This window comes from Gallibacterium genomosp. 2 (genome assembly GCF_000771895.1).
In the GTDB taxonomy this organism is placed as follows: Bacteria; Pseudomonadota; Gammaproteobacteria; order Enterobacterales; family Pasteurellaceae; genus Gallibacterium.
Genome location: NZ_JPXY01000024.1, coordinates 1 through 57,671 on the forward strand (window position 1 = coordinate 1; position 57,671 = coordinate 57,671).

The following is a 57,671-nucleotide window of genomic DNA, read 5'->3' on the forward strand; positions in this document are numbered from 1 at the left end:
GGGATTCATCAGCGCTAAGCCAGCAATTCCCAACAAGCTCCATTTAATTAGATTCATTATATCTCCTTTGTTTAGTCTTTCGCCTTAACTACTTGGATTGATAATTCCTGCAACGCCGCAGGATTTGCTACACTAGGCGCTTCGGTCATCAAGCAGGCTGCTGCAGTAGTTTTAGGGAATGCAATAACATCACGAATATTTTCCGTACCTGTCAACAACATTGTCAAGCGGTCAAGACCGAATGCTAAACCAGCGTGCGGAGGTGTGCCATATTTCAATGCATCAAGCAAAAAGCCGAATTTTTCATATTGTTCCTGTTCATCAATACCTAGAATGCGGAAAACTGTCTGTTGCATTTTTGGATCAAAAATACGAACGGAACCACCGCCCACTTCGTAGCCATTAATCACCATATCATACGCATTGGCAACTGCATCAACCGGTGATTTTTCCAATTCTTCAGGGGTAACGTGTGCTGGTGAAGTGAATGGATGGTGCATTGCCGCCAAACCACCTTCACCATCGTCTTCAAACATTGGAAAATCAATTACCCATAAAGGAGCCCATTGATCTAATTGAGTTAAGCCACAATCACGACCTAATTTTAACCGTAATGCCCCCATTGCATCCGTAACTACTTTGTAACTATCAGCACCGAAGAAAATAATATCGCCGCTTTGTGCTTGTAAACGTTCAAGTAACGCTGTAACGACTTCTGCGGATAAGAATTTAGCAATCGGACTTTGAATACCATCAATACCGGCATTAACATCATTGACTTTCATCCACGCTAAACCTTTCGCACCATAAATAGTGACAAACTGGGTATACTCATCGATTTGTTTACGAGTAATATGTGAACCATTCGGTACACGAATAGCCGCAATACGACCTTTAGGATCATTTGCTGGTCCACTAAATACTTTAAAATCAACTTCTTTTAATAAATCAGCAACATCCACCATTTCCAATGGATTACGCAAATCCGGTTTATCAGAGCCGAAACGACGCATTGCTTCCGCATAAGTCATAATTGGGAATGTACCTAAATCAACACCTAAAATTTCCAGCCATAAACCGTGAATCATCTCTTCCATAATGGCACGCACTTCCGGTGCAGTAAGGAATGAGGTTTCCACATCAATCTGTGTAAATTCAGGCTGACGATCAGCACGTAAATCTTCATCACGGAAACATTTTACAATTTGATAATAACGATCAAAGCCAGACATCATTAATAGCTGTTTAAACAGCTGCGGAGATTGTGGTAATGCATAGAATTTACCTTTATGCACACGACTTGGCACAAGATAATCGCGTGCACCTTCCGGTGTTGCTTTCGTCAACATTGGCGTTTCAATATCTAAAAATCCATAGCTGTCCATAAAACGGCGTACATAACTAGTAATTTTGGCACGCGTTTTTAAACGTTGTGCCATTTCTGGTCGACGTAAATCCAAATAACGGTATTTAAGACGCTGTTCTTCCGTATTATTTTGATTGAAATCTAGAGGTAAAACCTCAGAAGCGTTATAAATCAAAACATCAGTTGCAGAAACTTCCACTTCACCGGTCACCATATTTCTATTAATTTGGTTTTCTGGACGGGCTATTACTTGTCCTTTAATTTGAATACAATATTCACTGCGTAAATTTGCCGCTTTTTCAAAGGCTTGTTGATTTTTTGGATCGATAAAAACTTGTACAATTCCTTCACGATCACGCATATCGATAAAAATTAAACCGCCTAAATCACGACGACGATGAACCCAACCACTAAGAGTAACTTCCTGACCAATATGGCCGCGATTTAATGCACCGCAATAATGTGAACGCATCATAAAATAAATCCTTGTTGTATATAATTTAGCTAAAATAATTTGATTCGGGCGATTATAGCGAAAATCAACCTTACTTTGAATTGGAAAATAGCCTGTTTACGCTTTAATTGCAAGCATAGAACCAAAGTTAAAACATTGAAACCACATTTCAATATGATTAAAACCTATATGTTGCAAAAGTTTCTTTTGATGTTCGATGCTATCAGTCTTCATCACATTTTCCAATGCAGTACGTTTCTGACTTACTTCCAATTCACTATAGCCATTAGCTCGCTTAAATTCGTGGTGCAAATCAATCAAAAGGTCATTGACCATATCATCTTCAAAACGATATTTTTCCGATAACACTAAAATTCCCCCCGAATTTAAACCTTGATAAATCTTAGTTAGTAATGCTTCTCTATCTTCCGGTGGAATAAATTGTAATGTAAAATTCAACACAACCATTGATGCATTCTGGATGTCTATTCTACGAATATCGTCACAAAAAATTTCAACCGGAACCTCACTATGATAAGCTGCCAAATGCTGCCGACAACGTTGTACCATAGCTTCAGAATTATCAATACCAATAATTTTAACACCATCACAATGAACGTTACGGCGTACAGATAATGTTGCTGCACCACGAGAACAACCAAGATCATAAACTTGTGTATACGGCTGCACAAATCGAGCCACTAACATACCAATTGCCGTAATAATATTAGAATATCCCGGAATTGAACGTTGAATCATATCGGGAAAGACTTCCGCAACACGCTCATCAAAAGTAAAGTCACCTAATTTTTCAATAGGTGCAGAAAAAATTGTATCTTTAGACATATGGATAAATAGGAAAGCAAACTATTAACTCAAAAAATATAATAGGGAAGACTCGGGTAGGTCAGAACAACCTACCCCATAAAGTTTATTTAACTTTGAAAATCCAACCTTCCGGTGCTTCGACATCACCAAACTGAATGCCGGTCAATTCTTTATAAAGTTTTTGTGTAACAGGCCCAACTTCGGTTTCAGAATAAAATACATGAAAATCATTGCCATACTGAATACCTCCAATTGGACTGATAACAGCAGCAGTCCCACAGGCTCCGGCTTCAGTAAATTGATCCAACTGATTAATATAAACATCGCCTTCAATTGCTTTTAAGCCTAAGCGTTTTTCTGCAAGATAAAGCAATGAATATTTTGTAATACTAGGCAAAATGGATGGTGAATATGGTGTAATAAATTCGTTATTTTTCGTAATACCAAAGAAATTAGCTGAGCCGACTTCTTCAATTTTAGTGTGTGTGGCCGGATCAAGATAAATACAATCACTAAAATTACGTTTGTGTGCATCAGCTCCCGGAAGCAAACTCGCTGCATAGTTGCCTCCCACTTTCGCAGCACCAGTACCTTGTGGAGCTGCACGATCATAATCAGAAACAATAAAGTTTGTTGGTTTTAATCCACCTTTAAAATAAGCGCCTACCGGACAACAAAACACAGTAAAAATATATTCTTTCGCTGGATGCACTCCAATATTTTCGCCAACGCCAATCAATAATGGGCGCAAATAAAGTGTAGCTCCAGTACCATAAGGTGCTACCCATTCTTCATTAGCTTTAACGACCTGCTTACAAGCATCAATAAACATTTCTACTGGCACGTGTGGCATTAAAAGACGATCACAACTACGCTGCATACGTTTTGCATTTTCATCCGGACGGAATAGATTAATTGAACCGTCTTTGCAACGATAGGCTTTTAACCCTTCAAAACATTGCTGACCATAATGCAATGCCGGCGAACCTTCGTGCAGAACAAGTTGATTATCTTTAGTCAGTTCACCTTTTGACCATTTACCATCTTTCCAATGTGCGATGTAGCGATAATCGGTTTTGATATAACCAAAGCCCAAATTTTTCCAGTCAATATCTTTCATAATTCTTCCTTAATTTGTTGTGTCCTAAAAATTAGATATTAATCTACACCATAATAACGGCTTTGCAAGTATTTCTAACTGAGAGTGGGCTTTTTATAAGCAAAACAAAAAGTGCGACTTTTATCAGCCGCACTTTTTATTATCAAGAGTTAAGGAGAATTTTATTTAACAAAATTTTCACCTAATTCAATGTCTGCTTTTAAAGTCGGCAACATTGCTTCAACTGCTGCTTTTTCAAATTCACTCAATGGGCTAATCGGTAATAATGCCTCAACCCCTTCTTTACCTAAACGAACAGGTTGTGCAAAGAAGCGTGCGTATTCACCATTACCTTCAACATAAGTACATTCAACTACTTTTTCACCATTTAATGCACGCACAAGCGATAATGCAAAACGTGCAGCTGCTTGAGCCATAGATAATGTTGCAGAACCACCACCAGCTTTTGCATTAACAACTTCTGTACCAGCATTTTGGATACGTTTTGTTAACGGTTCGATCTCTTCCTCTTTCCATTCAACATAATGTACTTGTGATAATAATGGGAGAATAGTTACACCTGAGTGACCTCCAATAACCGGAACTTGTACTTTGCTAACATCAACATTTTTCAATTCAGCCACAAAAGTTTCTGAACGAAGAGTATCCAAAGTGGTCACACCGAAAAGTTTACGTTTGTCGTAAACACCAGCTTTTTTCAACACTTCTGCAGCAATTGCCACAGTAGTATTTACCGGATTAGTAATAATACCGACACAAGCTTTTGGACAAGTTGCAGCTACTTTTTCAATTAAGTTTTTCACAATACCAGCATTGATATTGAACAAATCAGAACGATCCATACCAGGTTTACGTGCTACACCTGCTGAAATTAATACAACATCCGCACCTTCAAGTGCAGGAGTAGGATCTTCACCGGCAAAACCTTTAACGGTAACCGCTGTCGGAATGTGGCTTACATCAACTGCCACGCCCGGAGTAACCGGAGCGATATCATATAACGCCAAATCAGAACCTGCCGGCAATTGTAGTTTCAATAATAAAGATAATGCTTGACCAATTCCGCCTGCCGCACCTAAAACAGCAACTTTCATTTGTATACTCCTTAATGGTTAGATAAATAATTAATGAAGAAATTCTATGCCTACTGTAACAAATTTTCAAACAAATAAATTCAATATTGAGAGCTATGCCACATTTTCTAACAAAAGTTTGATTTATTTTCAGAAAAAATACCACTCAACTATTTTTATGCAGTATAATTCCAATTTAATCTTCATTTCTGCATTTTTATGCAAAATTTATGCAATTCTTATCTTGGTTACTATGGAAAATAAACAAGAAAAATTATTTTCAGCATTTAAATCTTTATTAGCAGAAGAAAAATTCAGTTCACAAGGTGAAATTGTCAACGCTTTAACCGATATGGGCTTTAAAAATATTAATCAATCCAAGGTTTCAAGGATGTTAGCAAAATTTGGTGCAGTGCGGACTAGAAACACAAAAATGGAAATGGTTTATTGTCTACCGAATGAGTTAAGCGTGCCGACAACCTCCAGCCCATTAAAAAATTTAGTACTAGATATCGATCACAATAACCACCTTATTGTGATTAAAACCAGTCCAGGTGCGGCACAATTAATTGCTCGCTTATTAGATTCCGTCAGTAAAGCTGAAGGTATTTTAGGAACTATTGCCGGCGATGACACTATTTTCGTATCGCCGACAAAAGATATTCAAATTGATCAACTTATAGAGAATATTCAAGCATTATTCAACGATTCTCTATAATTTCTCACAAAGAGGGAAGAGTATGAATATACTAATCACAGGCGGTACAGGTTTTATTGGTCGAGCAGTATTGAAACAACTCGAAAGTGAAGGGAATCAAATTACGCTCATTTCTCGTTCACCAGAAATATATCGTTCTCAATTTTCCACCAAAACGACTATTCTTTCTTCTTTATCATCTTTCAAGAATTTAGATACATTTGACGCTGTAATTAACCTTGCCGGCGAGCCTATTTTTGATAAACCTTGGGATAATGAACAAAAGAAATGTTTGATAGATAGCCGAGTGCATATTACACAGCAATTGGTTGAACTGATTAACCGAAGCAATCAACCACCACATACCTTTATTTCTGGCTCTGCTACTGGTTATTATGGACATAATAATCAAACTACACTCACTGAAAAAATGCCAGCCGCTAATGATTTTCAAGGTCAACTCTGCAAACAATGGGAAAATGCTGCTTTACAAGCGAATACACGAGTCTGTTTATTACGTACCGGACTAGTATTAGGCAGTTATGGTGGTATGTTAGCAAAAATTCTTCCTCTATATAGTCACTGGCTTGGCGGTAAATTAGGTAATGGACAACAAATTTGGTCTTGGATCAGTCTGCCGGATATGGTTAATGCGATTATTTTTCTATTAAAAAACCCACAGTGTAGCGGTGCTTTTAATTTGGTTTCACCAAATCCAGTAAGTAATCAAGAGTTTAATAAAACATTAGCAAAACTAATGAAACGTATCGCTATCTGCCGCATTCCGGTATGGTTATTACGCTTAATTTGGGGCGAGCGAGCTTCATTATTGCTAAATAGTCAGAAAGTTTATCCGGAAAAACTGCTAAAAGCCGGTTTTCAATTTACTCTGCCAACATTAGCGGATGCGTTAAACAAAATCCTGAAAAACTGATTGGTTAAATATGGGTAATCACTGAAATAGCTTGCGGGCGTATCAAATCTCCCGTACTATCGCTACATCTTTTTTGTTTTCATCTCTTTTATTCAAATCGAAAACAAATCTATTTTAATCTTTTTCAATGCATTAAAGCGCTGTAATTACTAACAATAACAAAATAAGGATAATGTATGACAGAACAAACTTTTATTTTAGGCAAAGATGCCTCTCTAGAAGATTCTATTGCCAACTTTCAACAAAAATTAAAAAATCTTGGTTTCAATATTGAAGAAGCCTCTTGGCTTAATCCGGTGCCTAATGTTTGGTCGGTACACATTCGAGATAAAGAATGTCCACAATGTTTTTCCAACGGAAAAGGAGCTAGTAAGAAAGCAGCACTTGCCTCCGCTCTTGGTGAATATTTTGAACGTCTTTCTACTAACTACTTTTTCTCTGATTACTATTTAGGCAAAAAAATTGCTGATGGTGAATTTGTTCATTATCCGAACGAAAAATGGTTCCCAATTGAAGATCCGGAATTACTACCGAATGGTATTCTTGATAATCAGTTATTGGATTATTTTGATCCAAATCAGGAATTAACACCAGATCTACTAGTCGATATTCAATCCGGTAATGATGAACGTGGTATTGTTGCATTGCCTTATGTGCGTCAATCCGATCAAAAAACAATCTATATTCCACAAGCAATCATCAATAATCTCTATGTGTCTAACGGAATGTCTGCGGGCAACACACAAAATGAAGCTCGTGTACAAGGGCTATCTGAAGTTTTTGAACGTTATGTAAAAAACAAAATCATTGCCGAAGCAATCAGTTTGCCACAAATTCCAAAACAAGTATTGGATCAATATCCCTCTGTGCACGCATCGATTGCTAAATTAGAGGAAGAAGGTTTTCCTATTTACGCATTTGATGCCTCATTAGGTGGACAATATCCGGTTATTTGCGTGGTGTTGCTTAACCCTCATAACAGCACTTGCTTTGCCTCTTTCGGCGCACATCCTAACTTTGAAGTCGCATTGGAGCGTACTGTTACTGAATTATTACAAGGTAGAAGTTTAAAAGATCTCGATGTTTTCTCACCACCATCATTCAATAATGATGATGTTGCCGATCACGCTAACTTAGAAACCCATTTTATTGATTCCAGTGGTTTGATTTCGTGGGATTTATTCAAACAACAAAGCGATTATGAATTTGTTCATTGGGATTTTTCCGGCACAACTGCTGAAGAATATGAAAATCTGATGTCTCTGTTCCACCGTGAAAATAAAGAGGTCTACATTATGGATTATCAACATCTCGGTGTTGACGCTTGTCGTATTATCGTTCCGGGAATGTCTGATATTTATCCGGCTGACGACTTAATTTACGCCAACAACAATATGGGAATGGATTGGCGTGAAATTATATTGGATCTACCTAATTTCAATCACGATCCAGAAACTTATCAGGAACTATTAGCAGAATTGGATGAACAAGCGATTGACGATGCAGTACGTGTACGAGAATTTATTGGTATCGTTGCACCGAAAAATAGCAGCTGGCAAACATTACGTATTGGCGAATTAAAATCAATGCTTTATCTTGCCTTAGGTGATTTAGAAAACGCATTGGAATGGGCAACTTGGACATACCAAATGAATAGCTCTATTTTTAATGCTGAACAGGCTAACTATTATCGTGCTTTAATTAATAGTCTTGAGTTATTTTTAGATGAAAATCGTGATCCAGCACAATATCGAGAAGTATTTAATCGGATGTATGGTGAAAAAGCCGTTGATTTTGCTTGGAATGCTATTAATGGTGGCAATCCGTTCTTTTTATTACCAGCTAGCGATGAAACATTATCTAATTTTAATGAACATCAAAAATTATTGCAGGCATATGAAAAACTACAAAAAGCAAAAAAAGCATTCTATTAATTAACATATCAGGTGTGCTTAAGGCACACCTTTTATCAATCAATTTGGCCATATTAACATTCCTTTATTCTATTAAGTTATTGGCATTCCACCTCTTTCCGATAATCTGTAAATAAAGTAGGTAACGTTTTCACAATCGCTTCTAACTGTTTTACTAATGGAAGAAGTGCTGATAGCTCACTGTTCTCGCTACCTTGTTGTTGTAAATCAGATAATAATTTTGTGACATCCAGCATTGATTGCTCAAATTCCGGCTTACTAAGTTGTGCAAAATTATCCAATATTTCCACAATATGACGAGAAATAGGATATAAATGAATTAGCATCTGTGTATTTAAATGTGAAACTCCCATTTGACTACGAAATGTTCCCAACGCAGCAATATAACTTAGTAAAGCATAGTTTGATTTTAGTAAATCAAAAGCATTGTTTAAACGTGATTTATCCTTGTAACCTTGATAATTAAGATTAGACACAGCAGTATTTAATGCCGTTGCATTATCATGTGCCTGACGGCGAATAATACGATATTTCAGATCATTATGATTACCAAATTGCAACTGCACAATAATCGTTAATAAATATCTCGCATTGCTCTTCAAAGCGTTAATTAACGTATAATTTAAACGTAGATATTTCCAATCCGGCCATAAATAAGAAACAGCTAATCCGGCAATAAGACAACCTATTAAAGTATCAATTGCTCTCGGTAAAGTCGCTGAAGCAATATCGACTCCAATAATATCAAAGCTCATTAATACCTGAATAGTAATAAAGAAAGTGGAAAAACTGTAATTATTGGTGCGGAAAAAGAAGAATAAAGTACTAGCAATCACCACAATTCCCAATTTACTTTCCAAACTAGTGGAAAAATAAGGTAATAATGAGCCGACTAATACACCTAAAATCGTGCCAATAATACGCTGTCTAAGTCGTGCTTGAGTAGTCGTATAATTCGGCTGGCACACAAAAACAGCTGTTAATAAAATCCAATATCCGCGCTCAATCGGCACATTATTAGCAATTAGGCAACATACCGTTACCACAATTGTTAAACGCACTGCGTGTCTGAATAGTTGAGATTCAAATGTACATTGATTTTTAATTACCCGAAAAATATTGGCCAATCCAGTAATACGATCCTGATGAATACGCCAATTAACTGTTGTTGTATCAATGTCTTTTGCTCTTGCATCTAAACGAGATAATTGCTGCTCTATTTTATGGAAACTCTCCAATAAAATATTAAGATTACTCAAATGTTCACAATGAGGAAATTGTTGTTGAAAATGTACATAAGACTGTTGCAACTGTTCAAACGCATATCTGAGTTTTTTATGATAAATAAAGTTTTCATTTTTCTGTAGATGTTTCGCAAACGCCTTGCATATTTTAGCTTGTAACTCAATTAAATAACGAATTCTAAAAATCAAATCACTATATTTTATATCTTCCAATAATTTTGGATAATCAAAATAGTTTGAATTAATTCTTTCGTGAATATCTTGCGCAATAAAATAACTATTAATCAATCTTAATGTTGTATTAGACACATAACCGCCGGAGGAGCGATAAAATAATGCACTTCGACAAAGATTAAAAGCCTGAACCACTTTACTGTTTGTCATCACCAATCGAGTTTGATATCGATCCAAATCCAGCTCTCGATTATCTGGATTAAATAACTCTGCTTTCGCCTGTAAATATTCTGCAAGTGATAAATAGGCTTTAGCTAAATTTTCTTGCACGGGTCGCAAAGGGAAAACCAGATAAACCAACATTGTTAAGAAGCTGTATAAAGATGTACCAACTAAAATAAGCAGTGGATTAATAAACCAAATTTGATTCGGATCATAAGCAAGAATAGTATAAAGTGCGACCACCAAACTGCCGAACGCAATCGTATTATAACGTTGTCCGATTGCACCTAACATTGTGAATAAAAAGGTTAAAATCGCCATTATTAAAATAAATAAATAATGATCGACAAAGGTAACCTGAATAACCAAAGAAGAAATAGCAAAGGCGATTAATGTATAAAAAAGATTTTTTAATCTGCCACTTAAACGATTATCTAAATCAACCAAGCCACCGGCAATTGTCCCCAATATCAAAGGCATACTGACTGAAGCAATATTAAAATACCAAACAATTATTGAAACAATATTCACTGCTAAAAAAATAGGAATAATGGCAATAACCTTGCTATTTAACCAATTTGTATTTATTTTTTTTATTATTTGATAAATCATAATTCTATTTTTTAATCAAAAAATTTATTTTGTTTTAAAAAATTCGCATACTCTTTATCCACCACCCGTTGTCCAACCGGAAAGAGTGAAATACGAACCAATTTAAAATGCATAATGCCGGTCGGTATGCCAATAATAGTTAAACATTGAGTTACGCCGACAATAATGTGCATTATTGCCAACCACCAACCAAACAGAATAAACCAAATAATATTTAACACCGAACCTAGTCCATTCATTATCGGATGTTGCGGTTCAATCTGATTAATATGCACAATATCGTATCCAAAAGGCATCAATGATAATTTAAAAATTTCCCAACAACTACGTGTATAAGGCAATGTAACAATTAACATTGCACTAACAAAAGAGGCGATTAGCCATCCTAATGAAGTGGCAAAACCGCCCAATATAAAATTTAAAAGATTAAAAATAAAATTCCACATATATTATTTCAAGCGCTCCGTTAAATAACCTTGATAATCAGGAATTTGAATTTCTGTTTCTTGCGTGAAGAATGGTGATGAAATTAAAAAATTAGCTGAAGCTTTGGTAATTGCGGTTGGAATATTCCAAACAGTAGCAATACGCATCAATGCTTTCACATCTGGATCGTGTGGTGCGGCATTCATCGGATCCCAGAAAAAAATTAAAACGTCTATTTTCCCTTCGGCAATTAATGAACCTATCTGTTGATCGCCACCCATCGGTCCACTCAATAGACTATGAATATTAAGCCCCGTTTCTTTTTGAATAAGATGGCCTGTCGTTCCAGTAGCCACTAAATGATGTTGTGATAATTGTTGCTGATGAGTTTTACACCACAAAATCAAATCCTGTTTACAATGGTCGTGTGCAACCAAAGCTACTGTTTTCTGCTGCGCCAATTTTCTAGTTGTTTGTTGCATAAATGACTCCTTTTTATAAAAATAAAGCGGACAAACTGCCCGCTTATTTTACCTTAAATCAATAACTAACCCTATAGGATTATTTTCCTTGTGCCCATTTTAAGAAACGAGCTTGAGTTTCTTTATCTGCCTGTTGATACCAATATTGCAACATTTGTTCTGCAACATTTTCACCTTGAACAGTAATTTTCGCTTTAGTCGCTTTTGCTCCTGCTGCAGTCGGAATCGCTGCCGGCATACTGACTGAAACTAAATTAGGTACAGCTGCCACACCTTGGGAGGCATTGTATTCTGCTAAGTCTTCCGCAATACGAGTATCAGGAAAAATACCGGTTTGTTTAAGAATATCCTGTTTACTTGCCACAGTTTGATCTGCACTGGTTTTTACTACAATTTTTGGATCTTTAGCAAACATATTTGCGTTACGCATATTATCTAAACGCGGTGCGCTAATCACTAAATCCTGATTTCCTGCTTGGAAAGTAACAATAATAGGATCAGATTCAAATAATGTTTTATCCGAACCGTTATCTACCACTTCAGACACACGAACAACAACTTGGTGTTTGTTGTTATCATTGATATTGAAACTGTTTTGAGATTTGGTAAGAGAGGATTTTGCTTTTTCACCGTCAATGGCAAGAAGAGAAATGTTTGGCGTTACGGTTACCGTTGCGGCTAAACTGCTCATTGAAAGGGTTGCCGCCACACATGCCAATGCAAAACGTGATAATTTCATGTACACTCCTAGTAAAAGTTAAAGCGAGTTTAAGAAGTCATTATCTTATGCCATTTCTTTTCAAAAGAACATAAAAATTTGGAGGGTTTCGTATGAAAACACAACAATTTATCGTTTATGGTCATGTTCAATGCGTTGGTTTTCGTTATTTTACTTACCGCGAAGCGCAACGTTTAGGTATTTTCGGTTGGGTCAAAAATCAAAATGACGGTAGCGTTGCCGTGTTGGCACAAGGCACGGAACAACAACTTGCTGCCTTTCAACAGTGGCTACAAAAAGGTCCGAAAACTGCTAATGTTTCCCATTTGGAATGTTTTCCGATAACGGAGCAAGAAGCTTTAGAAGAGTTTCGTATTTTGCACTAATTAACGCTCACTTTACTTAATTGGCGATCTTTCCATTTATTAATTATCACAGCAAAGATAAAAAGTATAGCTTGGGTCAATACAATCGTTGCGCCAGTTGCACTATCAAGATGATAACTGATGATAATTCCGCCAATATTGGATAATAATGCGCTTCCTATCGCAATCAATAACATTGTAGAAAAACGTTTACTTAACAGATATGCAGTGATTCCCGGTGAAATTAGCATTGCTACTACCAAAATCACGCCAACGATCTGCATTGCCAGCACGATTGACAAAGATAATAACGACAACAAACCATAATGCAAAAAAGTAGTATTTAATCCCATCACTTTTGCCTGCACAGGATCAAAACAATAAAGCAACAAATCACGCCATTTACTATAAATCAGCACTAAAATCACCGCTCCAATCACTAGCATTTGCCACATCTGTCGACGATCAATGCCCAAAATATCACCAAATAAAATATGAGTAAGATGTTGATTAGTCTGTACCTGACCGAACAAAACCAAGCCGAAAGCAAACATTCCAGAAAATACAATGCCCATAATAGTGTCTTCTTTCAAACGTGCGTGATTTTTCAAAAAACCGATACTACTAGCACAACCAATTCCAGCTAGAAAAGCGCCTAACGTCAATGGTAAATTAAAGATAAAAGCCAACACAATACCTGGCAAAACTGCATGTGAAATAGCATCTCCCATCAATGCCCAACCTTTTAATACCAAATAACAAGACAATACTGCACAGATTGTCGCAATCATTAAAGCAGTTATCAATGAAACCTGCATAAAGGGATATGAAATTGATTCAATTAACCAAGCCAACATTGTGATCTCCTAATGTTTCCGGCTAACGTGATAATAACGTTGCGTAAAAAAGCCGTATTTCGGCGAAAAAGCAAAAGCCAACAAAAACAGTAATGTTTGTAGAGTAACAATAATGCCACCGGTTGCTCCGTTCAGATAAAAACTTAAATAAGCCCCCAAACCACTAGTGAAAAAGCCGAAAGCAACCGCAATTTTCAGCAAAATTTTAAATTTATAGGTTAAGAGATAAGCTGTCGCTCCCGGCGTCACCACCATTGCGATTACTAAGATCGCACCAACGGTTTGCAAAGCTGCAACTATGCAAGCACTCAACAAAGTAAAAAACAGTACTTTTAATGCTATTGGGTTTAATCCACTCGCCTTCGCTTGAATTTCATCAAAAAAGACAAGTAATAAATCTTTCCAAAACAGCAATAACAAAATAAAACTGACCGTCAGAATTATCACAACTTGCCATACATCACTGTCAGCAATACCCAAAATATTACCAAGAATAATACTTTCTACATCCACCGAAGTAGGATTTAATGAAATCACAAATAACCCCAAAGCCAAAAAGGTGGTAAAAATAAAGCCGATAATGGCATCTTCACGCAATGGGGTAATCGCCTTTATCCATAAAATCGCCACTGCTGCCAAAATACCGGAAAAAAACGCACCAATCGCATACGGTAATGACAACGCATAAGCAATCGCCACGCCAGGCACTACCGAATGCGACAAAGCATCTCCGATCAATGACCAACCTTTTAACATTAAATAAGCAGATAAAAAGGCACATACGCTGCCAATCGCCGCACTAACCCAAATCGCTTTAAACATATAATCATATTGAAACGGCTGTATCAGCAGATCCCACATATTATTTTCCTTTTTTACGATTGAATAATGTTGCCGGCGGCTCATTTTTTGTTTTACCATAAAACACCGCTGCCTTTTCATCATCTGTTAACACAGTCACCGCTCGTTCATCACCGTCTTCGTGTAAATGTTCGCTGTGCAACTTGATATATCGCAACACACCACTGAACACTTTTTCCAGATTTTCCTGCGTAAAAGTGGTTGCCGTCGCACCACTGGCAATAACAGTTCGATTAATCATCACCACCTGATCACAATAATCCGGCACGCTACCTAAATTATGTGTTGACACCAAAATTAAACGCCCCTCCTTGCGTAACTGCTGTAACAGATTAATAATAGCTACTTCTGTTTGCACATCTACACCAGTAAAAGGCTCATCCAACAAAATAATCTGGCTTTGCTGAGCTAATGCTCTCGCTAGGAACACCCGTTTTTTCTGACCACCAGAAAGCTCTCCAATTTGGCGATTTTTTAAATGGGTAATATCCATTCTTGCCATCGCCTGTTCAACTGCGACTTTATCTGTTGCTTTTGCCATACGCAAAAAATTCATATGTGCATAACGCCCTTGCATTACCACATCGTAAACAGAAATCGGGAATTGCCAATCCACCTCTTCACTTTGTGGCACATAAGCGACAAGATGTTGCTTCAGTGCTTGTTTAACACTTTTATCACATAATCTAATCTGCCCTTGTTGTGGTGTAATTAACCCCATAATGCTTTTAAACAGTGTTGATTTTCCACTGCCGTTTACCCCAATTAAGGCACAAATGGTACCGCCTTCAAGATGAAAAGACATCTGTTGAATCGACGTATGTCCGTTGTTATAACGTACACTAATATTATCAACTACCAAAGAAGCTAAATCAGTCATTCTGTTTAAATCCTTTTGTTATTGTATTAACTGTGACTGTCAATAAATCAAGAAACGTCGGCACCGCACCATCCGGCTGCGAAAGTGAGTCAACATAAAGCACCCCACCATAATTCGCACCAGTTTCTTTCGCAATCTGTTTTGCCGGCTTATCGGAAATGGTGCTTTCACTAAAAATTACCGGCAATCGATGTTTACGCATCTGTTCGATAACGTGACGAATTTGCTGCGGAGAGCCTTGTTGTTCAGCATTAATCGGCCACAAATATAATTCAGAAAAGCCATAATCTTTAGCTAAATAACTAAATGCGCCTTCACTGGTGACTAACCAACGTTTTTCTGTAGGAATAAAAGCCAACTGCCGTTGAAATTGCTTATCTAATTCAATCAGTTTTTGTCGATAAACCGCTGCATTATGGTTGTAATTATCTTGATGTTGCGGATCATATTTCACCAATGCTTGACGAATATTCTCCACATAAATCATTGCATTTTTCGGCGACATCCAAGCGTGCGGATTGGCAAAACCTTGATAAGGCCCTTCGTAAATGGACAAAGGTTCAACCCCTTCACTAACAATTACACTAGGCACATTAGGCAAATTATTGAAAAAACGCTCAAACCACTGTTCCAAATGCAAACCGTTCCATAAAATCAACTGCGCATCCTGTGCTTTAACAATATCTTTTGGTGTCGGCTGATAATTATGAATATCTGCACCCGGCTTAGTAATCGACTCCACAATAGCACTGTCACCGGCAACATTTTGTGCAATATCCCGAATAATAGTAAATGAAGTAATCACTTTAAACGGTTTCGCCATTGCTAGTGGTGCAATCAACAAAAAAATCAATAATAATGCTTTTCTTAACACCTCATTTCTCCTTATCTTCAGATTAACTTTTACTATCCTACCACAATATTTTCTATTTGAGAATAATTCTCAACTACAAACATTTCGCTGGCTTAGGCAAACCTGCTAATTTTGTTGCCTGTTTTGCCGGCCCATCAGGAAATAAACGCTGTAAATAACGGCTATTCCCTTTGTCTTCTCCCAATTTCTGCGCCATTGCTTTAACTAACATCCGGATAGCTGGCGAAGTTTTATATTCTTGATAAAAATCACGCACAAAATGGATCACTTCCCAATGAGCTTCAGTCAATGTCAATGCTTCACGCTCTGCCAATATTTCAGCCAAAGCGGGAGTCCAATCCTCACTATTTAATAAATAACCCTGTGCATCCAATTCAATTTTTTTACCGTTAAAATCTAACTGTGCCATAATATTCCTCTGTTTTTTAGTTATTGTACAAAATTCTATGTTCAATAATGGATTAAATTACCTATCGTTACAATTTACAAGCCATAAAAAAACCGCATCGATTGATGCGGTTTCTGTTACTCACTTAATATTAATCACGATCAGCGGATAAGATATTGAGCAAGCTGACAAAAATGTTATAAAGCGAAACATAAATGCTGACTGTTGCGCGAATATAATTGGTTTCTCCACCGTGAATAATATTACTGGTTTCCAATAAAATAGCGCCACTTGAGAACACAATAAATAAGGCACTAATCGCTAAATGCAATGCCGGAAGATTAAAAATCAAACCAGCAATCATACCAACAACTAACACAATAAAAAGCGAAAACATCATACCGGAAAGGAACGACATATCTTTTTTCGTTGTTAAAACATATGCTGAACAAGCAAAAAAGACCAATGCTGTACCACCTAATGCAGTAACAACAAGATCACCTAATCCTTGGCTGACATAAATATTTAAAATCGGCCCTAAGGTATACCCTAAAAATCCGGTAAAAGCGAATGTAACTAAAATACCTAAACCGCTGTTGGCGAATTTATAAGTTAAAAATAACAAACCATAAAATCCGACCAACATCACAATTAACCCCGGATATGGCAAATTAAACGCCATTGATAAATAAGCGGTTAACGCGGAAAACGCAATTGTTAACGCCAATAAAAAATATGTGTTACGCAATACACGATTGGTACTCAACACTGAAGAAGCGCTTTCTCGGGTATCAATAACAATTTTTTGTTGCATAAAGTTCAGTCTCCTTAACTATCCAAAAATAACCTGATAACGGTAATAATTTCAACATTAAAAGTCAATCAAAATAGGTGTAAGAAAAGCATAAAGTGTAAAAAAAGCACATAAAGCTCAAAAAGCGTGCTATCAAACCTATTTTTACAAATTTTTATTTACTCGCTCTCTGAACTATACTATATTTCACATCGCTGAAAACAAGCTATCCTGCGGAGGAATGGTCGAGTGGTTGAAGGCACCGGTCTTGAAAACCGGCGAGGATTTACGTCCTCCAAGAGTTCGAATCTCTTTTCCTCCGCCATCCTTTTCATATTATCTCAGATAATCCTTAATATTCTCCTTTTTATTATTAAACTTTATTCAAAGTTTCCGTTGTCTATTCTTCTTTCTTGAACAAGATAAAACCATAAACAAGACTAAATTTCATAAAAAACTCCGCTAGAAACGGAGTTTAGATACAAACAGTTGTTAACATCACAACATCACTCGTTGTGCTATTGCATCGGCAAACTTACCGATACTAATAGCAAAGTAATAAGATTTATTCCAGTCCATAATGGTTTTAAAATTCTGAGATACTAAAAATGCCCGTCCTGCCAAGCCGTTTGGCAACACTAACCAAACCGGATCGGATTGAAGCTTCGCCAATGCCTGTTGTGAAAATCGATCCTGTGGCACAACAACGCCTCGTTTTAACCAATCACTTACAGATTTGGCTTTATGCTTTTCCACTCCACTTAATGAAGGATCAATCCTAGTAGAAAGCTGAACTTCAACGCCCCACGGCAATTTATCATTCCAACCAACAGTAGCTAAATAATTAGCGATAGAGGCAAACGCATCATAATAATTTGTCCAAATATCAGCGATACCATCACCATCACCGTCTTTGGCATAACTTAAATATGAACTTGGCATAAATTGCGTTTGTCCCATTGCGCCTGCCCACGATCCTTTCATCTGTTCACGCTCAATATGACCTCGATCAATAATTTCCAACGCTTTAATAAATTCCGGTGCAAACAGTGATTCTCGTCTGCCTTCAAAGGCTAATGTTGCCAATACAGACAGTACATCAAAATTACCTTGATAACGTCCGAAGCTGCTTTCCATTCCCCACAATGCCACCAAATATTGTGGTTGCACACCAAAACGGTGACTGGCAGTCATTATTTCTTGATTCTGTTCGCTGAAATAACGCACTGCCAACGCAATTTTATTCATTGTCAGCACTTTATTAAGATAATTGGTCACACCGTTTGGATTAGGTTGATTAGGTTTAGCTGTACGCTTACGCCCTGCCTGCTGTTGATCCAATTCTATTGAACGTTCAACAAAACGGATATTTTGTTGAGAATATGCCACATTGGCATCAACGCCCTGTTTTACCGCCTGTTGGCGCAGATAATCGACATATTGATCAAAGTTAGCAACAGAGCGTGGCTGGGAATAATTAACATCGGATGGCGTTTTATTAGTGGAACTGCCACAACCTACCAATGCTAAGGTGAGAACGGTGAGTACTGCTTTTTTGAACATTTTGCTTGATTATATTGTTAGAAAATTGGGGTGTTATTGTAATGCATTATGGTGAGGATGTTAATGTTTTGGTTTTGTATTGAGGCTTAGATTTCGCCCTAAAGAGCGACCCCATTTTACTGCGGCTGCGCCTTGCACTTCGTGCCGTTGCTAAAGCAACGTTCAACCCGTAGGGTTGTCTTTGCTTGCCCAAAGAGAATGGGGAAAGCACTCTGAGCGCTTGCTTTTCCTCATTCTGGTCAGATTTTCTGGATGGTAAAAAAACAGATTTTTAAATATTTGACTGTTTTTAGTCATAAAAAATCTGCACCTCTGTGTGTTGGATAATCAGTCCAACTTTAGGGTGCAGATCAAAAGTGGGAATAGTTTTTTATCAATCGTAATAAATATTGTAAGTCATCTTGGCTGATATTGTTCCACCTTTTGGTGTTTTATTTGGTAATTTACGATAATAAACCTCATAACGATGCTTAGGCTTTTGATTAATAGTTAATGCCTCCTGATTAAATGAGTAAAAACCTGCCGCTTGATCTCCTGTTGGCTTATTAAAAAAATCACCGTTTGCTATTAAAGGTTGTCTATAAGTTAAATACTGTTTAGTAACTGAATCTTTTACACTTAATACAGTGTATGTATTAGCGGTTTCAGGTGAATGTAATCGTCCAATTGCCCCAACAGACGGTAGCGTGCCTGTATTTTCTGGAAAAAGAGCATCAGTAAAGAGAATATAAGCATTTTTTACACTTCCTCCGGGGCAATTAAGCCCAATATCAAAAGTTTTACCTAGCACTTCGTCATTCTCATTAAGTTCTTTTACAGTCACATCTTTTAGTTTAACCGTTTGGTTATTATCTTCCAGTGTACAAGTTCGAGCAAAACTAAAGGTTGCCTCATTCGCGGAGGTAACTTTTATCATAGAGAATGAGTTATATTTATAAGCCCTATTATCATTAGCTTGATAATCCGCTACGGTATTACCTGATGTCGTTTTATCCACACATAACATCGTAATGATTGCCAAAGGCGTGTTTGCCGGAATAGAAATATCTGCTGGCGTTGAATTATAGAGAAAAGTATCTTTTAGCTTTAGTCTTAAATCAAAAATCAGTGATTCTCCTCTGTCAACAATGGCAAATTGATATGGACCTGTACCGTCAATGGTTACTAGATGATTATTTACTTCCAGTAATCTTCTTTCAAAATACTGACTATTTTTATCTTGTGTATCAAAATATTTAATTTCTAGCCAAAATCGATCCGTTGAATTCGTTACACCGGAGCGTCTCTTACAGTAGTCTCCCACCATTATTTCACCTATATTCCAACGATAAACCACCTCATTATAACCAACACGATTATAATTAGCGCTAATATATTTTTCTTGTGTTGGTACTCCACTTGGTCCTCCAACATCTATCCCTTCAAATGTATAGGCAAAAGAAAATGATGGTTTAAACAAAATCACCAAAGCCATCATTGATATAAACCAATGAATTATTTTCCCTTTCATTTTTTCCCCTTTTAATAAAACTGGCATTGTATTGGCACGATAAGTAATTTACCGTCTTCTTGTTCTGGTAACTGATAATTTGCTCGACAGTGATGTCCATCCCAACTGAGATGAAGCTCACCTTTTTCAGCAATACCTCTGGTATAAATTTTGCCACCTTGTGCAACAACGCCAATAGATTTCTCATTTTGATCAAATACTTCTGTTCCTAATGGTGGCAATTGTTCTTTGTTTTCGATTTCAAAGAACACGGCTGAGCCTGCTGTGGTTGCAAAATTAATTAAAAGTGCTTGGTTAGCACGAGGAATCACTTGTTGCTCGGTCGCAGCTAATTCAACAGAACTCGGCAAATTATTGCCATCTAAACCTATATAATTGATAGTATATGGTTCAACATATGGCACGATACCATTACCAAAATAATCAATTTCATTACCTATTGCGCTATTAATCAACGCACCTTTTGCACCTTTGGCGTGAATAATCGCAAAGTTGTCACCTAAATCATTGGATAATGTAATGCCTTTTGGATGAGCTACAACAGCTCCAGAAGCACCAACAGACATTTGTTGATTACCTTTATTACTACGACTCCATGAACCATTAAGACGGGCAAAAGAACTAGAATAGGTGTTACTAAAAGCAATTGAACTAACATCACTTTGTTGTTGCTTACTGACAGAGAGAGTATAGGTATAACGCTGTTGTTCACCCAATGTACCAGATAATGACGTATAGGCAGAATAGCCATCCTTAACGCTATGGCTAATATCTTGTGAAAGATAAGAGCCATTAGCGTTATCACCTAATGGTAATGATAGAGAAAGATAAATTCGTTTATCATTGTTGCCATCATTATTAATTGATTGAGAAAATGACAGACTATAATTTAATTTCTTGTAATTATTGCTATAGCCAATTTGGTATTCATTGCGTTTTTGCTTAGTTCCCCAATAGGTAAACGTACTTCCAGTAATATAAGCCCCACCCCATCCGTCTTTAAATGTTTGACTTACAGATACCTGAAATTGATTTTTTGGGCGATAGCTATTCAATGATAAATTCAGTCCGTTTTCGTAAGCAAAATCCCGTTCATTTGCTAAAATGACATCTTGTAAACTAAAGTAATCGCGTGATAAATAACGATATGCAGCTAAAGTAACGTTTGTATTTGTTGGTTCGATATGCGTGTTATAACTAAAATAAAGATTGTATCCCTTAAATTTTTGATCAAGATTATGAAAAGTTGCATTAGAGAGCGTTGCATTTGCCGCAAATGCTCCAATCGGCGTATTAAAAGAAAGACCTAACAGTTCAGAATGGTAATCTTTAGATAGGATCGCCCCGAGATTCAATGTTAAATTATTAGTTAGACCATACTGCCAAGTGGCTTGTGCAACATTTGTATCAAAAACAACATTACCATAACGATAACGTCCAGCAGCAATTTGATAACGGCTATAGCCTGGACGAATTAATTGTGCTGCCGCCGTATAAGGAACAGTAAAAGTGCGTTTTTCTCCATTTGCTTCTAAAATTTCTACTTGAATATCGCCACCATACCCTGTTGGAAAGAGATCATCAATTGAAAACGCCCCAGGAGGAACAGACACTTCTCGCAATAAATTGCCATTTTGCCGTATGCTGACAACAGCATTGCTATTCGCAACGCCACGAATAACGGGAGCATAACCGCGTTCAGAACTAGCCAACATTCTATCATCAGATGCTAACTTTATTCCACGCAGTGATAAACTATCCATCAAAACGCCATTAGTATATAAATCACCGATAGTTAATTGCCCACGAAGTGCGGCAACATCGTGTTGTAAGTAAGTAGCGATCCGTTGGTAATGAGAATCTTGTTGCGGACTCCAACTCATAGACCCACGATGACGTAATGCCCAGCCAAACAAGTTTATACCTGACTCAATGCCTAGATAGCTTTGATAAAAATTTTGATCACTGTATTGGTAGCGATAATGGCTAGCGTTGTAACGCAAAAATGCTACAGGAATACCATCTTGCCATTGTGCAGGTGAGATATAACCTTTTGGACGTTGCACAACTAGAGCCTGAGCAATATCTACATCTAATCGCAATTGTCCAGTATCAAAATTTACTTTTGCCTCTGGCACTTGTGGTGCAAATAAGCGACATTGCTTAACTTGATGAGTTTTACCTGAAAACGCAGCAGATTTTAAATCTAATAATGTTAACAACGTTGGTGTAGCACAAAGTCCGATAGATTTTTGATCAGGAAGCTCCACAAATTGTAAAGTAATACGTCCACGTAATTCATTATTTACATAAACATCAGCAAGATATTCACCAGCAGGAATGGGATTCCCATAACTGAATCGTTTAATATCAATATTTTTTTGAGCTTCACTGCCGTATAAGAAGCCAGGGTCAAATTCAACGTAGTCACTAGCATAACTATTGATGCAACAACTACTAAATAGCACCAATGATATATAGCTACGTCTAAATTTTGTTAAGGGTAAGAAAATATTTCGCATAATCATTAGGCATTAATGTTGTAATGGGCTGCTTCCAAGTGAATCACTACCATAGTCATTAAGAATATCCCATTGTACAGTAGTATCTTTTCCTGAAGGAACTTTGTTCAATTCAAAAACAGCTTTAGAAAACGGTGCAATCATATTAGCTCGTGAGGTTTTAGCCATATTTTTCCCTTGACCGACACCCGCACCGACATAGGTAATGTAATATGGTGTTGGATTATCCACTTGTAATTGTTTACCTTTTAATTGCCATTTTACTTTGGTATAAGCTTCTGATGGTGAAAGAGAGAGATTCGCAGGGCGGTAAAATAGCTTAATACGGCTGCGTAATGCAATTTGTAAATAATTTTTGCTCTTATCTTTTGGTGACGGTGGAATATCTAACACATTTAAATAAAAAAGTGATTCCCGATCTGAGGGCAATGATCCCCCCGTATAAATTAAGCGCAATGTTTGACCTTTATTTCCATCAACACGAGAAATAGGCGGTGTAATCACAAAGGGCGTTTGAATTTTTTCTGGTGGTGTATTAGCATCACCATCATCAATCCAAGCTTGCACTAATGAAGGTGAGTCGCCTACATTGGTTAATTGAACACTCACATTTTTGGCATCAGACGGATAAATTACCCGCGTGCCTGTAATAACAATATTTGCTGTCGAGGAAGAAGCCCAGAAAGCAGCCAATATAAAAATCGTAGCAAATCTTTTTTTTAACATAAACATCCGCCAACAAATACAAAGATGATAAAAAATCGGGCAGAATATCTGCCCGAAAAAGAACTAGAACATAGATTATTCGTATGCGATCATATAATCAACTTGACCTTTAACATTACCAGCAGTAATACTATTACTTTCTGCATAGTAACGTGCTTTATATTGTAAAGTCGCAGACCCAGTTGGTGAAGAACCACTTATTGCTACAGTTTTAGAGCCTTGTGCAGTAGCTGATTTAGAAATATCAATTACACTAGTGTTATCGGAAGCATTATTAGCAATTTGAACAGTCACGTCAGAGGCTGGAGTATCAGTGGCTTTATTAAGTAAACGCCCTTCTGCACTCACTTTTTGAGGATCATTAATAAAGGCAGCATAAATTTTTTCGTTAGTAGCAAATACTCCGCCTCCTGTTTTAGTACAATTTGTTAGTTTAATTTCAAATGGAGTATCCATTGCGGTATTACCTTGGTTAGGTAATGCAGATTTAGAAATTGTAGCTAAGGTAACAGTAATATCAGCACCAGTGCCACTATTAATTGTACAAGTAGTATCCACAATTTTACCGTTGATAGTAATAGTGCCTTTTTGTGCTGGTGTATTTGCAAACGCACCTTGTGCCGATAAGCCTAAACCAGCGGTAATTAAAGTTGTTAAAAGTAATTTTTTCATTTTTTCAAATACTCCTTCAGGATTAAGTTAATTTACGTAGGAGTATACATAAGTTTTTAGGGGGGGGGGCAAGTAAATTTTACTAAAGAAATGTAAATTTACACGTAAGGATAGAAATATTTAAAAACACCTTTCAAATAAACTCAATATAATCAATATGTTAGCTTGTATAAACAGAAAATTTAATATCACTACTCCATTTTGGCGTAAACAATATAAATAAAGAAAAAAGCAAAAGAGTTGAATGCTCTGATCCCGAAAAGTTTGGCTATTGTTTTAAGGACTGAATTCTATATTGAACAGGACTCAGTCCATTTAATGTTAATTAAATTCTGTTTTCATTGTAATAACGAACATATTCTTTGATAACAAATTCCAGTTCTTCAATGCTTTCGAAGGTGTTGTTATAAAAACATTTCACCTTCATCCGACCAAAGAAACTTTCCATAGCAGCATTATCTAAACAATTTTCTTTCCTCGACATATTCAGCACAATATTGTGCTGAGTGGGTTGTGTTGCGGAAGAATTAACTAATTTTTAAGTGTTTTCAAGAGATTTTCTACCGGCGGAGGCATCTGTAAGTAGAATCCATTTTGCTCAATCTGCTCTTTAACATTTTGATTATCTGTATGAATTAATTTCTTTTTTCCGTCTAAATTGAACAACATCACAAATTGAGGTGTCCCAAAAGCGTTTAATAATGATTCAGGCACTGATGAAAAATCATCTCTTTTTTCAATATAAAGATACATTCCCTCTTTTCTGCGACTTTTATAAATAGCACACAACATTGTTATACCTCATTCTGACTATGGCAAAATACTCCCCAATAATTGGCGCTGACATCATCATTAAGCCAAAAATTACCTGTAAGCAGGTTATAGTGATATCCTTTCAATTGCTGACAAGCTAATCCAACTTGGTCGCAATAAGCCAATAATTCCGCTGGTTTAATAAATTTTTCATAATCGTGCGTGCCTTGTGGCAACATTTTCAAAATATATTCTGCGCCAATCACCACTAATGCCCAAGCTTTCAAAGTGCGATTAATGGTAGACATAAACAATACGCCATCAGGTTTTAATAACTCCCGACAACTACGAATAATTGATAACGGATCAGGGACATGTTCCAACATCTCCATACAAGTAATCACATCAAATTTTTCTGCTTGGAGTTGTTGATGTTGTTGTAAAAAATCTTCAATTGTAGATTGCTGATAATCGATTATTAAATTATTGTCTTGTGCGTGTTGTTTGGCAACGGCAAGTGGCTGTGGGCTCATATCAATACCGGTTACGTTTGCGCCGGATTTTGCCATACTTTCAGATAAAATACCGCCACCACAACCAACATCCAGCACTTTTTTCCCATTCAACCCATTGCTGTGTTGCAAAATATAATTCAAACGCAAAGGGTTTAATTGATGAATTGGTTTAAAATCACCATTGAAATCCCACCAAGTCGCCGCCATTTTGGAAAATTTATCCAATTCTTGCTGATCTATATTCTTATTTTCCGCATTTAGCTGTTGCATATTTATCTCCCTTTACTTAGCCCACTGGTTATTATCCAACATCATATCCGCTAAAGTAACTCTTTGTTTGAATTTTAATATTTGCTGTCTTAATTCATCATTATCATTACTTATAGACAACTGCTTCTGTTCTAAAAAAGTAGCTGTTCCGGCAGGACTGATCATACCAATAATTTGTCCGTTACTGACAAATAATGTCGGTGCAGTTGTTTTTGGATGTAATAAAGATTGTCCGAAAGTAGATATCGGCGTATCAATACCCAATAAATCCAACATTGTTGGAAATAAATCATATTGTGAAGCAAATTGAGATTCTCTTTTTGCCGGTAAACTGCCATCCGGTGAATAAACAATCAAAGGAATATGAAACTGCTCTTTTAAATTTTCTGAAGGTAATGAATTTAATGTATGATCCGCAGTAAAAATAAAAATAGTATTTTGATACCAAGGCTGTTTTTCGGCTGCTTTCATAAATTGTTCCAATGACCAATCAGAATAACGAAGAGTATTTAAAAAACCATTTTCATTAGATTGATCATGCGGATAAATATGAAACTCTTCACCAGCATCAGCAAAAGGTTCGTGTGTAGATCCGGTAAATAAAAAAGCAAAAAAAGGTTTACTTTCTGGTGTTTCATTTAATTTATTTAATAAAAACTGTAAGCTATCATAATCCCAGCCGAAATGTGGTGGTTCCTGTGGATATTTTTTTATAATAGGAACATCTTCCTTGCCATAATATTCTTGGAATCCAAGAACATTAGCAATACTGTTTACATTGAAAGATCTACGGTTGGATGTCTGCATCATAATAGTGCGATACTGATGATCATTTAATATTTTACCAATCCTACTTATCTTATTTAATTCTAATCCAAAACCCAATACCGGATGATTATTTAATGCTGGTACAGACGATAGAACTGCTTGAATACCAATAATACTCCTTTTCCCTGCAGCATAATAATTATCCCAAACTATTGATTTTTCAATTAATGAATCGATAAAAGGTGTAACATTATAATTGCGATGTGCCAAACCATCAATATATTTATAACTCCAACTTTCCAGTAAAATAAAAACTATATTTTTATAATTTTCTTTTTCATTTGATTGGAATAAAAACACATCATCTCTAAAAGAGATTTGATCTTTTTCTTTATCCGTTAATAAATTTATTGGTCCTAATTTTTCTTGCTTACGGAACTGCTTCCACACAACAAATGGACTATTTAAAACTAGATTAGCTTGTGAAGCTGATATTGTATTCTCGAAAGCATCCGCATAACTAATTGGTCTGCCTTGAATAATCATTCCTCGTGCTAGCCAAAAACAAAAAATAAGAAAAGAAATTCCCAATAAACTGCGAGAAAATATAGAACTCGAATTCAAATTTACACTATTTTTTAATGGATAAATAACAAAAACAATATAACTTAATATTATCATCCCTAATATAATAAATCCTGAAATGGTGTATAGTAAACGTGATTTAAAAGCAACATCAAAAAGAAAACCTATATCTTTATTAACTAAAAAAATTTCTCTACCCAAATGACGATACACTTCACCAAAATAAGACAAATCTATCAAAGAAATGATAGAAAAAACAATAAAAACAATTAGTGAAAAATAAGATAAAACCTTTTGAAATCTTAAAGAACCAATTATAGAAAAAGGTAATATACTAATTAATAAAATAGGAGACAAGAAAATAACACTAATATTAAGATCAAATCTAATTCCATACAAAAAAGATTGTAATAGCTCTTTTATACTAATCTGATCAAGAAAATAATCTGGATATAATCCAATAAATAATAATCGGAAAAATAAAAATAAAAAAATTGAAAAAATAAGTAATTTTACTGGTAGCTTTAATTGCTGCATCTATTAAGTCCTAATTAAATAATACTGTTTGCAATAAGGTGGCTAATTTTTTATATCCAATAGGATTAAAATGCAATCCATCAGAAGTGAATGCTAAGTCTAATTGATGATATTGATCCTGCAAAACACTGTTCACATCAACCAATGTAATATTTTTATCAGAAAAATAATCTCTCAATTGCTGATTAAAATCATCAATCATCTTACTGTTAACTTCTCGTTTAAAAGCAACATAACTCACTTCCATTAAATAGAGTCGGCTTTCTGCATTAATTTTTCTCAAATATTGCACTGTTTGATCCAACCAATAAAGCGTATCTTCTGCGTGCCAACCAACACGAAACATTTCATTAATACCTAAAAATATTAAGGTATCTTTTCCTAACCCTTTTATTAATTGCTTCTGTAAAATTAGTTCAACATATTGTTGAGTGGTAATGCCGCCGATGCCTAAATTGTTCACTTCAATATTATTTAACTGTTCAATTTGCCAATAATCCCAAAGAGAATGCCCTACCAATGTAATATCGGAAATACGATTAAAATCTTTAGATTTTTCTCTTATTCTACGTTGAACATTTAATAAAGAAGTTTGATTTTTTATTCTTAATTGCAAAATTGCTTTTATCCACTCATATTCAAAGCTATCTTCAATAAATAATGATCCTTCTTTATCCATCATATAAGTTTGAATATTCGCCAATTTATTTAACGTATTAAATGGTAATCGATACAAATAAATTGAATGATTTTCCTGTTTTTTCGGATCAATAGAATATAAATAATCTGTTTCCTGTTGTTCGAATAATTGACAACATTGCACGATCTGTTCGATTGTGCGTAGAGGCGTTTCAGGCATTAAAATCACGGCATAATCATTTTGTTTTGCCTTTGGATCTAATTGTTGCCAAATAGTCAATAATGCTTGTACTGAACAGATCGGTTTTTCTACTTGAAAAACATCGATAGGGTAAGTTTTTAAAGCATCTTTATATTGTTGTTTATCCGTAATAACAATAATTCGTTCAAAACATTTTGCTGCCAATGCTGATTCTATGCTATAACCGGCAACTAATTTACCTTCCAGCATCAACACATTTTTATTCATTAACTTTTCTGATGAAAATACCGGAATTAATGCCACTTTTTTCATTTTTATTCCTAAATTTTTCTTAATAATTTATAAACTTTCCCTAATAGTTTTCCCGGTAAAATTCGGGTAAATGCACGCACAAAAAATACTGCTAATGCGCCGATTGGATTCTGTATACCTAATTTCATTTTTAATTTGGCTAATTTCCATTCACTCTTAAAATATTGTATACCACGACGGCGATTATACATATTTTGCCCTGCTCGCATTTTAATTAAAATATCAGGCAAATTATGTGCAATATAACCGGCACTTAAAAAGCGTAACCATAAATTATAATCTTCTAAAAATAGGTGATGCTGATAACCGCCTACTGCTTGAATTGCTGATTTTTTATATGCCAATGCCATATGGTTGAACGGGCTGCGCACCGGTGCCATTTTTTTGATATCTGCATCTTCAACCGGCACTCGGCGAATTGAAGTAACTCCCGGATTAGCCTCATCAAATTCCTCGATTTGTCCACCAACCATAGACACCTCCGGATGGGCTTCGATATAAGCAACCTGTTTCGCAAAACGATCTTGAACACACAGATCATCAGTATCCATCCGGAATACCCATTCATTGCTGCACTCTATCAATCCAGCATTTAGCGCTTTACCTAAACCTACATTCTCTGGTAGCGGCACAATCTTAATCGGTAATTTCTGTTGCCATTCATCAACACAATCTTGCAACTGCTGCGGTATCTGCCCATCAAACACTAAAACAATTTCACTCGCCGGAACAGTTTGTACCGCTAAACTAGCAAAACATTGAGACAAATATTCCGCTTTTTCTTTATAATACAAAGACATCAAAACTGAAAACTTCATTAAAAACTCCTTCACACTCAGTGTGAACGTTGTAAAACTTGTTGATATACATCCATTAATTGTTGTATATGATGTTCAATAGAAAACCCTTTTTCCGACATAATATGAGCATAGTCCTCACGCTTCTGATTCTGTTGCATCACACTAATGGCATCAATCCATTGATCAATATTTGCTATTGAATAAAACTGAACTAAATCGGTAATAGCCACTTCGTTTGTAACTCGATCACTGATCAAATTAGGTAGTCCGTTACATTGTGCTTCCAACACGGAAAGTGGAAACCCTTCAAAAAAAGAGGGTAATAAAAAAAGGTCAAATATATTTAATAATTGCGGTACATCCTGACGAAAACCTAAAAAGACAACTTTATCTTGTAATTTATGCTTTTGCACCCATTGCTTGCACTCATTTTCTCCAGCACCGACACCAATTAAAAACAATTTATAATTTTCCGTTCTTTTCGCTAATATTGAAATTAAATTTAATAAAAAATGATGATTTTTAACAGGCTCAAAATTACCAATATGCCCTAAAACAATAGTATTATCAGATAAATTAAATTGATTACGTAATAATGCTCTAATATCTGCTTTAAAAATAAATTTATTACAATCAATCGCATTATAAATAATTTTATAATGCTGATTTTTAAATAAAAATTCTCCTGCTACCCGACTGCACGCAATTCGATCTGTCACTAATGGTTTTGTTAATGAATAAAATAAACGATTAATTAAGGCTTTAATCTTACTACCCGAAGGTTGACTGCTGTGTGAATGCAAAATACGCCCTATATGTTTATTTTTTGCACAGTAAAAATGCATAAAAGATAAATAAGGATTATGTGCATGGACTAAATCAAAATGATATTGTTGATAAATTTGCTTGGTTGCTTTCCATAATTTTCCGGTAATTAAATTTTTAATTGAAAACATTGGTAGATGATGAAAAACCACACTTGGATTAAGTGCTAAAATTTGATTTTCAAATTCAACAAATCGCTGTGGCGCATAATAGCTAATATGCAAGACATAATTTCCTTGTGGGAAATTTTGCGCTACTGTTTTTAAATAACTACCTACTCCACCGTGTACTGCTATACCACAAAAATATAAGATATGTATTTTATTATTCTGCATTTTTCTCTGTTCCATTCGCTAATTCAGCAATATAAAAATAACCAAATAAAGCAATAAAACTCACCATCCCTTTAATCAATAAAATTAAATAAAGACTCAATAAAGCAAAATAAAGCATTGCTCTTGATGGTGTAATTGCCATTATTTTTGCACATAAATAGGCATGCACGGAAATATTTATGACTACTCCAATAATTCCAGTAGCAAAAATAATTCTCAAATAGCCAACATCCGTTCCCATATAATAGAGTCCATCAATACTATTTTGTGCTAAATAAAATCCATCACCAACCAACCAAGTTGTCAATGTTGTCGGTAGAATTTGATACATTTCCAATAAAATATCTGTTGATTCTGTTTCTAGTCCTTGCCCGGAAAATAGATTAATAAAAAGTTCTGCTGCAAAGTAGAATAATTTAGAATGCATTAAATCAATTCCAAGTAAATTATTTAATACAGCATAAAGGAACAGTAATAACAATAGTAACACGCCTGGAATTAATAAGAAGCAAAGTAACGCTAATCGATAATAATTAATAAAATAACGCTGAAAACAGAAAATCACTGCACCAATAACAATACCAACAAGCACTGTTCTCGCTAACAATAAACCGACTAAACTGATAAACGCAAATAAAATCAAATCACGAATAAATAAAATACTATTTCTCTGTCTTGATAAACGGAAACTCAACAAAATTAAAGTGAAGGCATAAATAATTCCCGCTCCAAAAAATTGTGTTCCAAAGCCAATAAATCGATTTCCTTGCTCCAATGAAGCAATGATTAACCCCCGACCTTCACTATATTTAATCAGAAACAGTAATAATTGTTGCATAAAAGGCAACATATTGACGCCAAGTGTCAATATTGACTGAATTACAACTGCAGTAATCCAGATAGAAGTTAATTTCTGGTAATCAACACGTTGATAAATCCAAGTAGCAAAACAATAGAGAAAATAAGCAGCGAACAGATAAACAATAGGCGTTAATCCATTTTGGATTAAATAAGCAACTTCAAACCCACTAGGATTTAATAATTTTGCCGGCAATAATGAAAAGGCGAAAGGCAAAAATAAGAAAGCTAGTGGCAGTACATTCACTGCGATACGCTCTCGGTTAATATAATTTTGGAATACTAAATAAATACCAATTACCCCCATCGTAAATGATGGGTGTAATGGAATAAAATTATATTTGATATTAAATAACCAAGTGAGAAATAACCAATAAAATATAACTTTTCTCATTATTTTCCTCACTTAGTTATACCTATTTTCTCATCCATTTTAAACCTAAAAGTTTGATCCATCGGGTAAATAATAATTTACCCACTGGATAACTCACTGTCCTACTGATCTTGAGATAAATATGACATAACATCATCAAATTTAATTGCGCAATATTAGCTCTATTTGTAGACAAAGAATATTGTAATATTTCATTATCCGTTAATGATAATTTAAGATGAGTCAATAAATAATAGTGAATCTTTGATATTATCTGATTACGCTGCTCAAGATTTTTTGCTGATAGACGTGTTTCACTATTTTCCAATATGCGGTAATTCAATACCACATCTTTTAAATTAGCAAATTGATATCCTTTCGCCAATAAATGTATCCATAGACCATAATCTTCTGCACGATAATATTGCTGTTGATAAAAAATATCATCACGATCCAATACAGATAAATTAAACATCACTGTCGGATGATTAAAAGCTGAAGCTAAAAATAAATAAGCTTTTATTTCATTATCTTCTGTCGGTAATGCTAAAATTTCAGATTGAACATTTTCACCAAATGTTTTCATTGCACCACCTAATACGGCAATATTCGGGTGAATTGATAAAAAATCTACCTGTTTTTCAATACGATCCGGCAAAGCTATATCATCAGCATCCATTCGTGCAATATATTTCCCTTGTGCTAACTGGATACCTTTATTTAAGGTTGCAATTAAGCCTAGATTTTTTTCATTTTCAATATAACGAACTCGTAAATCCTGCTGAGCAAATTGCAATAGAATTTCCTCTGATTTATCAGTAGAACCGTCATTTATAACAATAACTTCTAAATGGTGGTAGCTCTGTTGCAAAATCGACATTAGCGCCGCTTCAATATATTTTTCAGCATTATAACAGGGAATAATAACTGAAACTAAAGCTTCATTTTTCATTATTTTGACTCATTCAATAAATAACATTGTTCAAAATCTTGTAACCACGTTTGGTAGAATGAGGCATTCTTACCATAAGAATTATCATAAATATAAACTGTTTTCCCTAAAAGAATACCCAAAATAAAACAATGAAGACGTGTAGTATAAATAGTATCGTAATAATTCAGAAAATTAATTCCTAATTCCATATAAAATTCTCGACGATTTTCTATTTTTTCAATCGGCTGGCAATACAACGGCATAAATATCGGCATATGATTAGCGACTTTAAATAAAAACTCTCTAAAACTAAAAGAAGAAAAATTAGGATTATATTTAATCAGTTGTTTAAATTCTTTTTCAAAACTTGGCCAGTCAGATACAGTAACATTTTCTAATTCGGTTACTTCGTGATAATCTACCTCTATATTTAATTCTTTATCTGTACGTTTTACAAATAATGTTTTTCCACTTTTTTCTTCTTGAATAAAATTATCCAAATTTAAACAAAATGCCATATCAGGCAGCAGTAAGATCTGACACTTTGTAAAATATTTATTCAAAATACCATAAGAAATTTGATCTCTAGCACAAATAGTTACATTACCGTGTGCATTAAAAATTTCAGCACTCTTTTCTAAATTTTGTTGTGATTGGAAATAAACTGTTTGTGGAAAAACAATAATTTTATTTTCTCTGCAATGAGAAGTAATATTTTCTCTTAATTTTTGACACACTTCCCACACATCACCGAAATTACCACCACCATGAAATAAAATAATATCACTCTTATCGATTTTCTTCATATCGACATTGTAATAAGGCGCTGAATATTTGAGTTTATGTGGAAGTCGAGATAAATACGCCAATTCACCTGCCCAAATTGCTTGATCACCAATATTTTGATGATCCGGAATGTCTAATAATACATAATCTCCATCAATTAATGGATCAAGACGATCATAAATAATTTCACTTAAACGAGATAACTGCTTTCTATTTGGATTAATCATAAAACTCTCTCTTTTAATTTCTGTACGATTTTGCTAAGTAATTGCTGATTTAAAAATAGAGAAATAATTAATGCAATTACAAACAAACTCCAATTAATATAAACCTGATTTAAACTAACAAGATAACAATAGCCTAAACTTAAAATAAGCGGCATCCAGAAAGACTTTATTGTTAAAACTACAGGATAAAAACTTTTTACATCCTGCTGACGAATAACAAATACCAAAATAAAACTTAATAACGTTCCCAATGCTGCTGCAAATAACCCAATATATTCAATTAGGAAATAACTAACCATAATATTAATTACAGCACCAAAAATTGTTGTCGTTAATATTTTTAATGTATTCTTTTTCTGTTGATATGCTATCCCTAAGAATGCACAGAATGAAGTAAATATTGTTGCTAATACCAATATCGGCATATATTTCCAAGCTTCATAAAAGCGAGATGAAAAAAGATAATGAATTAATGGTTCACTAATACTGATAAAAATTAGACCTACTGAGAACATAAATCTAGATAACTGTGAAAATGTATTTGTTATTTCCTCAAAATAATCTGCTTTATCCTCTTTTAAAATGATATCTTGCCACGCGAGTAAAAAGAGTGAAAAAACAATCATTAAAATGCTAGGTAATCGTGATGAAACTGCATAAATACCATTTGCTTCCATATTTAGCTGTTGAAAAATAATATATTTATTTGCCATAGTCATTAACCACCAACTCACTGCATTAGGAACTAATGGTAATGAATAACTTAACATCGGTATGATTAATTTTATATCAATATATTTTCCTGATAAATAATGATAAACTTTCCAACGCCATAAAATAATAATATTAACGACAACATTTGCTACAATCATTGCTAATAATATAGCTCGTAACTTATTATCATAAGTCCATAAAAAGACTAATGAAAATAATACTAATAATAACGAATATAAAATACCGATTAATGCAAATTTTTGTATTAATCCTAGTCCACGTAATACTTGTTGTAAAATAAAAAAGAGTGCAGAAAAGAAAAGAAATAACATTGTTTCCACGACATAAGGTTGTGGATAAAAATAAACAATAATCCCCACCACAATAAATACAACTATGGTCACAACTAGGAATAAACTTAAAGCTGTTGTAATTATTTTTCCTGCAATATTTATTTTATCATCTACAATTAACCATCGATAAACTGCATCTGATAATTGTAACGTTATTAATGGAGTAATCAACAAAGCAAAGATTAAAATTAAATCATATTGCCCCATTTCTACTGTCGTTAAATAAAGAGAAAAAATAGGCAATAATAGAAATGATAAAATTTTTGAACCAAAACTACCAATACTATAGATCAGGGTATTTTTGATCAACTTATCACCAATTGTATTCGACATATTAATCTTTCTTTAATACTTTAATAAATAGTAAAATTAAACACGATAATATAAATCCAAACAACACGCCAATTGCCAAAATTAAACTTTTTTGTGGTTTAATTTTAACCGGAAAACTTGGAGGATTTTTATATTGAAAAATATTTATTTTCAATTTATCAGTTTCATCTACCAATTTTACCAACTCTGCTATCTGTGTTTTTGCTTGATAATAAGAAATAGGATAAATAATATTTTGCTGCTGTATTGCTTCAATTTGTGCAGCTAAATTTTCTCGTCCTAATAGATACAGATAAGGATTATCTAATTGTGTTATATTTTTCGCCAAATCAATATTAACATTGATATTAATATTATTTCCCTTATTTTTCTCTACTAATGCAGTAACATTATAAGCAGTCTGTAGATATTGCAAATAAGTCTGTTTTTCCAACATTAACTGATCAGTAATTTGCTGTTGTTGGTATTTTAAAGCCTTAATTTTCTGTTTAATTTGAATTAATAAATTTTCAATTTCTTGTTGATAAGTAATACGATTGACATATTTTACAAAGCCATCCAATGTTGATTGCAATAGCTGCTCATCATTATCAATAAAACTAATTTTAACGGATGGAATATCTGCTAAAGCCCTATTTTCTGCCGTAATTACAGTAATATTATTTCCTTTTTTCGTCATATCTGGTGTAATTACTAAAATACTTTTAATTAATCTATTCAAAAGAGCTTGCTTCTGCGTGTCGCTTTGATTTACACTGAGTCGTTGATAAAGGGGAGATTCCAAAAAATATTGTTTACGAATATCAATAATCGAAATATTATTAACGAACTGATTAAACAAAGAACTTGAAATACCCTGCATAGAAAAAGGCTCATTACTAATTAAGCTATAACGTTGCTGCAAATCTAGCAATGCCTCAATAGAACCATTACTTGCCGGCACTGCTTCAGCACTACTACTCCACTCCGGTTTAATTGTATTTACATAAAGATAAGAAACAAAAGTAAACAATAAAGTAGATAACAAAATCCACCATTTTTTACGCCAATAATATTGAAATAAAATAATAAGATTAAAATTATTGTCTGATCTTACATTAGATTCTGATGTCATACTTGAGATATCCTTTATGCTTTCTTTTTTATGTTTAATCTTAATAAAAAAGATTAACGCATATAAAAGCCATTTGATTATTGGTTGTTATAGCTTAAGATAAGTGACTTATTTTACACTTAGCACTACTAAAAATAAATTGAAAAGAAAAAGGCTTATTAATATTTTTAACAAGCCTTTTATCAAATAAGAAGAGCAATTAATTAGTTGAGATCACAACACGACGATTCGGTGCTAAACATTGACGCAATGCCGAGCCTGTTTCTTTTTCACAAGCTTTAACCTGATCTGCTTTCCCCATTCCTATTGCTTGAATACGAGAAGCTGGAATACCTAACGCCACCATTGCATTTTTCACAGCTACAGCACGACGTTGAGAAAGAGCTAAATTATAAGACTCTGAACCTAAACGATCCGTATAACCAGTGATCCAAATCTGTTTATTTTTAGACAATTTATTGACTAAATCTTCAATTACTTTTTGACTTTCCGGTTTTAAGTTGGCTGAATCGAAGTCAAATAGGAAATCACTTGAAAGCTGATACTCGGTACGATCACCACAACCTTCCGGTAACCAGAAGAAAGATTGTGCTTCCATATTTTTATCAAACAAGATTTTATATTGACAAATTTTATGCACACCATTTTCACGATAATTAAATACATAATCCCATTCGTGTACACCAAAAAGCCCTTCAGCAAAATGAGGACGACCAATCAAGTAATAAATCTGATCTTTGTTCATTCCTTTTTCAATCATATGAACATTATCCCAATTTGGCCAAGTTCCTTTTTGAGAACCGTTACTATTGAATAAGCTTTCTTCAATTTTTGGCCATACCGGTTTATCCGTTGTTCCCTCATCACTAACTTTACTTAAATTTCCACAAGCAGACAGTATAATAGATAATGCTGTAGGAATGAGCAATTTTGTCAATTTCATAAACTTTATCCTTTATGTTAAAAATAATAAAAAACACTTTTAATTCTACCGAATAAAAGCACATTTTGCATTTATTTAAATTAATTTTTCTTCACAATTGCCGCAATTTCCTCTGCATACTGTTGAGCCAACTCTTGATCTTCGCATTCAACCATCACACGAATAACAGGTTCTGTACCAGATTTACGTAACAACACTCGACCTTTACCGTATAATTTTTGTTCAACTTCAGTAGCCACCTGTTTAACAGTTTCATTTTCTAAAGGATTACTTCCTGCTTCAAAACGAACATTGATTAACACTTGTGGGAATAACTGTACCCCACTAGCCAACTCATTCAATGATAAACCGTGATTAACCATTGCTGCCAATACTTCCAATGAAGCAACAATACCATCACCGGTTGTGTTTTTCTCAGAAATAATAATGTGTCCAGAATTTTCACCACCTAATTTCCAGTTGCGTGCCTGCATTTGCTCCAATACATAACGATCACCCACTTTGGCACGAATAAATGGAATACCCAACATTTTTAATGCCAATTCCAAGCTCATATTACTCATCAAAGTCCCCACAACACCACCAGAAAGTTTACCGGAACGCAAGGCCTCACGCGCAATAATGAAAAGAATTTGGTCGCCATCAACTTTATTTCCTAGGTGATCAACCATCATAATACGATCACCATCTCCATCATAAGCCAAACCAACATCCGCTTTACTTTGTATAACCACTTCCTGCAACGCACGCACATCGGTTGCACCACAACGTTCATTGATATTCATACCATCCGGTTTTGTACCGATCTCTATCACGGTTGCACCAAGCTCACGCATAACATTCGGCGCAATATGGTAAGTTGCACCATTTGCACAATCAACAACAATCTTTAAACCTTCTAAACTTAAATGTGCTGGGAACGTACTTTTACAAAATTCAATATAACGACCAGCAGCATCATTGATACGACTAGCTTTACCTAATTCTGCTGATTCTACACAGGTCATTGGTTGTTCTAATAACTCTTCTATAGCTAATTCAATATCATCTGGTAATTTGGTACCGTGGGCTGAAAAAAACTTGATACCATTATCATAATAAGGATTATGTGATGCAGAAATTACTATTCCTGCTTCCGCACGGAAAGTTCTGGTTAAATAGGCAATTGCAGGTGTTGGCATTGGACCAACAAACGCCGCTGACAACCCCGCTGCCGCCAAACCAGCTTCTAATGCTGATTCCAGCATATAACCGGAAATACGCGTATCTTTACCAATTAACACTTTTCTTGAACCTTGGGTTGCCAAGACTTTTCCGGCCGCCCATCCTAATTTTAATGCAAATTCTGGTGTAATTGGATAAGTACCGACACGACCACGCACGCCATCAGTACCAAAGTATTTACGTTCTGCCATTTTTATTCCTTATTCAGTTTGTTCAAACAGTAAAATGTCGCTATTCTACTCTAAATTGACTATTAATCTGTATGTAACCCCTAAAAATTTATTCAAATTGCTGCTTTTGTCGCTTGCCATACTTTTAAAGCATCAACTGTCGCTTCAACATCGTGTACTCTTACAATATGAGCTCCTTTCATTACGGAAATTAAAGCACCGGCAACACTACCGACTAAGCGATGATTGACATCTTTCTGTAATAGATTACCGATCATTGATTTTCGTGACAAACCAATTAACAACGGATAACCGGTCGAAACAAATTGTTCTAAATGATTCAATAATTGATAATTGTGCTGTAAGGTTTTACCAAAACCAAATCCAATATCCAAAATAATATTTTCTTTTCGTACACCTGCCTGTTCACAAATTGCTGCTCGTTGTAGCAACCACGCCAACACTTCCTCTACTACATTCTGATATTCAGGATCAACTTGCATTGTCTTCGGTTGTCCCTGCATATGCATTAAACAGACTGGTAAATCTAATTGCACAGCCGTTTGTAAAGCCCTCTCTTCTGTTAATGCTCGAATATCATTAATCAAATCCATTCCAACATTCGCAGCGGCTTTCATTACCTCTGCTTTTGAGGTATCTACTGAAATCCAACAATCAAAACGCTGCCTAATCGCTTCAACCACAGGAATCACTCGATCCAATTCTTGCTGTAACGTTACCTCCTCCGCCATTGGACGTGTTGACTCACCACCAACATCAATAATGCTCGCTCCTTGCTTTAACATCTCTTCTGTATGATACAATGCTTTATCCAATGAAAAAAATTTACCGCTATCAGAAAAAGAGTCTGGTGTTACATTAAGGATTCCCATCACTTGTGTTTGAGAAAGATCTAATACTCTTTGATTTTTACTATATAATTTCATTCTTACCTTCTTAAAACAGTTATAAATCAAATCCCTCTATTTTTCTTTTCGCTCTACTCACTACCGGCGTACCCTTGAGCCATTTTCGTAACCAAAAACGATTCGGAGCCAACTCTGTTAGAATATCTTGCCCCAACGGTAATGGTTCACCATAAATTAAGGAAGCTAAGGTTTCTGCCAATAATGGTGCGGAAGTCAAACCTCTTGAACCTAATGCACCCAACAGATATAAATTCGGATAATATGCCGCTTTTACTATTGATTGACGGCGTCGACGTAAATTAAAAATATTATGATAATCCTGAGTTTGTTGAGCAAAATCACCGACATTACCAAAAATCGGCAGTCGATCACGAACATTGCAGCGTACACCTGTTCTCGCTAAATTCGCACTCACATCAATCTCTTCCACCCAGCGTGACGGTGCTAAATTTTGTTGAATTTTTTGCTGATTTTCTCGTTGTTCCTGTTCGCTAAAATCTCTCGTTTCACAATTTCGTATATGACTTGCTCCTAAACAATGGAATTGTTTAGCTGTATCCACAGGAGTTAAATAGCCGTCATAACATAATATTGCTTTTAACTGCTGCAAATGAGGTGAAGTCGGAATTTGGCTAACTTGCCCTCGTACCGAATAGGTAGGCAATTCTTCTGTTTGTGAAAAACAATTTAATTTATGCCCATTAGCAATCACGACTGTTTGATGTTCAAACTGCTGTTTACCACTGAACAACGTCCATTTCCCTTGATCATATTGCAAACAATCAATAGCTGTTTTTGTCACAATTTTAACGCCTTGCCGTTGCAAAAATTGTGCCGTATTCTGCACCATTTGTCGTGGGTTCAACCAAGCTGCGCCGTGGATCACAGCACCGTCACAATTTATCTCAACACCGGCTCGTTCACTTAATTGCGCTGCAGTCTGTAACTGAAACAGGCTTTCCGGAAAACCACGATCGGCAATTTTCTGCAATTTTTTCAGCACCGATACTTGATAACCGCATAACAATACATCACACCACTGATATTCAAAATCGACTTGGTTCGTTAGCTGTCGCAAAAATTGTTGCCCATAAGCAAAGGCATAGGCATAAAAACGGCAATGACGCTCATCATCATCGCTTAGTTGCGGATAAAATGCTCCCTGTTTATTACCGGAAGCATTTAAGGCTAAATCATCATCCTGACAATAGATTGTGACTCGGCATCCTCGTTGCCACAAAGAGTAGGCTAAACAAACACTGGCAACACCGCCACCAATAATAGCTACTTCATCCTTTTGTTGGGCTGCTTTCGGTAAATACCAAGGTAACGCAAACGCCTGTTTTATCGCCGTAGTTTTCACACCTTGTAGGCATTCTCTTTTTCGCCCGAAACCTTTCCGTTTTTCCACTTGAAAACCTGCTGCAAGCAAGCCTTTTCGTACTAAAGAAGCTGCGGTAAACGTAGCAAATGTACCGCCAACCGCCGTTAAACGATACATTTGTTGAAATAGAAAATCGCTCCACATCGTTGGATTTTTACTTGGCGCAAAACCGTCTAAAAACCACGCATCGACACGTTCATTATAATAATCGCCAAGCTGTGGCAAATTCTCAAGCAAATCGCCAAACCACAGATCCAAATAGATGTCTGACGAAAAATGGTAACGATAACACCCGGAGATCGGTTGCTGCCAATGCAACAAGAGTTGTTGCAACAATGATTCAAATTGAGGGTAAGCCTGATAAGCCTGCTCCAATGCAGTTTTGGTAAGCGGATATTTCTCAAAGCTAATAAAAAAGAGACGTTTCAACGGTGATTGTGGAAAACGCGCTTTGAATTGATGAAACAGCTCACACACCGCAAAAAAATTTAAACCGGTACCAAATCCGGTTTCTGCAATCACAAAATGCGATGCGGAATGCTGTTGCCAACGCTGCCATAAGGCATTTCCCTGCTGAAAAACATAACGACTCTCTTCTAATCCATCTTCAGCAGAAAAATAAACATCTCCAAACTGTTCCGATTTCGGCGTTTGCACTTCAAAAGAAATCTGTGCAAACGAGATTTTTTGAATAGACATAACAACTCATAACAATCTTTATCAAGGTAGCTAATGATATTATAATGAGCGCTCAATTTCACCAAAATCTCCTGATCAGTTGAAACATTCGACTTTATCACCGATAATTTATCGAAGAATCAAACACCCTGTCGAATATGAATAATTTCACTATTCTATGTTTGAATTGTTCAATAGAGTTTTAAAATGGTCTTATCTGTTGGTGGTTTTGCAAAAATTTCTTGTAATCTCTGAAATTCCTAGTATAACAACCAACAATTTTTTAATTTTTACATCAAAAACGACATTAAGGACAACAAATGAAAAGAGCTGTAATTACTGGTTTTGGCGTTATTTCCAGCATTGGAAATAACAAAGACGAAGTGTTGGCGTCATTATTAGAAGGGAAATCAGGTATTACTACTATGCCGGAATTTATCGAAGTGGGAATGCGTTCTCACATTGCCGGCACAGTGAAAATCACACCAAGCGAACACATTGATCGCAAAGTAATGCGTTTTATGGGAAATGCTGCTGCTTATGCCTATCTTTCTATGAAAGAAGCTATTGCAGACGCTGGATTAAGCGAAGAGATAGTATCCAACGAAAGAACCGGTTTAGTGGTAGGTGCTGGTACAGGTTCCGCACATAATCAAATCGTAGCTGCTGATGCAATGCGTACACCTCGCGGAGTTAAAGCTATCGGACCTTATGCAGTAACCCGTACAATGGCATCAAGTGTTTCAGCTTGTTTAGCAACTCCATTTAAAATTAAAGGTGTCAATTACAGTATCAGTTCAGCTTGTGCCACTTCCGCGCACTGTATTGGTCACGCAATTGAATTAATTCAATTGGGTAAACAAGATGTTGTTTTCGCTGGCGGAGCTGAAGAGTTGTCTTGGGAATGTGCCTGTGAATTTGATGCGATGGGTGCAGTTTCAACAAAATATAACGATACTCCGGAAAAAGCTTCTCGTGCTTATGATGCAAACCGTGATGGTTTTGTCATTGCCGGTGGTGGCGGTATTGTCGTGGTTGAAGAATTAGAACACGCTTTAGCTCGCGGCGCAAAAATTTATGCTGAAATTGTAGGCTATGGTGCAACATCCGATGGTTACGATATGGTAGCTCCAAGTGGAGAGGGTGCAGAACGTTGTATGAAACAAGCGCTGGCTACCGTTGATACACCGATTGATTATCTTAACGTACACGGCACTTCAACTCCGGTTGGTGATGTAAAAGAACTTGAAGCGATCAAAAATGTCTTTGCTGATAAAATACCGGCAATTTCTTCAACAAAATCAATGACTGGTCATTCTTTAGGTGCAGCAGGTGTACACGAAGCTATCTATAGTCTGTTAATGTTAGAACACGACTTTATCGCTCCAAGCATCAATATTGAAACACTTGATGAACGTGCTGAAGGTTGTAATATCATCACTAAAACCATTCGTAATGCCAACTTACAGACTGTGATGTCGAACAGCTTCGGTTTCGGCGGAACTAACGCAACATTAGTGTTCAAACGTTACCAAGCATAATTTATCATCTATATCTGCATAATAAAGAGATCTAAATGGTTAGATCTCTTTTTATTTATCACATCTATTGAGGAATAATCGTTGAACTAATTTATGAACAGTTCGCACCTTACTATTTTATTAAATGCAATAGATAAAATCTTAGGTCTGACAAAGGGACAAATAAAAAATTTCTAGCGCTTTCAAAAAGCTTGAAAAGTATAAAATAGTTCGTAAAGATTTAATTAAACAGAACAATGAAGATACAGTGACAACAAAAAACCGCCTTTTTATCGGCGGTCTTTTTTTTTTGAAATCTTTTAGTGGTGCCTAGGGCCGGACTCGAACCGGCACACCCGAAGGCGGTTGATTTTGAATCAACTGCTCTCTATATTGATTATTTTAATTGTTTGTGTCATTAACGATACTACATTTTCTATATTAGTATGTAAAGTATATTTTTATTATTAGTAGTAGTTATAAATTATACAACATTGTTTTTTCATTGTATGTATCTAAACACTAAATAGAATCTACAACTTTTCTCAACATATCTACATCGAATTCGATGTAGCTTAATGTAGTTTTTATATCTCTGTGTCCTAATAGTTTTTGCGCCGCATACAAATTTTGCTCCGGACTTCGCATTAGTTGAGTTGCAATCGTATGTCTAAATCTATGAGACGATAGCTTTATCCTCGTTATTTTGGAAAGTTTCCGGAAAAAATGCGCTAATTGATCGTTTGTCATATTGCCATTGTTGCGCGTGGTTGATGAAAATATATTGATATTAAATAGCTGAGAATCAATTGGTATTTTTCTTATTTTAAGCTCATCCAGAAAGACTGCAAGATAGGGATATAGTTTTGATGATATTGGAATCATATGATCATCGTTATTTTTATTAATATAATGAGGGATAAAAATTGTCCTGCTAGACAGATCAATGTTATGAATTTTTAATTTTAAAAGCTGGCTGCGTCGCATTCCCGTATATAACAGCGTAAAAATTAAGGCTTGCGCGAAAGCAATTGTACAATAACCGTTACCACACAATTTTTCGACATCTTCTTGTGTGATACACTTAATAAGTATATTTATATCCTTCTGTGTAATAATTTTTCTCTGTTTTCGCGGCTCTTTTACAAACGTACCCGTAAACGGGTTATCTTTACGGTTAATGAAATGGTTTTCAATTCCCCAATTAATGACCGCTTTACAGTTTCGAAGATAACTATTAACGGATGTTTCTCTAAGTTTGCATAATTGCTCATTGCGCCAATTACAGACAAGCTCTTTTGTTATCTCGTCTGCTAATATTCCGGGATACGCTCGAGTAAAAAGTGATACCATCTTTCTATAGCTCTTTTTAGTTTCCGGTCTTAAGTATTTCATAATTAAGAATTTTTCAAGTAAATCGTCAAAAGATAAACTCTCATAGAAACTATTCTTCAGTGTCATCACTTACATCCTGTAAAGTAAGATACATATTATTAAAATAATGCTTATTGGTAAAAAAAGCTATATTTTCAATAAGGTATCCTTTAATTACAGATGATCGATACCCTCCGGCAACTTTACAAGTCCATATATTATAATTTCCTGGCTGTTTTCTTTTATGTATGTTCAACGCCTGAAATCTCTTCTGCAATGTGAGCCAAGACTTATCATTATTGTGGCCAAACATCGTTTCACAATACAGTTTAAAAATTGCCGGAGTAACCAGGAATAATTGATTTTCAACAATGTGAATTTTGGCCTCTGGCTCATTGATGCTCAATTTATCAGTTGCCAGTGATGTTCTTAACCATTCAACAAAATGCTCTGCTGTTTCATTAGGTTTATTATTGTTAGATGATGAAAGTATATCTGTTGTTGTATTGTGTTTTTCACTATCTGCAGTGTTATCAGACAGTATTGAGGCTGCTGTTACAGTTAGTTCAGTATGCGGTTTAACTTCATCATTGCCAATTTCATTTTCTACCTTATCTTGTTGATTGTTATCAGTAAATAAATTTAGTGCAAAATCGAAGCTGTCCGCTTCCTGCGGATTACTCTGCTCTTCTTTGGTTGATAACGATTCACTATTAATAACTTCCTGCTGCAGTACTTTTGAGGTTTCTTGTGTATCGGTTATCACATCAGTTGGAATGTGATTAGAACCAGCTTGATTATTTGTACTTTGTTCTTGTGTGGTCTCTGCTGCTTCTGTTGATTGATCAATAATAACTGTTCCAGCAAATACGGGTGGACGATCATTAAAACTGTTCCAGATTAAAGATGGGCTGACTTTAAGCAATGTAAAGGTATTTTTCGGTTGCCAACCAGCATCTGATTTAATCGTACCATTCCAAATTGCTTTATTATCCGGCGTTGACTCAATAATCCGGTGTGCTTGCATTTCGTCAAACATTTTACTGTTTTGACTAGGAACTGATATACCATTCTGCATTAAATAGGCTCTAATCTTGTCTGTAACCGTTTTACTGACAAGATATAATGCATCATCAGTAAGCCAACCATCCGATCCGCTTTTAGGGTTATTGAGTTTTAATTCGTGTTCAACGAGATAACGTAGTGCAACAAGAATTTGATTAGCAAATGATTTTTGTGGCTGTTTGGCTTTTGTCGTGTCTCCGCCGAGATAAAGCGATACGCTTGTTTGATCAGCTTGTTGAATAATCTCTCCCAGAATGCCAGCTTTATCATAATGACCAGCGGCTAAATAAAAAAAGGATGAAAATGCATCCGGATATTTCGCTAACCAATCCAGTGATAATGGTGATAATAAATAGCTTGATACAAAAGCTCCCATTGTTGGGTGTAAATGATAGTCACGTCCTTTGATGTGTTTAAATCTGTATGCTTGATCAAGTTTGCCTTGCCAAGGAAACCATCTACCTTGTAATGTTTCAATTTCAATATCTGTGATAATTTTCGCAATATCGTGTATTAATGCGGAATAAATTACTGCGCCAGTCCAAGCCTCACTTTGTTGAGCTTGATCTTCCGGAGCAGAATTAGGCGGTAGTAAATAATTTTGGCGTAATTTGACCGCAAAACAAATGACCTCTAGGCCGTGATCTAACATTCCGCCTAGATGCGCGTGATGATGAGATTCTGATGCAGGCAGTTCTTGCACTAATTCTGCATATTTCTCAATTGGGGTGCGATAAAGTGTGTTGAACATTGCCTCAGACATAGAGACAGATTGATATATGTTTTTAAGTAATCTTTGACGTAATGCCGTTGATAAGAGTTCTGAGGCAGTTTTTGGTTGTAACCATCCATCATCAAGTTTTAGTTGTTTTTCTGATTGTTTTAATATTTGCTTATTTTGTTTTTTCAATCGAAGAATTTTGAAAAATAGGTTTATGATTTTCATTGCCTTTTAGCCTTTTCGCCTTTTGAGGTAATGAAGAGAGCCTTTTACGGGTAAGCCCGTTCCTCTTCGAGGAACGGTTACCCTTAATACTTACCCTTAGCCGCAGGCTCCCTTCCCTTTTTGCCGTTTTTAGAAACCAAACGCAAATCCGGCAGCTGCGCCAAAGTCGCCGTTTGAGCTAGCTGAACCAGTTAAACTAATGATTGCTTTATCATTTTCAGTTTTAACTTTAAGCCCCACTGCAACAGCATTTTGACCGTGATAGGTCGCCGTGCCTGCACCAATTGAAAAGCGTTTGTTTGGAACTGCTGGGATTGCGCTCATCGCCATTGCGCTTGCGACGCCTGCTCTTGCCTCGTCACGAATATCTTTCAATCGTTTATCTGTGTACGCTTTGAGTGAGCCAATGCGATAGTCAGTATATGAATTTGCTTCTGCTAGCGTTCTACCGCCCATCTCTGCAACCTGACTTTGTACATAGTTATGCACTTGATCTCCGTTCACTAACCCTTTGTTACCTAACTCAATGCGTCCCGTAGTAAGTTTTATAGTATATTTTGCTACGTCAATGTTACTTGCGTCTTTGTCTGCTTTTGACTCAAGTTTCTGATTAACTTCAGATTTATTGGCTTTTTCACTTAATGCAGTGTTAAGCGTATCACCGCTGATTAAGCCTTTGTTGCCAGCTTCGGCTGTGCCTGTGCCTAAAGCCTCTTGCCACTTAGATTTGTCTTCATCACTTAAATTTGAAGCATCTTTGTTGGCTTTGCTAATAACTGCATCATTATTGGCAAGATTTGATAATGCAGCATAGACGGTTTTTCCCGACACGAGATTGCTATCATTTTCTGACACTGTTCCAGTGCCGAGCTTTTCCGCCCATTTTTTCGCATCGTCTGTGGAGATATTCGACGCGTCCTTATTAGCTTTTGCATCGAGATCACCCTGAACGGCTGCCTTAATGGCATCCTTAGATACATTCACGGCGTAAGTAGTGGCGTCGCCGTCTTTACTTGTTGTTACTGTGGTATTTGTCCCGGCAATTACTTTCACGCTGCCTTTGGCCAAGTTTTGGATAACTGTTTTACCTGTATCGGTAAGATTATCCATATCTGTATTGGCTTTATTGATAGTCGTGTTGTACACGGTATCGCCGGTGACAAGAGAGATATCTCCTTTAGTGATTGTGCCTGTACCGAGCTTTTCCGCCCATTTTTTCGCATCGTCTGTGGAGATATTCGACGCGTCCTTATTAGCTTTTGTAGTGAGATTCGTCGTAATGTTTGTTACATCCGACTTATCTGCTTTCTTTTCAAGCTCTGTATGGAGAGTATCGCCGTTGATTAAGCCTGTGTTACCGACTTCGGCTGTGCCTGTGCCTAAAGCCTCTTGCCACTTAGATTTGTCTTCATCACTTAAATTGGATGCGTCTTTGTTGGCTTTAGCAATAACTGCATCATTGTTAGCAAGATTTGACAACGCAGCATAGACAGTTCTTCCTGTTACTAGGTTTGTATCATTTTCTGATACTGTACCAACACCCAATTTTTCAGCAAATTTGGCGGTATCAATATTGCTTGCGTCAATATTAGCTTTGGTTGCTAAATCCGAAGTAATTTTAGTTACATTTGTTGTTAGCTCTGTTTTGAGTGCGACAACTTCTGTTTTGTTGGCTTTGTTATCAAGATTTGTGTTGATATTTGTAATGTCGGATTTGTCTGCTTTAGTACTTAATGCGGCATTGAGCGTATCACCGCTGATTAAGCCTTTATTACCGGATTCAGATTTGCCTGTGCCTAAAGCCTCTTGCCACTTAGATTTGTCTTCATAACTTAAATTGGATGCATCTTTGTTAGCTTTGGTATTTTCAATATTTGCTAAGTTATTATTTACTTCTGTGCGTTGAGCTTCCAGCGCACTATGTAACGTATTGCCTGTAATTAGCCCTCTATTGCCTGCAACATTGGATCCTGTACCTAGTGCACGTTGCCAATTTGAAATATTGACCTCCGCTGCATCTTGCAATACAGAATATAATTGTCCACCTGTAATTACTTCATTGCTGTTTTGAGCAAGAATCCCTTTTTCTACATTGATAATTTTTCTTAAATTACCAAACGATCCAACTGATACAGCGTTATCTTGACCAACACTATTTGCACCCAAAATTACAGCATTATTCGCGGTTGTATTGATGTCTGAACCAAATACAAATGTGTTTTGCCCTACAGTATGAGGTGTATTTTGCTCACCAATCGTGATATTATTTCCAACTGCATAGGAATTATCGCCATAAATAACATTAGGATCACCAAAACTACCACTATTATTTCCCACTACAAGATGTCCTGTCCCTACTGCAATAGAGTTTGAGCCTGTTACAGTTGATGATTTTCCGATCGCAACAGAATTTTCGCCTGTCGCTATCGTTTCTGTCCCAATTGAGGTTGCATTAGAGCCAGTAGCGAGGGTGTTAGTACCAATTGCGATAGCACTTTGCCCCACATCGGTTAAATCGTGCAATGTGAGAGATTTTTCTAATTCCTGTAATTTTTGTTGAGATTGAGCTAACTCAGCAGATTTTTCAGTAAGCTGTCGCATAATATTTTCATATTCCCCTCCTAAAATATTGTCTTTTTCAGTCGGATTAATACTTTCATAGTTGGCTTTAGCTTGATCTGCTTCAGATTTAAGTTTAGCAATTTCTTTTTCTTTATCTTTTACTGCGTTTTTGTTGATATTTAACGCAGCTTCAAGATCTTGCGTCAATTTGTCGGTCGTAATTCTATTCTTTTCAGTTATACTGTTAATATTTTTCTCAACATATTTATTATGCTTATATTTAAAATAAGCCTCTATATCATTAATTTTAGTTTTGCTATCCGGTTGATAATAAAGTTTATTATAGTTACTAACTAACTCTTTATATCCCTTAATTAAATTCGCTTTCTTGTCAAGCCAAGTCGTATCTTTTGTTTGTTCGTACTTCCATTGATAATAGGTGGCTTCATACGCTTTATCAGCGATTGATAGTTTCAATTTTTGTTGATTTTCAAAGAAAGTTTTAGCTTCGGGATCATCCGCAATCTTGAATAGACCGTTTCCGATTTTTAAGAACATTGTTAAATAATCTGCTTTTACTGCCTCTTTTGTAGACTGCCAATTTTGATACTCTGTTTCAGATGTAATATCTGTATTGATATCTTTAAAATACATTGAGTAATTATTATGAGTGTAGGTGCGAAGTTTATCTTTATCGCCAAAAGTATGCTCCAGTGAGTTAAATTCTACTCTTGTTAATTTTTTTTCATTGTAATCCAGACTGAACATAGGGAACGTTTCTAACTCCGAGCTATATCTACCATAAGCGTAACTGTTCCAATCTGAAATAATGTTTTCGGCGTACCAAAATTTTATATTTTCTGGAACCCAATAACTATCAGAAAGTGAAGCATACTCTTGTGCTTTTCGAATATCGCCAAGTGAGGTGTAGTAAGATTTTACGTATGTTTTATAGAAGTCATCCGTTAAATTAAGTGTTGTACCCTCTTCAACGATTGTTTTTAACTGTTTCGCTGCATTATTTAGCCCTTCTTCAGAAGAGATATCTGCTTTTTCAATACGACTCATTCCGGCAAGGCGACTATTTAAATCATCTAACTTACCTTGTACCTCTTGTAAAAATGCTGCATTATTTGCAACAGCATTTTGATAAGTTTGTTGTTTTTCTTTCCAATCTGCTTTTGCTGTTGCTTTTGCTTGGATCACTTGTTTTACGCGCTCACCGGCTTCAATCACGTCAGCTTGACGAGTGCGTAATGTTTGAATTTCATTTAATAGCGTGTCTACTGATGACTTTGCGGTTTCGATATCGTTTAGCTTTTGTGTATTCTCAGCTAACTTTTTACTAATGCTTTCTTGTGTTTCGTTGCCGCCGGTTGCTACGGCATTTTTACCGATGGCAAGGCTATTAGAACCAGTAGCAATAGCACCTTCTCCGCGTGCCCTTGCATTTGTACCTAACTCGAGTCCAGAACCCTCAGATATTTTATTAATAGTAATGTTGACGATGTTATTACTATTCTCTTCCGCAGCATAAGTTGCTTGAGTTAAAATCATTGATAGCAGAATTGCTAGTGTTGTTTTTTTCATTTATGTGTTCCTCAATAATTATTTTTGATAAAAAATGGGAACATAATTAAATTACATAGATGGCGTGAAAGTGAACAGGAAATTGAATATCCATTTTGATCAAAAAAAGGTTGACGACATCGGAACCCTTAATCAATAATGGAACTAAATAAAGTCTACCGTTAGTAGATCTCCTTAATTACTAAATAGATAGGATGGAAAATGTTTTTAAAAGAAAAAGGTTATGATGAGTTTTTAGCTCAAAAAATAGCAAAGGGTCAAGCAGAGTTAGAAGCAGGGAAAGGAATACCCCTCGCAAAAGCTAAATCTTTTGTGCAAAAAACCATCGAAGAGACAGCTAAAGATTTAGCTGATTTTGAACGTTCAGTAGCTTAAATTATGTCTAAACCGGTTATTTTATCTCCTGAAGCAGTTAGTGATATTAAAACCTGTGTTCGCCAAGTTATGATATATACAGGTTTTGAAAATAGCGGAATTAGACTACAAGAAGATATTTTTTCAAAAATAGAATCTATTGGTTATATGCCATCTGCGATAGGCAGAGCTAGAAATGATGGCACAAATACAAGAGAAGCATTTATTCGTGGATATCGCATTGTTTACCAGGAAAGAGATGATCATATTTGGATCATTGCTGTAATCCACTCAAGCAGATTATATCCACGTCCTATATAAATCGCTATCGTTGATAGCATTTATAACGGCTGACCTGTAATGCCGTGTTTGACGTTGTCAAATGTATGGTCGCCCTTTAAACCGAGGTGACGGTTTTTAAAATTCACCGCCCTTTCTAAGGCTGCGAGCACTTTGAAACCAGCCTCTGTCGCGTAAGCAATGGTGAGTGTTTGTTTAACAATTAACTAACCCTGTGGGGAGCAATCCCGACAGGAAAGCTCCTCACTTAACTTAGAGGAGTTTAACTAAAATGGAACAAACTATGAGTTCTATTCGATTTGATAAAGCTAAATACATTAAATCTTTGCGAGAATCTGGTCAAAGCCAAGAGATCTCAGAGGCATTGGCCGATGCTTTAGATGACGCTTTAGAGCAAAGTCTTTCACCTTTAGCAACAAAGCAAGATTTAAAGTTAGAAATTCAAGCTCTAAAAATTGAAATGTTGAAATATATTGGTATAGGTTTAGTTGCATCAACAACATTAACCGTAACTATTATCGGTATATTAATAACATATTTAACTAGATAACTTGCTTATTCTTATAAGCAATAATTTTTAATAACCCTGTGGGGGCAATCCCGACAGGAAAGCTCCTCACTTAACCCATACGGGAAACATTATTCCCGATGGGCGTAGTGTTTCCCTCTATTTTTACAGGAGAAACACTATGAACTCATTAACTAAATATTTCCAGAAAAGATTAAATGACTTTGGATTTGATAATATGGATATCGAAGATTTTGATATCCGATATAGTTTAAGTTACAGCCAAGGTGATGGAGTCGCTTTTTATGGCGATCTTCGCTATTCATTAACAGGGTTGTTTCAATTATTCTTAAAAGAAGTTGGAACAATTAATCAAAAAATAAATCTGCGGCACAACGCAGATAAGTTTTTTGATTTGCTTGGCGAGCTGTATGACGATAATTATTTCAGCAAAATTTATGGGAATAGCTTTTCCCATCATTATTCCCATTCCCATACAATGGAGTTGGAAGGTCAGGAACAATTGGATCAGTATGACGTTGAAATTCTGAAACGTTATGCTTCAGATTATGACCTTTCATTTAGAGAGGTTAACCTCTTTATTGAGGTTTATCCTGAATTCTACAGCTGGTTAGAGGAACATATTCGATATGTTTCTCGCGTTCTTGAAAAGGAAGGATACGAGCTGTATGAAAACTGCAGTGTCGAAGATAGTCAGATTGAGAAAAATACGGATAAATACCGTATTTCAATCTCTGTTGATAAGGCAGAGTTGGACGATCTTGATGAATTTGATATCGAAGATATTAAACTCGGATACCAATTCGCTTTTATCAGTGCTGCTGTTGAAGATAAGCAGTCCAAATCTATTTTGGGTGAATCTTATCCGCTTTTGTGTTGTTTTAAAGCAGGAGATAAGAGCTTTTGTGGTTCACTCAGAGACGTAGTCAAAGAGGCTATCTCTGAGGCAAGAAACACTCTAACCACTCAATTTTCTCAACAACCGGCATAGTCATTAATGAGCTCTTAGAAATAAGAGCTCATTTTTATTTTAATATGCATCCCATCCACATTAATTGATTTAATTCAATAATCAATTTCCTGTTCACTTTTCCCTCATCTATGTAATTTAATAATGTTCCCATTTTGTTTTTAATGAGGAGCATATGAAAAAAATTGTGTCTATCATCGTTTGTCTGTTTGCTAATTTCGCTTCTGCTATAGAAACAGAAAGACAAGTAACGGTATATACCTCTCAACACTACCCCATCCAGCACGCTGAGCTGGCCAACAAAATCTACTATCTGGATCAAGTGCAGCAAATAGAAGATAAATTTGCTGAACAATTTCCGCTAGGACAGCAGCCGGAGGCCGCTTTGCAACAGATCAATAAACTGCGACAGTCTAATGACTGGTTACAACTGGAACAGCAATTAAAATCTGCATATGAAGGCATTTCTGCCGGTTTTACTAACGGTATTCGCAAAATACCGGCCATTCAAATTACTGGGTCAGATCATAAAAATTATGTGCTTTACGGCATTACTGATGTCAGTGTTGCTTTGACTCGTTATCAGCAATATCAGGAGTCATATCAGGAGTCAGCACAATGAAAATGCCTAAACTTTCTCTTATTACCACTTTTTTATTGTCATCTGCTACAGGAAGCGCATTTGCGTTAAATACTGCTCAAATAATGATGTCAAGTGCATCACCTAGCTGTGTTGAATATCGTGTTGTGGGAATCTGCTATTGGCTCTATTGCGGTTGGGGTGGTTGCAGAGTACGAACCTCAACAAAAGTCCGTCACTACTTACCCGAACAAGTTGTATCAAGTTATAACCACGGCGGACAAAACCCTTGGTCTGAAATGAATATGCTCGGGCAAGGTATTAAAGCTGGGCCAGAAAATGACCGTCCACAAACAAAACAATATTCCCAATTAACGTTTAAGAACGTCGATGTTATCGGTCATCCCGGTGGCGAAATTAATCGCGTATTAAGCTCAATGGGCTATTTTTGCAATACGCAAACGACAGCATTCAAGCCACACTTTTTAAGCGGACTGGATGTTATTGGGTGGCAAAATGGAATGCCGGAAGCGTTATATCCCGAAGCCTTAACACCCGGAATGCGTGAAGTTGGCAATCTTGGTGATATGTGGGGCAATATTTACCCTCGCTCAGGTGCTATCACTCAAGTGCATCCGTATAAAGCAGCTGCCGTTACAGCGCAACGCGCAGCCGATATCATTTCACGAACAGGACAACCTCACGTCTATTTGCCTGCTGCACAGAAAGCTAGACCTAGTCGCGGATACTGGCCTCCCCCTCCAGTGGAAGAAGGCAAAATAAAAACACACAAATGGCAAATGCTCTATCCGAAGATGGAGCGCACCTGTGCAATTTTTCCGGATAGAGATGCGTTAAACACTTACCAAGATAAGTTGTCGACACAACAAGATTATGCCTGGGCACTATGGCGACCTTATTCTTGTTGTAAACGGCGTGGTCAAACCTTTTTATACAGTATTGATTGGAACAACTAACGAGGACATTTATGTTAACAAACAAATTTAAACTTTCATTTTTGGCTTTATTATTGATGTCTAGCAGTTACAGCTACGCTGATTTTTTCTCTAACAGCACAAACAAAGATTTATCTATTAATCAATCTGGATCAGTATTATCTGATAATGTGTTTTACCAGATCGGCGGAGGTTCTGCTGTGATGACTCCACCGTCCAGAAAAAGACCTCACGAATTAGCACTAGGGCTTGGCTGGAAAGCGAATTTGATGTGCGGTAATTTTGATATACAAACAACGGTTAAAAATCAACTTAACGGCATCACTGACGGATTTAAAGACCTAATGGGTAACGTTATTCAATCGGCGACCGGTGCAGTAGCCAGTATGCCAGCTATGATTATCCAACGCGCCAACCCTCAGCTGTATGACATACTAACAAACGGTGTGTTGCAAGGACGACTAGATTTTGCAGATGCAAAAACCAGTTGTGAAGAACTTGCCAATAAAGCCGCTGATTATATGGCTGATGCCGGCTGGGGAATGATGGCAAAACAACAAAATTTCCAAGAAATCGCTTCAACCGAACAAGATGCTGTTAGAGCCAAACAAAAATCTGATAAAGAAGATGGAAAAAGAGGTATTAATTGGGTAGGCGGCGAAAAACGCGGAGGCGAAGGTCAGAAGCTGATTGATGTTATCGGCGATGTTGTCGCTGCCGGACATAACATTCTGAACGGAAAACCTGCTTTAAACGCTTCTGCAGTGTCAAACAGTGAATGTAGTGGTGCTATGTGTCAGACGTTCCCTAAACCAACTGATATTCGTGATTTTACTAGACGAGTAATCGGAGATAAAGGTATTAAAACCTGTAATACTTGTGGTGAACAAAAAGCGACAGCCGGCTCTGGATTATCTCCGGTAATTGAAGAAGAACACATCAAAGTGTTAAAAGATTTACAAGACGTACTTAATACGCCAGAACCAACCGCTGAACAATTACAGGCTGTTAGTTCACCAATGATCCCCGTAACTCGAGGATTAATCGAAGCGTTGAAAGAAGATCCGGAAGCAAAAGTACTTGCTCACCGGCTTGCCAGTGAAGTTGCTCTCTCTAAAGTATTGAATAAAGCCTTATTGGCCAGACGAGCGATTTTAGCCGGAATGCGTGAACCGAACGTGGCTGTTAATGATAAGGCTCAAACCGAACTTGAAAAAGCATTAGTAATGCTTGATCGTGAGATTGAGCAAGTCAGGATGGAAATGGAATTACAGCGTTCTCTCACTAACAATACGGCTTTAATGGTCATTAATAAACGAGTTCGTGATCAACAAGATACACTCAACAGTAATGCCGGCGATAAACAGCATAACTTTGAAGGTAAACAAGAGGAACTCAATAACAATAACGAGGGTGATTTTTATATCAGCCCTGATGAACCTATTTATCTTGATATTCCTGATGGTTCCGTCGGAACAGGTGTTTATAACGGCATCAATACCGGCGGAAGCAGTAAAAATTCCGGAGGTGCTGGAGCGTTGTCAAAATATGAATCTAGCGATGCATATGCAGACGGCAGAGCTACAGTCTATCGTACAGCAGATGGGAAATTTGTTCGTAGAGAAGGAGGTTCTTTAGCTTGGCGTAATAACAATCCTGGTAATATTAAAATGGGAGATTTTGCAAAAAGTATGGGGGCAATTGGCGTAGGGCCAGGAGGGTTTGCTATTTTCCCAGATGAAGCAACAGGAGAAAGGGCAATACACGCTCTGTTAAAAACAGATTCATATAATAATTTGAGTATTGCTAAAGCAATGGAGCGTTACGCCCCGCCTAAAGAGAACGATACGGAATTATATATTCGTCAAATTACAAAAGCGACAGGACTTGACAGAAATACCTCTATGAGTTCATTATCTGATGAGCAACGTGCACAATTTGTGAAGGCAATTCGCAAGCACGAGGGCTGGATCACTGGGAAAGAAGTCCCAACTAATTAACATCAACAGTAGAGGATTATTTATGAACAAAATCTTAGTAACTGCTTTAAGTATCAGTTTGTTAGGGCTAAGTGGCTTTGCTCAGGCAAAAACATACGATTACAATACTCCAATTGAATTAAAAGGTGTAATTAAATTGGAAAACGACTACCCAATGTTGTATTTAAAACAGGGCATTGATGTTAATAAAAAGGATTTTTATGATTCAGCAAAAAATGTGAAAAAAATGCAGGTTGTTAATATCAATCGTAAGCCTGGTGAAAAAACACCAACAGGATGTCAAATCGTTACAGGCACATTATTTGGATGGGAAACCGCTCATCACAAAACACCTGTATTAATTCAGGCTGAATCATTTGAGAAGTGCAAATAACATTTAATCAATCTTCCTGTACCCCCAAAAGGCAAGAAACGTGATTTTCTTGCCTTTTTTTGATATTTATCCCCTCAAAGTTAACTTTCATTTTATAATCTACAATAGATATCTATTAGTGTTTAAATATTATGCTAATTCAATTCTCTGTTGAAAATTATCGTTCTATCAAAGAAGAACAAACACTCTCTTTAGTTCGTAATGATGATGAAGAAATGAGCGACAACTACTTCGTTAGTCAAGCTCCTGCTACACCTATGTTGTTAAAAACTGCTGTTATCTATGGTGCGAATGCTTCAGGAAAATCTAATGTTATTAAAGCATTGGATGCTATGAGCGGGATTATTGCAAATTCATTCAATAAAAAACCTAACAAACCTATTCTTACAGAAACATTCCTTTTTGATAGCCACTATCGTAAACAGCCTACAGTTTACGATATTTCTTTTGTAGTTGATTTAATCAATGATCAAGGCGAATTACAAAAAACGCGTGTTGATTATGGATTTGTCGTAGATGAACATAAAGTATATGAAGAATGGTTAAGCGTTTACCCAAAAGGGAGGGAGCAAAACTGGTTTTCTCGCGAATACAAAGAAGAGATCGCTGATTACGAATGGAAAATGTCTGATTATTTTAAAGGTGAAAAAACAAGTTGGAAAAAACAAACCCGAACAGACCAATTATTTTTATCCA

At 36.0% G+C, this 57,671-nt stretch carries 51 protein-coding genes, 1 tRNA gene and 1 pseudogene (1 of these 53 running past the window's edge); 15 read left to right on the top strand and 38 right to left on the bottom strand.

Annotated features, from left to right (window positions below; genetic code table 11):
- Positions 1-71 precede the first annotated feature (71 nt).
- The 4 genes from aspS to mdh form a co-directional block, all read right to left on the bottom strand.
- Positions 72-1,841 carry an aspartate--tRNA ligase gene (gene aspS, locus P375_RS05405; protein WP_039135268.1) on the bottom strand — a complete coding sequence of 590 codons (1,770 nt, stop codon included), beginning with the start codon at positions 1,839-1,841 and terminating at the stop codon, positions 72-74.
- Positions 1,842-1,937: 96 nt separating this feature from the next.
- Positions 1,938-2,666: a carboxy-S-adenosyl-L-methionine synthase CmoA gene (gene cmoA, locus P375_RS05410; RefSeq protein ID WP_039135271.1), complete on the bottom strand. Its 729-nt coding sequence runs from the start codon at positions 2,664-2,666 to the stop codon at positions 1,938-1,940.
- A gap of 85 nt (positions 2,667-2,751) precedes the next feature.
- On the bottom strand, positions 2,752-3,768 hold the full coding sequence (locus P375_RS05415; RefSeq protein WP_039135274.1) for a branched-chain amino acid aminotransferase: 1,017 nt from the start codon (positions 3,766-3,768) through the stop codon (positions 2,752-2,754).
- 161 nt (positions 3,769-3,929) lie between these two features.
- Positions 3,930-4,862: a malate dehydrogenase gene (mdh, locus tag P375_RS05420; RefSeq protein ID WP_039135277.1), complete on the bottom strand. Its 933-nt coding sequence runs from the start codon at positions 4,860-4,862 to the stop codon at positions 3,930-3,932.
- A 232-nt stretch (positions 4,863-5,094) separates the two neighbouring features.
- Here mdh and argR point away from each other — a divergent pair, with 232 nt between their 5' ends.
- From argR to ycaO, 3 genes are all read left to right on the top strand, one after another.
- A complete protein-coding gene (gene argR, locus P375_RS05425) occupies positions 5,095-5,559 on the top strand; it encodes a transcriptional regulator ArgR (RefSeq protein ID WP_209434807.1) in 465 nt (154 codons plus the stop codon).
- A 22-nt stretch (positions 5,560-5,581) separates the two neighbouring features.
- A complete protein-coding gene (locus tag P375_RS05430) occupies positions 5,582-6,472 on the top strand; it encodes a TIGR01777 family oxidoreductase (protein ID WP_039135283.1) in 891 nt (296 codons plus the stop codon).
- Positions 6,473-6,648: 176 nt separating this feature from the next.
- Positions 6,649-8,406, top strand: coding sequence for a 30S ribosomal protein S12 methylthiotransferase accessory factor YcaO (gene ycaO, locus P375_RS05435; protein ID WP_039135287.1), 1,758 nt, complete (start codon positions 6,649-6,651; stop codon positions 8,404-8,406).
- Between the two features lie 77 nt (positions 8,407-8,483).
- On the opposite strand, the gene yccS is transcribed toward ycaO, so the two are convergent.
- The 4 genes from yccS to P375_RS05455 form a co-directional block, all read right to left on the bottom strand.
- Entirely contained in the window at positions 8,484-10,658 is a 2,175-nt protein-coding gene (gene yccS, locus P375_RS05440; RefSeq protein WP_039135290.1) for a YccS family putative transporter, read from the bottom strand.
- Positions 10,659-10,669: 11 nt separating this feature from the next.
- The gene (locus tag P375_RS05445) at positions 10,670-11,104 is read right to left on the bottom strand and encodes a YccF family protein (protein WP_039135293.1); all 435 of its coding nucleotides are present in this window, start codon (positions 11,102-11,104) and stop codon (positions 10,670-10,672) included.
- 3 nt (positions 11,105-11,107) lie between these two features.
- Entirely contained in the window at positions 11,108-11,566 is a 459-nt protein-coding gene (locus P375_RS05450) for a methylglyoxal synthase (RefSeq protein WP_021462214.1), read from the bottom strand.
- 79 nt (positions 11,567-11,645) lie between these two features.
- Complete coding sequence (locus tag P375_RS05455; RefSeq protein ID WP_039135296.1) at positions 11,646-12,305, bottom strand: curli polymerization inhibitor CsgI-related protein; 660 nt, start codon at positions 12,303-12,305, stop codon at positions 11,646-11,648.
- A gap of 92 nt (positions 12,306-12,397) precedes the next feature.
- On the opposite strand from P375_RS05455, the gene P375_RS05460 reads away from it, so the two are divergent.
- Positions 12,398-12,670, top strand: a complete 273-nt coding sequence (locus tag P375_RS05460; RefSeq protein ID WP_039135299.1) for an acylphosphatase — start codon at positions 12,398-12,400, stop codon at positions 12,668-12,670.
- Here P375_RS05460 and P375_RS05465 read toward each other — a convergent pair.
- The 6 genes from P375_RS05465 to P375_RS05490 all read right to left on the bottom strand — a co-directional run bounded on the left by P375_RS05465 (position 12,667) and on the right by P375_RS05490 (position 17,323).
- Positions 12,667-13,506: a metal ABC transporter permease gene (locus P375_RS05465; protein ID WP_039089467.1), complete on the bottom strand. Its 840-nt coding sequence runs from the start codon at positions 13,504-13,506 to the stop codon at positions 12,667-12,669. The genes P375_RS05460 and P375_RS05465 overlap by 4 nt on opposite strands.
- A 9-nt stretch (positions 13,507-13,515) precedes the next feature.
- Positions 13,516-14,367: a metal ABC transporter permease gene (locus P375_RS05470; RefSeq protein ID WP_039086362.1), complete on the bottom strand. Its 852-nt coding sequence runs from the start codon at positions 14,365-14,367 to the stop codon at positions 13,516-13,518.
- Position 14,368: 1 nt separating this feature from the next.
- Positions 14,369-15,247: an ATP-binding cassette domain-containing protein gene (locus tag P375_RS05475; RefSeq protein WP_021462219.1), complete on the bottom strand. Its 879-nt coding sequence runs from the start codon at positions 15,245-15,247 to the stop codon at positions 14,369-14,371.
- Positions 15,240-16,070, bottom strand: a complete 831-nt coding sequence (locus P375_RS05480) for a metal ABC transporter substrate-binding protein (RefSeq protein WP_197494802.1) — start codon at positions 16,068-16,070, stop codon at positions 15,240-15,242. Before P375_RS05480 ends, P375_RS05475 begins: the two co-directional genes overlap by 8 nt.
- Before the next feature lie 124 nt (positions 16,071-16,194).
- Positions 16,195-16,530, bottom strand: a complete 336-nt coding sequence (locus P375_RS05485; protein WP_018345889.1) for a TusE/DsrC/DsvC family sulfur relay protein — start codon at positions 16,528-16,530, stop codon at positions 16,195-16,197.
- A 130-nt stretch (positions 16,531-16,660) separates the two neighbouring features.
- Positions 16,661-17,323 (bottom strand): Bax inhibitor-1 family protein, encoded by a 663-nt coding sequence (locus P375_RS05490; RefSeq protein WP_039135304.1) that lies wholly within the window; start codon positions 17,321-17,323, stop codon positions 16,661-16,663.
- Positions 17,324-17,537: 214 nt separating this feature from the next.
- Here P375_RS05490 and P375_RS05495 point away from each other — a divergent pair.
- A tRNA-Ser gene (locus P375_RS05495) sits at positions 17,538-17,627 on the top strand.
- Positions 17,628-17,800: 173 nt separating this feature from the next.
- Here P375_RS05495 and P375_RS05500 read toward each other — a convergent pair.
- The 21 genes and pseudogenes from P375_RS05500 to mnmC all read right to left on the bottom strand — a co-directional run bounded on the left by P375_RS05500 (position 17,801) and on the right by mnmC (position 41,877).
- Entirely contained in the window at positions 17,801-18,865 is a 1,065-nt protein-coding gene (locus tag P375_RS05500) for a lytic murein transglycosylase (RefSeq protein WP_039135307.1), read from the bottom strand.
- A 373-nt stretch (positions 18,866-19,238) separates the two neighbouring features.
- Positions 19,239-20,402, bottom strand: coding sequence for a fimbrial protein (locus P375_RS05505; protein ID WP_245176425.1), 1,164 nt, complete (start codon positions 20,400-20,402; stop codon positions 19,239-19,241).
- Positions 20,387-22,897, bottom strand: a complete 2,511-nt coding sequence (locus P375_RS05510) for a fimbria/pilus outer membrane usher protein (RefSeq protein ID WP_039089508.1) — start codon at positions 22,895-22,897, stop codon at positions 20,387-20,389. The genes P375_RS05505 and P375_RS05510 overlap by 16 nt, the downstream gene beginning before the upstream one ends.
- 12 nt (positions 22,898-22,909) lie before the next feature.
- Positions 22,910-23,623, bottom strand: a complete 714-nt coding sequence (locus tag P375_RS05515) for a fimbrial biogenesis chaperone (RefSeq protein ID WP_039089455.1) — start codon at positions 23,621-23,623, stop codon at positions 22,910-22,912.
- 75 nt (positions 23,624-23,698) lie between these two features.
- A complete protein-coding gene (locus P375_RS05520; RefSeq protein WP_039135310.1) occupies positions 23,699-24,295 on the bottom strand; it encodes a fimbrial protein in 597 nt (198 codons plus the stop codon).
- Positions 24,296-24,620: 325 nt separating this feature from the next.
- Positions 24,621-24,782: pseudogene (locus P375_RS12145) on the bottom strand (IS3 family transposase); the annotation flags it as partial.
- 44 nt (positions 24,783-24,826) lie between these two features.
- Positions 24,827-25,087, bottom strand: coding sequence for a YcgL domain-containing protein (locus P375_RS05525; protein ID WP_039135313.1), 261 nt, complete (start codon positions 25,085-25,087; stop codon positions 24,827-24,829).
- A gap of 2 nt (positions 25,088-25,089) precedes the next feature.
- Complete coding sequence (gene ubiG / locus P375_RS05530) at positions 25,090-25,833, bottom strand: bifunctional 2-polyprenyl-6-hydroxyphenol methylase/3-demethylubiquinol 3-O-methyltransferase UbiG (RefSeq protein WP_039135316.1); 744 nt, start codon at positions 25,831-25,833, stop codon at positions 25,090-25,092.
- A gap of 12 nt (positions 25,834-25,845) precedes the next feature.
- Positions 25,846-27,723 carry an LTA synthase family protein gene (locus P375_RS05535; RefSeq protein WP_039135319.1) on the bottom strand — a complete coding sequence of 626 codons (1,878 nt, stop codon included), beginning with the start codon at positions 27,721-27,723 and terminating at the stop codon, positions 25,846-25,848.
- A gap of 10 nt (positions 27,724-27,733) precedes the next feature.
- Positions 27,734-28,876, bottom strand: a complete 1,143-nt coding sequence (locus P375_RS05540) for a GDSL-type esterase/lipase family protein (RefSeq protein ID WP_039135322.1) — start codon at positions 28,874-28,876, stop codon at positions 27,734-27,736.
- Between the two features lie 8 nt (positions 28,877-28,884).
- Positions 28,885-29,694 carry a glycosyltransferase gene (locus tag P375_RS05545; protein ID WP_039135325.1) on the bottom strand — a complete coding sequence of 270 codons (810 nt, stop codon included), beginning with the start codon at positions 29,692-29,694 and terminating at the stop codon, positions 28,885-28,887.
- A gap of 17 nt (positions 29,695-29,711) precedes the next feature.
- Positions 29,712-30,836, bottom strand: coding sequence for a glycosyltransferase (locus P375_RS05550; RefSeq protein WP_039135328.1), 1,125 nt, complete (start codon positions 30,834-30,836; stop codon positions 29,712-29,714).
- Positions 30,826-32,088, bottom strand: a complete 1,263-nt coding sequence (locus P375_RS05555) for a hypothetical protein (RefSeq protein WP_039135331.1) — start codon at positions 32,086-32,088, stop codon at positions 30,826-30,828. Before P375_RS05555 ends, P375_RS05550 begins: the two co-directional genes overlap by 11 nt.
- A 22-nt stretch (positions 32,089-32,110) precedes the next feature.
- Complete coding sequence (locus tag P375_RS05560) at positions 32,111-33,019, bottom strand: glycosyltransferase family 2 protein (RefSeq protein ID WP_039135333.1); 909 nt, start codon at positions 33,017-33,019, stop codon at positions 32,111-32,113.
- Positions 33,019-34,014, bottom strand: a complete 996-nt coding sequence (locus P375_RS05565; RefSeq protein WP_039135335.1) for a polysaccharide pyruvyl transferase family protein — start codon at positions 34,012-34,014, stop codon at positions 33,019-33,021. The genes P375_RS05560 and P375_RS05565 overlap by 1 nt, the downstream gene beginning before the upstream one ends.
- Positions 34,011-35,414: a lipopolysaccharide biosynthesis protein gene (locus P375_RS05570; RefSeq protein WP_039135337.1), complete on the bottom strand. Its 1,404-nt coding sequence runs from the start codon at positions 35,412-35,414 to the stop codon at positions 34,011-34,013. Before P375_RS05570 ends, P375_RS05565 begins: the two co-directional genes overlap by 4 nt.
- A gap of 1 nt (position 35,415) precedes the next feature.
- Entirely contained in the window at positions 35,416-36,528 is a 1,113-nt protein-coding gene (locus P375_RS05575) for an LPS O-antigen chain length determinant protein WzzB (RefSeq protein ID WP_039135339.1), read from the bottom strand.
- Between the two features lie 199 nt (positions 36,529-36,727).
- Positions 36,728-37,471 (bottom strand): OmpA family protein, encoded by a 744-nt coding sequence (locus tag P375_RS05580; RefSeq protein ID WP_039087573.1) that lies wholly within the window; start codon positions 37,469-37,471, stop codon positions 36,728-36,730.
- Between the two features lie 80 nt (positions 37,472-37,551).
- Positions 37,552-38,886: a phosphoglucosamine mutase gene (gene glmM / locus P375_RS05585; RefSeq protein WP_039135341.1), complete on the bottom strand. Its 1,335-nt coding sequence runs from the start codon at positions 38,884-38,886 to the stop codon at positions 37,552-37,554.
- Positions 38,887-38,978: 92 nt separating this feature from the next.
- Positions 38,979-39,812, bottom strand: coding sequence for a dihydropteroate synthase (gene folP, locus P375_RS05590; protein WP_039135344.1), 834 nt, complete (start codon positions 39,810-39,812; stop codon positions 38,979-38,981).
- A 19-nt stretch (positions 39,813-39,831) separates the two neighbouring features.
- The gene (gene mnmC, locus P375_RS05595) at positions 39,832-41,877 is read right to left on the bottom strand and encodes a bifunctional tRNA (5-methylaminomethyl-2-thiouridine)(34)-methyltransferase MnmD/FAD-dependent 5-carboxymethylaminomethyl-2-thiouridine(34) oxidoreductase MnmC (protein ID WP_039135348.1); all 2,046 of its coding nucleotides are present in this window, start codon (positions 41,875-41,877) and stop codon (positions 39,832-39,834) included.
- Between the two features lie 299 nt (positions 41,878-42,176).
- Here mnmC and fabB point away from each other — a divergent pair, with 299 nt between their 5' ends.
- Positions 42,177-43,397 (top strand): beta-ketoacyl-ACP synthase I, encoded by a 1,221-nt coding sequence (gene fabB, locus P375_RS05600; RefSeq protein WP_039135351.1) that lies wholly within the window; start codon positions 42,177-42,179, stop codon positions 43,395-43,397.
- Between the two features lie 501 nt (positions 43,398-43,898).
- Here fabB and P375_RS05605 read toward each other — a convergent pair.
- From P375_RS05605 to P375_RS05615, 3 genes are all read right to left on the bottom strand, one after another.
- Positions 43,899-44,837 (bottom strand): tyrosine-type recombinase/integrase, encoded by a 939-nt coding sequence (locus P375_RS05605; protein ID WP_018345795.1) that lies wholly within the window; start codon positions 44,835-44,837, stop codon positions 43,899-43,901.
- Positions 44,821-46,725, bottom strand: coding sequence for a MobH family relaxase (gene mobH, locus P375_RS05610; RefSeq protein ID WP_245176426.1), 1,905 nt, complete (start codon positions 46,723-46,725; stop codon positions 44,821-44,823). Before mobH ends, P375_RS05605 begins: the two co-directional genes overlap by 17 nt.
- A gap of 165 nt (positions 46,726-46,890) precedes the next feature.
- Entirely contained in the window at positions 46,891-50,913 is a 4,023-nt protein-coding gene (locus P375_RS05615) for a YadA-like family protein (RefSeq protein WP_039135358.1), read from the bottom strand.
- A 201-nt stretch (positions 50,914-51,114) separates the two neighbouring features.
- Between P375_RS05615 and P375_RS12540 the strand changes: the two genes are divergently transcribed.
- From P375_RS12540 to P375_RS05655, 9 genes are all read left to right on the top strand, one after another.
- Positions 51,115-51,288, top strand: coding sequence for a hypothetical protein (locus P375_RS12540; protein ID WP_018345792.1), 174 nt, complete (start codon positions 51,115-51,117; stop codon positions 51,286-51,288).
- 3 nt (positions 51,289-51,291) lie between these two features.
- Entirely contained in the window at positions 51,292-51,588 is a 297-nt protein-coding gene (locus tag P375_RS05620) for a type II toxin-antitoxin system RelE/ParE family toxin (protein WP_013745143.1), read from the top strand.
- A 250-nt stretch (positions 51,589-51,838) separates the two neighbouring features.
- The gene (locus tag P375_RS05625) at positions 51,839-52,117 is read left to right on the top strand and encodes a hypothetical protein (RefSeq protein WP_013745144.1); all 279 of its coding nucleotides are present in this window, start codon (positions 51,839-51,841) and stop codon (positions 52,115-52,117) included.
- A gap of 139 nt (positions 52,118-52,256) precedes the next feature.
- Complete coding sequence (locus P375_RS05630) at positions 52,257-53,087, top strand: hypothetical protein (protein WP_039135362.1); 831 nt, start codon at positions 52,257-52,259, stop codon at positions 53,085-53,087.
- A gap of 154 nt (positions 53,088-53,241) precedes the next feature.
- Positions 53,242-53,688, top strand: coding sequence for a TIGR03757 family integrating conjugative element protein (locus tag P375_RS05635; RefSeq protein ID WP_039135365.1), 447 nt, complete (start codon positions 53,242-53,244; stop codon positions 53,686-53,688).
- On the top strand, positions 53,685-54,623 hold the full coding sequence (locus P375_RS05640) for a TIGR03756 family integrating conjugative element protein (RefSeq protein WP_039135368.1): 939 nt from the start codon (positions 53,685-53,687) through the stop codon (positions 54,621-54,623). The genes P375_RS05635 and P375_RS05640 overlap by 4 nt, the downstream gene beginning before the upstream one ends.
- A gap of 11 nt (positions 54,624-54,634) precedes the next feature.
- The gene (locus tag P375_RS05645; protein ID WP_039135371.1) at positions 54,635-56,602 is read left to right on the top strand and encodes an integrating conjugative element protein; all 1,968 of its coding nucleotides are present in this window, start codon (positions 54,635-54,637) and stop codon (positions 56,600-56,602) included.
- A 22-nt stretch (positions 56,603-56,624) separates the two neighbouring features.
- On the top strand, positions 56,625-56,975 hold the full coding sequence (locus tag P375_RS05650) for a DUF4431 domain-containing protein (RefSeq protein ID WP_013745149.1): 351 nt from the start codon (positions 56,625-56,627) through the stop codon (positions 56,973-56,975).
- 131 nt (positions 56,976-57,106) lie between these two features.
- Positions 57,107-57,671, top strand: partial view of an AAA family ATPase gene (locus P375_RS05655; RefSeq protein ID WP_039135374.1) — the beginning only. It continues 770 nt past the right edge of the window; the window shows 565 of its 1,335 coding nt (coding positions 1-565); its start codon is at positions 57,107-57,109; its stop codon lies off the right edge, out of view.

Bases quoted from the DNA above. Each gene is read 5' to 3' on its own strand.
- P375_RS12540 (WP_018345792.1), top strand. From the start codon at position 51,115: ATGTTTTTAAAAGAAAAAGGTTATGATGAGTTTTTAGCTCAAAAAATA.
- P375_RS05455 (WP_039135296.1), bottom strand. From the start codon at position 12,305: ATGAAATTATCACGTTTTGCATTGGCATGTGTGGCGGCAACCCTTTCA.
- P375_RS05630 (WP_039135362.1), top strand. From the start codon at position 52,257: ATGAACTCATTAACTAAATATTTCCAGAAAAGATTAAATGACTTTGGA.
- P375_RS05525 (WP_039135313.1), bottom strand. From the start codon at position 25,087: ATGTTGTGTGCTATTTATAAAAGTCGCAGAAAAGAGGGAATGTATCTT.
- P375_RS05625 (WP_013745144.1), top strand. From the start codon at position 51,839: ATGGAACAAACTATGAGTTCTATTCGATTTGATAAAGCTAAATACATT.
- P375_RS05555 (WP_039135331.1), bottom strand. From the start codon at position 32,088: ATGAGAAAAGTTATATTTTATTGGTTATTTCTCACTTGGTTATTTAAT.
- yccS (WP_039135290.1), bottom strand. From the start codon at position 10,658: ATGATTTATCAAATAATAAAAAAAATAAATACAAATTGGTTAAATAGC.
- P375_RS05635 (WP_039135365.1), top strand. From the start codon at position 53,242: ATGAAAAAAATTGTGTCTATCATCGTTTGTCTGTTTGCTAATTTCGCT.
- P375_RS05450 (WP_021462214.1), bottom strand. From the start codon at position 11,566: ATGCAACAAACAACTAGAAAATTGGCGCAGCAGAAAACAGTAGCTTTG.
- fabB (WP_039135351.1), top strand. From the start codon at position 42,177: ATGAAAAGAGCTGTAATTACTGGTTTTGGCGTTATTTCCAGCATTGGA.
- P375_RS05565 (WP_039135335.1), bottom strand. From the start codon at position 34,014: ATGATTAATCCAAATAGAAAGCAGTTATCTCGTTTAAGTGAAATTATT.
- P375_RS05430 (WP_039135283.1), top strand. From the start codon at position 5,582: ATGAATATACTAATCACAGGCGGTACAGGTTTTATTGGTCGAGCAGTA.
- P375_RS05510 (WP_039089508.1), bottom strand. From the start codon at position 22,897: ATGCGAAATATTTTCTTACCCTTAACAAAATTTAGACGTAGCTATATA.
- P375_RS05545 (WP_039135325.1), bottom strand. From the start codon at position 29,694: ATGAAGTTTTCAGTTTTGATGTCTTTGTATTATAAAGAAAAAGCGGAA.
- P375_RS05645 (WP_039135371.1), top strand. From the start codon at position 54,635: ATGTTAACAAACAAATTTAAACTTTCATTTTTGGCTTTATTATTGATG.
- P375_RS05535 (WP_039135319.1), bottom strand. From the start codon at position 27,723: ATGCAGCAATTAAAGCTACCAGTAAAATTACTTATTTTTTCAATTTTT.
- ycaO (WP_039135287.1), top strand. From the start codon at position 6,649: ATGACAGAACAAACTTTTATTTTAGGCAAAGATGCCTCTCTAGAAGAT.
- folP (WP_039135344.1), bottom strand. From the start codon at position 39,812: ATGAAATTATATAGTAAAAATCAAAGAGTATTAGATCTTTCTCAAACA.
- P375_RS05650 (WP_013745149.1), top strand. From the start codon at position 56,625: ATGAACAAAATCTTAGTAACTGCTTTAAGTATCAGTTTGTTAGGGCTA.
- cmoA (WP_039135271.1), bottom strand. From the start codon at position 2,666: ATGTCTAAAGATACAATTTTTTCTGCACCTATTGAAAAATTAGGTGAC.
- P375_RS05615 (WP_039135358.1), bottom strand. From the start codon at position 50,913: ATGAAAAAAACAACACTAGCAATTCTGCTATCAATGATTTTAACTCAA.
- P375_RS05470 (WP_039086362.1), bottom strand. From the start codon at position 14,367: ATGTGGGATCTGCTGATACAGCCGTTTCAATATGATTATATGTTTAAA.
- P375_RS05605 (WP_018345795.1), bottom strand. From the start codon at position 44,837: ATGACACTGAAGAATAGTTTCTATGAGAGTTTATCTTTTGACGATTTA.
- P375_RS05570 (WP_039135337.1), bottom strand. From the start codon at position 35,414: ATGTCGAATACAATTGGTGATAAGTTGATCAAAAATACCCTGATCTAT.
- P375_RS05445 (WP_039135293.1), bottom strand. From the start codon at position 11,104: ATGTGGAATTTTATTTTTAATCTTTTAAATTTTATATTGGGCGGTTTT.
- mnmC (WP_039135348.1), bottom strand. From the start codon at position 41,877: ATGTCTATTCAAAAAATCTCGTTTGCACAGATTTCTTTTGAAGTGCAA.
- P375_RS05515 (WP_039089455.1), bottom strand. From the start codon at position 23,623: ATGTTAAAAAAAAGATTTGCTACGATTTTTATATTGGCTGCTTTCTGG.
- ubiG (WP_039135316.1), bottom strand. From the start codon at position 25,833: ATGCAACAGCTAAATGCGGAAAATAAGAATATAGATCAGCAAGAATTG.
- P375_RS05550 (WP_039135328.1), bottom strand. From the start codon at position 30,836: ATGCAGAATAATAAAATACATATCTTATATTTTTGTGGTATAGCAGTA.
- P375_RS05540 (WP_039135322.1), bottom strand. From the start codon at position 28,876: ATGAAAAAAGTGGCATTAATTCCGGTATTTTCATCAGAAAAGTTAATG.
- P375_RS05460 (WP_039135299.1), top strand. From the start codon at position 12,398: ATGAAAACACAACAATTTATCGTTTATGGTCATGTTCAATGCGTTGGT.
- P375_RS05520 (WP_039135310.1), bottom strand. From the start codon at position 24,295: ATGAAAAAATTACTTTTAACAACTTTAATTACCGCTGGTTTAGGCTTA.
- P375_RS05475 (WP_021462219.1), bottom strand. From the start codon at position 15,247: ATGACTGATTTAGCTTCTTTGGTAGTTGATAATATTAGTGTACGTTAT.
- P375_RS05480 (WP_197494802.1), bottom strand. From the start codon at position 16,070: ATGGCGAAACCGTTTAAAGTGATTACTTCATTTACTATTATTCGGGAT.
- P375_RS05620 (WP_013745143.1), top strand. From the start codon at position 51,292: ATGTCTAAACCGGTTATTTTATCTCCTGAAGCAGTTAGTGATATTAAA.
- P375_RS05560 (WP_039135333.1), bottom strand. From the start codon at position 33,019: ATGAAAAATGAAGCTTTAGTTTCAGTTATTATTCCCTGTTATAATGCT.
- aspS (WP_039135268.1), bottom strand. From the start codon at position 1,841: ATGATGCGTTCACATTATTGCGGTGCATTAAATCGCGGCCATATTGGT.
- mdh (WP_039135277.1), bottom strand. From the start codon at position 4,862: ATGAAAGTTGCTGTTTTAGGTGCGGCAGGCGGAATTGGTCAAGCATTA.
- P375_RS05500 (WP_039135307.1), bottom strand. From the start codon at position 18,865: ATGTTCAAAAAAGCAGTACTCACCGTTCTCACCTTAGCATTGGTAGGT.
- P375_RS05465 (WP_039089467.1), bottom strand. From the start codon at position 13,506: ATGTTGGCTTGGTTAATTGAATCAATTTCATATCCCTTTATGCAGGTT.
- P375_RS05485 (WP_018345889.1), bottom strand. From the start codon at position 16,530: ATGGCACAGTTAGATTTTAACGGTAAAAAAATTGAATTGGATGCACAG.
- glmM (WP_039135341.1), bottom strand. From the start codon at position 38,886: ATGGCAGAACGTAAATACTTTGGTACTGATGGCGTGCGTGGTCGTGTC.
- P375_RS05490 (WP_039135304.1), bottom strand. From the start codon at position 17,323: ATGCAACAAAAAATTGTTATTGATACCCGAGAAAGCGCTTCTTCAGTG.
- P375_RS05640 (WP_039135368.1), top strand. From the start codon at position 53,685: ATGAAAATGCCTAAACTTTCTCTTATTACCACTTTTTTATTGTCATCT.
- argR (WP_209434807.1), top strand. From the start codon at position 5,095: ATGGAAAATAAACAAGAAAAATTATTTTCAGCATTTAAATCTTTATTA.
- P375_RS05505 (WP_245176425.1), bottom strand. From the start codon at position 20,402: ATGCCAGTTTTATTAAAAGGGGAAAAAATGAAAGGGAAAATAATTCAT.
- P375_RS05575 (WP_039135339.1), bottom strand. From the start codon at position 36,528: ATGACATCAGAATCTAATGTAAGATCAGACAATAATTTTAATCTTATT.
- P375_RS05415 (WP_039135274.1), bottom strand. From the start codon at position 3,768: ATGAAAGATATTGACTGGAAAAATTTGGGCTTTGGTTATATCAAAACC.
- P375_RS05580 (WP_039087573.1), bottom strand. From the start codon at position 37,471: ATGAAATTGACAAAATTGCTCATTCCTACAGCATTATCTATTATACTG.